The organism is Streptomyces barkulensis (genome assembly GCF_002843305.1).
GTDB lineage: Bacteria > Actinomycetota > Actinomycetes > Streptomycetales > Streptomycetaceae > Streptomyces > Streptomyces barkulensis.
The window spans coordinates 115,344-170,917 of the sequence record NZ_PGSG01000025.1; the positions used below are offsets into that span (position 1 = coordinate 115,344).

Annotated in this window: 51 protein-coding genes, 4 tRNA genes and 1 pseudogene (2 of these 56 cut by a window edge); 26 read left to right on the forward strand and 30 right to left on the reverse strand. The window is 73.2% G+C overall.

Translation table 11 applies throughout. The features are described 5' to 3' along the window. Positions 1-167 carry the 5' portion of a PTS transporter subunit EIIC gene (locus tag CUT83_RS05060; protein ID WP_101254648.1) on the reverse strand. Its footprint begins 1,036 nt before the window's first position, so the window shows 167 of its 1,203 coding nt (coding positions 1-167); its start codon is at positions 165-167; the stop codon falls past the left edge of the window. A 436-nt stretch (positions 168-603) separates the two neighbouring features. Here CUT83_RS05060 and CUT83_RS05065 point away from each other — a divergent pair. From CUT83_RS05065 to rdgB, 4 genes and pseudogenes are all read left to right on the forward strand, one after another. Beyond that, positions 604-840 (forward strand): annotated as a pseudogene (locus tag CUT83_RS05065) (PTS sugar transporter subunit IIB); the annotation flags it as partial. 96 nt (positions 841-936) lie between these two features. Beyond that, positions 937-1,680, forward strand: a complete 744-nt coding sequence (rph, locus tag CUT83_RS05070; protein ID WP_101254650.1) for a ribonuclease PH — start codon at positions 937-939, stop codon at positions 1,678-1,680. A 185-nt stretch (positions 1,681-1,865) separates the two neighbouring features. Further along, positions 1,866-2,243, forward strand: a complete 378-nt coding sequence (locus CUT83_RS05075) for a hypothetical protein (protein WP_101254651.1) — start codon at positions 1,866-1,868, stop codon at positions 2,241-2,243. Between the two features lie 163 nt (positions 2,244-2,406). Continuing rightward, positions 2,407-3,012: an RdgB/HAM1 family non-canonical purine NTP pyrophosphatase gene (gene rdgB / locus CUT83_RS05080; protein ID WP_101254652.1), complete on the forward strand. Its 606-nt coding sequence runs from the start codon at positions 2,407-2,409 to the stop codon at positions 3,010-3,012. Between the two features lie 80 nt (positions 3,013-3,092). On the opposite strand, the gene CUT83_RS05085 is transcribed toward rdgB, so the two are convergent. The 3 genes from CUT83_RS05085 to bcp form a co-directional block, all read right to left on the reverse strand. Beyond that, positions 3,093-3,174 (reverse strand) — tRNA-Leu (locus CUT83_RS05085). Positions 3,175-3,226: 52 nt separating this feature from the next. Next, positions 3,227-4,228, reverse strand: coding sequence for an HNH endonuclease signature motif containing protein (locus tag CUT83_RS05090; protein ID WP_101254653.1), 1,002 nt, complete (start codon positions 4,226-4,228; stop codon positions 3,227-3,229). A gap of 133 nt (positions 4,229-4,361) precedes the next feature. Further along, entirely contained in the window at positions 4,362-4,829 is a 468-nt protein-coding gene (bcp, locus tag CUT83_RS05095) for a thioredoxin-dependent thiol peroxidase (protein WP_101254654.1), read from the reverse strand. Positions 4,830-5,037: 208 nt separating this feature from the next. Between bcp and CUT83_RS05100 the strand changes: the two genes are divergently transcribed. Both CUT83_RS05100 and CUT83_RS05105 read left to right on the forward strand, forming a co-directional pair. After that, positions 5,038-5,361 (forward strand): DUF3618 domain-containing protein, encoded by a 324-nt coding sequence (locus CUT83_RS05100; RefSeq protein ID WP_101254655.1) that lies wholly within the window; start codon positions 5,038-5,040, stop codon positions 5,359-5,361. A gap of 76 nt (positions 5,362-5,437) precedes the next feature. Then, complete coding sequence (locus CUT83_RS05105; RefSeq protein WP_093850016.1) at positions 5,438-5,740, forward strand: GroES family chaperonin; 303 nt, start codon at positions 5,438-5,440, stop codon at positions 5,738-5,740. Between the two features lie 125 nt (positions 5,741-5,865). Here the strand turns inward: CUT83_RS05105 and CUT83_RS05110 are convergent, their stop codons facing one another. After that, positions 5,866-8,292, reverse strand: coding sequence for a transglycosylase domain-containing protein (locus CUT83_RS05110; RefSeq protein ID WP_101254656.1), 2,427 nt, complete (start codon positions 8,290-8,292; stop codon positions 5,866-5,868). A gap of 341 nt (positions 8,293-8,633) precedes the next feature. Further along, positions 8,634-9,944: an SGNH/GDSL hydrolase family protein gene (locus tag CUT83_RS05120; protein ID WP_420882393.1), complete on the reverse strand. Its 1,311-nt coding sequence runs from the start codon at positions 9,942-9,944 to the stop codon at positions 8,634-8,636. A gap of 294 nt (positions 9,945-10,238) precedes the next feature. Between CUT83_RS05120 and CUT83_RS05125 the strand changes: the two genes are divergently transcribed. After that, on the forward strand, positions 10,239-11,594 hold the full coding sequence (locus CUT83_RS05125; protein ID WP_101254746.1) for a DUF445 domain-containing protein: 1,356 nt from the start codon (positions 10,239-10,241) through the stop codon (positions 11,592-11,594). Between the two features lie 44 nt (positions 11,595-11,638). Here the strand turns inward: CUT83_RS05125 and CUT83_RS05130 are convergent, their stop codons facing one another. Then, on the reverse strand, positions 11,639-12,727 hold the full coding sequence (locus CUT83_RS05130; RefSeq protein ID WP_101254659.1) for a Gfo/Idh/MocA family oxidoreductase: 1,089 nt from the start codon (positions 12,725-12,727) through the stop codon (positions 11,639-11,641). Between the two features lie 128 nt (positions 12,728-12,855). Between CUT83_RS05130 and CUT83_RS05135 the strand changes: the two genes are divergently transcribed. The 5 genes from CUT83_RS05135 to CUT83_RS30015 all read left to right on the forward strand — a co-directional run bounded on the left by CUT83_RS05135 (position 12,856) and on the right by CUT83_RS30015 (position 16,897). Beyond that, a complete protein-coding gene (locus tag CUT83_RS05135) occupies positions 12,856-14,058 on the forward strand; it encodes an ROK family transcriptional regulator (RefSeq protein ID WP_240957701.1) in 1,203 nt (400 codons plus the stop codon). Positions 14,059-14,134: 76 nt separating this feature from the next. Continuing rightward, complete coding sequence (locus CUT83_RS05140) at positions 14,135-14,914, forward strand: HAD-IIA family hydrolase (protein ID WP_101254661.1); 780 nt, start codon at positions 14,135-14,137, stop codon at positions 14,912-14,914. 159 nt (positions 14,915-15,073) lie between these two features. Next, on the forward strand, positions 15,074-15,823 hold the full coding sequence (locus tag CUT83_RS05145; protein ID WP_101254662.1) for a hypothetical protein: 750 nt from the start codon (positions 15,074-15,076) through the stop codon (positions 15,821-15,823). A gap of 20 nt (positions 15,824-15,843) precedes the next feature. Beyond that, complete coding sequence (locus CUT83_RS05150; protein ID WP_101254663.1) at positions 15,844-16,566, forward strand: class F sortase; 723 nt, start codon at positions 15,844-15,846, stop codon at positions 16,564-16,566. Between the two features lie 178 nt (positions 16,567-16,744). Then, positions 16,745-16,897: a hypothetical protein gene (locus CUT83_RS30015; protein ID WP_158238967.1), complete on the forward strand. Its 153-nt coding sequence runs from the start codon at positions 16,745-16,747 to the stop codon at positions 16,895-16,897. Positions 16,898-16,974: 77 nt separating this feature from the next. Here CUT83_RS30015 and CUT83_RS05155 read toward each other — a convergent pair. Continuing rightward, a tRNA-Lys gene (locus CUT83_RS05155) sits at positions 16,975-17,048 on the reverse strand. Between the two features lie 113 nt (positions 17,049-17,161). On the opposite strand from CUT83_RS05155, the gene CUT83_RS05160 reads away from it, so the two are divergent. After that, entirely contained in the window at positions 17,162-17,809 is a 648-nt protein-coding gene (locus CUT83_RS05160) for a nucleoside/nucleotide kinase family protein (RefSeq protein ID WP_240957685.1), read from the forward strand. A 67-nt stretch (positions 17,810-17,876) separates the two neighbouring features. On the opposite strand, the gene CUT83_RS05165 is transcribed toward CUT83_RS05160, so the two are convergent. The 5 genes from CUT83_RS05165 to ehuB all read right to left on the reverse strand — a co-directional run bounded on the left by CUT83_RS05165 (position 17,877) and on the right by ehuB (position 21,331). Then, positions 17,877-17,950 (reverse strand) — tRNA-Lys (locus CUT83_RS05165). A 220-nt stretch (positions 17,951-18,170) separates the two neighbouring features. Further along, the gene (gene ehuA, locus CUT83_RS05170) at positions 18,171-18,986 is read right to left on the reverse strand and encodes an ectoine/hydroxyectoine ABC transporter ATP-binding protein EhuA (protein WP_101254664.1); all 816 of its coding nucleotides are present in this window, start codon (positions 18,984-18,986) and stop codon (positions 18,171-18,173) included. After that, positions 18,976-19,626 (reverse strand): ectoine/hydroxyectoine ABC transporter permease subunit EhuD, encoded by a 651-nt coding sequence (gene ehuD / locus CUT83_RS05175; RefSeq protein ID WP_101254665.1) that lies wholly within the window; start codon positions 19,624-19,626, stop codon positions 18,976-18,978. Before ehuD ends, ehuA begins: the two co-directional genes overlap by 11 nt. After that, complete coding sequence (gene ehuC / locus CUT83_RS05180; protein ID WP_165869382.1) at positions 19,623-20,378, reverse strand: ectoine/hydroxyectoine ABC transporter permease subunit EhuC; 756 nt, start codon at positions 20,376-20,378, stop codon at positions 19,623-19,625. Before ehuC ends, ehuD begins: the two co-directional genes overlap by 4 nt. Then, positions 20,375-21,331, reverse strand: a complete 957-nt coding sequence (gene ehuB, locus CUT83_RS05185) for an ectoine/hydroxyectoine ABC transporter substrate-binding protein EhuB (RefSeq protein ID WP_101254666.1) — start codon at positions 21,329-21,331, stop codon at positions 20,375-20,377. The genes ehuC and ehuB overlap by 4 nt, the downstream gene beginning before the upstream one ends. 133 nt (positions 21,332-21,464) lie before the next feature. Here ehuB and CUT83_RS05190 point away from each other — a divergent pair, with 133 nt between their 5' ends. Further along, the gene (locus CUT83_RS05190; RefSeq protein WP_101254667.1) at positions 21,465-21,965 is read left to right on the forward strand and encodes a DUF3830 family protein; all 501 of its coding nucleotides are present in this window, start codon (positions 21,465-21,467) and stop codon (positions 21,963-21,965) included. On the opposite strand, the gene CUT83_RS05195 is transcribed toward CUT83_RS05190, so the two are convergent. After that, complete coding sequence (locus CUT83_RS05195) at positions 21,946-23,505, reverse strand: amidase (protein ID WP_101254668.1); 1,560 nt, start codon at positions 23,503-23,505, stop codon at positions 21,946-21,948. The genes CUT83_RS05190 and CUT83_RS05195 overlap by 20 nt on opposite strands. Beyond that, positions 23,502-24,506, reverse strand: a complete 1,005-nt coding sequence (locus CUT83_RS05200; protein ID WP_101254669.1) for a D-2-hydroxyacid dehydrogenase — start codon at positions 24,504-24,506, stop codon at positions 23,502-23,504. The genes CUT83_RS05195 and CUT83_RS05200 overlap by 4 nt, the downstream gene beginning before the upstream one ends. Positions 24,507-24,741: 235 nt before the next feature. Between CUT83_RS05200 and CUT83_RS05205 the strand changes: the two genes are divergently transcribed. The 3 genes from CUT83_RS05205 (at position 24,742) to CUT83_RS05215 (ending at position 27,842) form a co-directional block, all read left to right on the forward strand. Continuing rightward, complete coding sequence (locus CUT83_RS05205) at positions 24,742-25,686, forward strand: maleate cis-trans isomerase family protein (RefSeq protein ID WP_101254670.1); 945 nt, start codon at positions 24,742-24,744, stop codon at positions 25,684-25,686. 121 nt (positions 25,687-25,807) lie between these two features. Next, entirely contained in the window at positions 25,808-26,611 is an 804-nt protein-coding gene (locus CUT83_RS05210; RefSeq protein WP_101254749.1) for a maleate cis-trans isomerase family protein, read from the forward strand. A gap of 76 nt (positions 26,612-26,687) precedes the next feature. After that, complete coding sequence (locus CUT83_RS05215; RefSeq protein ID WP_101254671.1) at positions 26,688-27,842, forward strand: LLM class flavin-dependent oxidoreductase; 1,155 nt, start codon at positions 26,688-26,690, stop codon at positions 27,840-27,842. Here the strand turns inward: CUT83_RS05215 and CUT83_RS05220 are convergent. Continuing rightward, positions 27,812-29,665, reverse strand: a complete 1,854-nt coding sequence (locus CUT83_RS05220) for a putative bifunctional diguanylate cyclase/phosphodiesterase (protein WP_240957682.1) — start codon at positions 29,663-29,665, stop codon at positions 27,812-27,814. The two genes, CUT83_RS05215 and CUT83_RS05220, sit on opposite strands and share 31 nt — an antisense overlap. A gap of 418 nt (positions 29,666-30,083) precedes the next feature. Here CUT83_RS05220 and CUT83_RS05225 point away from each other — a divergent pair, with 418 nt between their 5' ends. After that, positions 30,084-31,358, forward strand: coding sequence for a M6 family metalloprotease domain-containing protein (locus tag CUT83_RS05225; protein ID WP_173915027.1), 1,275 nt, complete (start codon positions 30,084-30,086; stop codon positions 31,356-31,358). Between the two features lie 133 nt (positions 31,359-31,491). Here CUT83_RS05225 and CUT83_RS05230 read toward each other — a convergent pair. The 7 genes from CUT83_RS05230 to CUT83_RS05255 all read right to left on the reverse strand — a co-directional run bounded on the left by CUT83_RS05230 (position 31,492) and on the right by CUT83_RS05255 (position 37,740). Further along, positions 31,492-31,565: transfer RNA gene (locus CUT83_RS05230), tRNA-Lys, on the reverse strand. After that, positions 31,556-32,185, reverse strand: coding sequence for a hypothetical protein (locus tag CUT83_RS05235; protein ID WP_101254674.1), 630 nt, complete (start codon positions 32,183-32,185; stop codon positions 31,556-31,558). The genes CUT83_RS05230 and CUT83_RS05235 overlap by 10 nt, the downstream gene beginning before the upstream one ends. A gap of 136 nt (positions 32,186-32,321) precedes the next feature. Further along, positions 32,322-32,684 carry a DUF8844 domain-containing protein gene (locus tag CUT83_RS05240; protein ID WP_101254675.1) on the reverse strand — a complete coding sequence of 121 codons (363 nt, stop codon included), beginning with the start codon at positions 32,682-32,684 and terminating at the stop codon, positions 32,322-32,324. A gap of 116 nt (positions 32,685-32,800) precedes the next feature. Then, a complete protein-coding gene (locus CUT83_RS05245) occupies positions 32,801-34,162 on the reverse strand; it encodes an AAA domain-containing protein (RefSeq protein WP_101254676.1) in 1,362 nt (453 codons plus the stop codon). Continuing rightward, positions 34,159-35,694 (reverse strand): hypothetical protein, encoded by a 1,536-nt coding sequence (locus CUT83_RS05250; RefSeq protein ID WP_101254677.1) that lies wholly within the window; start codon positions 35,692-35,694, stop codon positions 34,159-34,161. Before CUT83_RS05250 ends, CUT83_RS05245 begins: the two co-directional genes overlap by 4 nt. Next, on the reverse strand, positions 35,694-36,785 hold the full coding sequence (locus CUT83_RS30020; protein WP_158238968.1) for a hypothetical protein: 1,092 nt from the start codon (positions 36,783-36,785) through the stop codon (positions 35,694-35,696). The genes CUT83_RS05250 and CUT83_RS30020 overlap by 1 nt, the downstream gene beginning before the upstream one ends. Continuing rightward, entirely contained in the window at positions 36,688-37,740 is a 1,053-nt protein-coding gene (locus tag CUT83_RS05255) for a phosphatase PAP2 family protein (protein ID WP_240957680.1), read from the reverse strand. Before CUT83_RS05255 ends, CUT83_RS30020 begins: the two co-directional genes overlap by 98 nt. 164 nt (positions 37,741-37,904) lie before the next feature. On the opposite strand from CUT83_RS05255, the gene CUT83_RS05260 reads away from it, so the two are divergent. Beyond that, positions 37,905-38,513, forward strand: coding sequence for a histidine phosphatase family protein (locus CUT83_RS05260; protein WP_101254678.1), 609 nt, complete (start codon positions 37,905-37,907; stop codon positions 38,511-38,513). 18 nt (positions 38,514-38,531) lie between these two features. Here CUT83_RS05260 and CUT83_RS05265 read toward each other — a convergent pair whose 3' ends face one another. Further along, positions 38,532-40,013: an NsdA family TPR-like regulatory protein gene (locus CUT83_RS05265; RefSeq protein WP_101254751.1), complete on the reverse strand. Its 1,482-nt coding sequence runs from the start codon at positions 40,011-40,013 to the stop codon at positions 38,532-38,534. Positions 40,014-40,198: 185 nt separating this feature from the next. Here CUT83_RS05265 and CUT83_RS05270 point away from each other — a divergent pair, with 185 nt between their 5' ends. Both CUT83_RS05270 and CUT83_RS05275 read left to right on the forward strand, forming a co-directional pair. After that, positions 40,199-40,594 (forward strand): hypothetical protein, encoded by a 396-nt coding sequence (locus CUT83_RS05270; protein ID WP_420882392.1) that lies wholly within the window; start codon positions 40,199-40,201, stop codon positions 40,592-40,594. A gap of 74 nt (positions 40,595-40,668) precedes the next feature. Next, entirely contained in the window at positions 40,669-41,547 is an 879-nt protein-coding gene (locus CUT83_RS05275; RefSeq protein WP_101254753.1) for a spermidine synthase, read from the forward strand. 37 nt (positions 41,548-41,584) lie between these two features. On the opposite strand, the gene CUT83_RS30025 is transcribed toward CUT83_RS05275, so the two are convergent. Continuing rightward, positions 41,585-42,133, reverse strand: a complete 549-nt coding sequence (locus CUT83_RS30025; RefSeq protein WP_101254679.1) for a hypothetical protein — start codon at positions 42,131-42,133, stop codon at positions 41,585-41,587. A 110-nt stretch (positions 42,134-42,243) separates the two neighbouring features. On the opposite strand from CUT83_RS30025, the gene CUT83_RS05285 reads away from it, so the two are divergent. The 3 genes from CUT83_RS05285 (at position 42,244) to CUT83_RS05295 (ending at position 44,813) form a co-directional block, all read left to right on the forward strand. Further along, positions 42,244-43,011: a response regulator transcription factor gene (locus CUT83_RS05285; protein WP_165869381.1), complete on the forward strand. Its 768-nt coding sequence runs from the start codon at positions 42,244-42,246 to the stop codon at positions 43,009-43,011. Between the two features lie 63 nt (positions 43,012-43,074). Then, on the forward strand, positions 43,075-44,463 hold the full coding sequence (locus CUT83_RS05290; protein ID WP_101254681.1) for a HAMP domain-containing sensor histidine kinase: 1,389 nt from the start codon (positions 43,075-43,077) through the stop codon (positions 44,461-44,463). A 137-nt stretch (positions 44,464-44,600) separates the two neighbouring features. Further along, the gene (locus CUT83_RS05295; protein WP_101254682.1) at positions 44,601-44,813 is read left to right on the forward strand and encodes a hypothetical protein; all 213 of its coding nucleotides are present in this window, start codon (positions 44,601-44,603) and stop codon (positions 44,811-44,813) included. A gap of 192 nt (positions 44,814-45,005) precedes the next feature. Here the strand turns inward: CUT83_RS05295 and CUT83_RS05300 are convergent, their stop codons facing one another. The 4 genes from CUT83_RS05300 to CUT83_RS05315 form a co-directional block, all read right to left on the reverse strand. Beyond that, positions 45,006-46,445: a GH1 family beta-glucosidase gene (locus CUT83_RS05300; RefSeq protein ID WP_101254683.1), complete on the reverse strand. Its 1,440-nt coding sequence runs from the start codon at positions 46,443-46,445 to the stop codon at positions 45,006-45,008. A gap of 72 nt (positions 46,446-46,517) precedes the next feature. Next, positions 46,518-47,450, reverse strand: a complete 933-nt coding sequence (locus CUT83_RS05305; protein ID WP_420882391.1) for a carbohydrate ABC transporter permease — start codon at positions 47,448-47,450, stop codon at positions 46,518-46,520. Beyond that, positions 47,447-48,463 carry a carbohydrate ABC transporter permease gene (locus CUT83_RS05310; protein ID WP_240957678.1) on the reverse strand — a complete coding sequence of 339 codons (1,017 nt, stop codon included), beginning with the start codon at positions 48,461-48,463 and terminating at the stop codon, positions 47,447-47,449. The genes CUT83_RS05305 and CUT83_RS05310 overlap by 4 nt, the downstream gene beginning before the upstream one ends. Positions 48,464-48,491: 28 nt before the next feature. Beyond that, positions 48,492-49,775: an ABC transporter substrate-binding protein gene (locus CUT83_RS05315; protein WP_101254755.1), complete on the reverse strand. Its 1,284-nt coding sequence runs from the start codon at positions 49,773-49,775 to the stop codon at positions 48,492-48,494. Between the two features lie 339 nt (positions 49,776-50,114). On the opposite strand from CUT83_RS05315, the gene CUT83_RS05320 reads away from it, so the two are divergent. Continuing rightward, positions 50,115-51,152, forward strand: coding sequence for a LacI family DNA-binding transcriptional regulator (locus tag CUT83_RS05320; protein ID WP_101254685.1), 1,038 nt, complete (start codon positions 50,115-50,117; stop codon positions 51,150-51,152). Positions 51,153-51,305: 153 nt separating this feature from the next. Here the strand turns inward: CUT83_RS05320 and CUT83_RS05325 are convergent, their stop codons facing one another. Next, on the reverse strand, positions 51,306-53,105 hold the full coding sequence (locus CUT83_RS05325) for a glycoside hydrolase family 6 protein (protein WP_101254686.1): 1,800 nt from the start codon (positions 53,103-53,105) through the stop codon (positions 51,306-51,308). 614 nt (positions 53,106-53,719) lie between these two features. On the opposite strand from CUT83_RS05325, the gene CUT83_RS05330 reads away from it, so the two are divergent. Further along, positions 53,720-55,574: the 5' portion of a glycoside hydrolase family 48 protein gene (locus CUT83_RS05330; RefSeq protein WP_101254687.1), read on the forward strand. It continues 1,106 nt past the right edge of the window; the window shows 1,855 of its 2,961 coding nt (coding positions 1-1,855); it begins with the start codon at positions 53,720-53,722; its stop codon lies beyond the right edge, outside the window.

Here is a 55,574-nt window from a genome sequence, read left to right on the forward strand (position 1 = left end):
AGCGCCCCGCCGCCAGCCGCCAGGAACTCGGCGATCCGGTTGACGAAGTCCGGGAAACCCTCCCGGCCCAGCATGTCCTCGTAACCCAGCCGGACCATCAGAGCCGCCGCGGGCAGCACGGCGATCGGCAGCATCAGACTGCGGCCGATGCGCTGGGCCACCGCCATCGCACCCGCGCCGCGCCTCCTCCCGCCCCCGCCGCCCCCCTCGCCGCCCCCTTCGCCCCCGTCGTCGGACGTCCTGGCAGTGGCCGTGGTCATCGGCTTCCTCCCGTGGGGCAGTGCGGTCCGCGCCGCACATCCGCATCGCAGGCATCACATGGGTAACAGAGCGCTTAAGTCACCTTGTAACACGAACAAAGGCTCCGAAAGCACCCAGGCGGACAAGACGGCCGACGGAACCGGGGACAGTGCCGCAATGCAGTACCCGGAACGCCCGCGGGCCCGCGCCCCCTTCCACACGGGACCGGAAAGCGGTAAGGAGCCGACGAGGCACCCTCGCACAGGTGCGCATAACGTGGGTTAATGTGCCAATCCGGTCCACAGGGGGCACCGGACACAGGACGGGCCCAGACGGCCGGCGGCAGCCGGCGGGAAGGCGGAGAACATGCCCGGCAAAGCGGAGAACATCGTCGCCGGACTCGGCGGCATCGACAACATCGTCGAGATCGAGGGCTGCATCACCCGCCTGCGCACCGAGGTCGAGAACCCCGGCCTCATCGACGAGGCCGCCCTCAAGGCCGCCGGCGCACACGGAGTCGTGAGGATGGGCTCCGCCATCCAGGTCGTCATCGGCACCGACGCCGACCCCATCGCCGCCGAAATCGAGGACATGATGTGACCACCCCGCCCCCGCGGCCCCCGCGCCCCCCGCACAGCCGGTCACCAGGCCCTTCACCCGAACGGCCGCCCCACCCGGGGCACTAGGCTCACACCCATGTCACGCATCGACGGCCGCACAGCCGAACAACTCCGACCCGTCACCATCGAACGCGGCTGGAGCAAACACGCCGAAGGATCCGTCCTCATTTCCTTCGGCGACACCCGCGTCCTCTGCACCGCCAGCATCACCGAAGGCGTGCCCCGCTGGCGCAAGGGCAGCGGCGAAGGCTGGATCACCGCCGAATACGCCATGCTCCCCCGCTCCACCAACACCCGCGGCGACCGCGAATCCGTCCGCGGCAGGATCGGCGGACGCACCCACGAGATCTCCCGCCTCATCGGCCGCTCACTGCGCGCCGTCGTCGACCTCAAGGCCCTCGGCGAGAACACCGTCGTCCTCGACTGCGACGTCCTCCAGGCCGACGGCGGCACCCGCACCGCCGCCATCACCGGCGCCTACGTCGCCCTCGCCGACGCCCTCACCTGGGCCCGCGACAACAAACTCGTCCGCGCCAAGGCCCAGCCGCTGACCGGCACCGTCTCCGCCGTCAGCGTCGGCATCGTCGACGGCGCCCCCCTGCTCGACCTCTGCTACGAGGAGGACGTCCGCGCCGAGACCGACATGAACGTCGTCTGCACCGGCGACGGCCGCTTCGTCGAAGTCCAGGGCACCGCCGAGGGAACCCCCTTCGCCCGCACCGAACTCGACGCCCTCCTCGACCTCGCCGTCGCCGGCTGCGCCCAACTCGACGGCGCCCAGCGGCACGCACTGGACACCGGAGCGCTGCCCCCCGCCTGACCCCCGGCCCCGCCGCAGCCACCCCGGGCCGTCCGGACCGTCCGGGCCGCCCGGACAATCCCGGCGACCCCTCATGAGAACGGCGGACGGGACGCGGAACTTTGCGAGCGCTTTGCGCGTCCTACAGGGCACGGGCCGTACGGGTCGAGCCGTACGGCCCGTCCAGACACAGGAGACCACGCCAGATGCGCAGACGGACCACCCTCGCCGCCCTCGCCCCCGTCGTCCTCGCCCTCCCCCTGATGGGCTGCGGCGCCGTCCAGAACGCACTGGACTGCGCCAACACCGCCGTCGTCGTCGTGGACAGCGCCAACGCCCTCCAGCAGGCCGTCGCCGACGGCGTCGAGAACCCGGCCGAGGTGGACCAGTCCCTGAACCGCATCAACGAGAACCTCGACAAGATCATCGAGAACACGGACAACGCCGACATCACCCGGGTCGCCGAGGACATGCAGAAGGCCGCCGACAACGTCCGCGAGTCCGTCGAGCAGGGCAAGACCCCCGATGTCAGCCCCGTCGTCGACGCCGCCGACGAACTGACCCAGGTCTGCGCCCCCGGCTGACGGACCCCGGCTGACGAACCCCGGCTGACGGACCCCGGCTGACGGACCCCGGCTGACGGACCCCGGCTGACGAACCCGGGCCCCGGCACCGGTGTCCGGCCCCGGGCACCGGCGTCCGGTCCGCCGGGGGGTTCCGGCCGCCGCGACGGGATAATCGGTCCCCATGAGCCAGCGCCTGATCCTCGCAACCCGCAACGCCCACAAGGTCCGAGAGCTGGAGGCCATCCTCTCCGCCGCCGGACTGGACCTCACCCTGGTCGGCGCCGACGCCTACCCCGAGGTCCCGGACGTCAGGGAGACCGGCCTCACCTTCGCCGAGAACGCACTCCTCAAGGCCCGCACCCTGGCCAGGGCCACCGCGGTGCCCGCCGTCGCCGACGACTCCGGCCTGTGCGTCGACGTCCTCGGCGGAGCCCCCGGCATCTTCTCCGCCCGCTGGGCCGGACGCCACGGCGACGACCGGGCCAACCTCGACCTGCTCCTCGCCCAGCTCTCCGACATCGACGACCCCCACCGCACCGCGCACTTCGCCTGCGCGGCCGCCCTGGCCCTGCCCGACGGCACCGAGCGCGTCGTCGAGGGCCGCCTGGCCGGCACCCTCCGCCGCGAGCCCGCCGGCACCGGCGGCTTCGGCTACGACCCGATCCTCCAGCCCGAGGGCGAGACCCGCACCTGCGCGGAGCTGAGCCCGGACGAGAAGAACGCCATCAGCCACCGCGGCCAGGCCTTCCGCGCCCTCGCCCCGGTCGTCCGCGAACTCCTGGGCTGACGGCCCGTCCCGCGGGGCGGGTTCCGCCGACAACGCCGAAGGCCCGGCTCAGCGAGCCGGGCCTTCGAATGAAAGGTCTGTGCGGCGGAAGGGATTCGAACCCTCAAGCCCGTTAGGGCCACAGAATCTAAATCTGCTGCGTCACCACTGCGCCACCGCCGCTGGACGCCAACCATGGTAGCGGGCGGACGCGCTGAGCGGCCCACCGGGAAGGTCATCCGCGCCTGTTCGCGGAACGTTTGTTACGGCCGCACCACGTCTCTGTGATCGCGTGACAGTTTGGGCACAGGTAGCGAAGATTCTCCCGACGGTTGTCGTGCCAGTCGCCGTTGATGTGGTCGATCTGGAGAGTCATTGCTGTTCCGAGCCACTCTCCCGAGTTACCGCATCCTGTGCACCGGTAGGGCATGCCGATCTCCTCCAAGGCCCGTTGCAACCGGGCACGGTTTACCCGAGGAGCGTCTGCGGGGTGCACCCGCAGTACCTCCCCGGCGATCCGTTTCGGTGTCTTCGGTCGGACCTCACGTCGTGTACGTCGCTTGAAGTGGGAGGTCTCCAGCCCGAGGCGCACCACATGCCGATGTACTCGTCGGTGGTTCGCGTCGTTGACCGGTAGGTTCAGTGAGCGCATGACTTCGGCGTAGCTTGTGCTGCTCGAAACGGCAGCGCGGAGTGGTGCTTCGGCGATGAGAACCTGCGCGTGGGAGAAGTGCGAGACGTCGACGTCCAGTTCGGTGAGCATCCGGCGCAGTGCGGCACGCGACGCGCTGTCGTCGCCGAGACCCAGGGAACGCGCCAGGGCACGGATGCTGGTGGCGGTGGCCGCCGCCTGCCTCACCTCCTCGGGCGCGAACGGAAGGTCGATCCGGGGGCGGTTCAGCGCGGGGAGGTGGCTGGTGTCGATTCCGGCGGCTGCGATACGGCGCCGGATGTGGGAGAGCGTCCCCGTCGCGGGTGTCGCACCGAGCTTGGTGACGACCTCGCGCAGCGTGCTCGAACCGGCGACAGCCTCGGCGATCGCCGTGTCGGTGTACTTCCGCCACGGGCTCTGCTGCCTGAAGTGACCTGTGTCGATGCCGTACTCGGCCACCAGCCTCTGGAGCGTGCGGCGTCTGCCTCCACTGACCTCCATCCCCAGTTCGCGCATGAGCTGCGCCCATGTCGAGGAGCGGGCGACAGCGTCGGCGAGTGATTCGCGGGTGTACGGGCTGGTCATGGTTCCTCCCCCTGCGGACCGTCCGCGCCGTGGTCGTTCGGTCTTCTGTCGCGGACTCGCACTGGTCAACGAACGGCGTGCCGGGAGGTCACGCAGGGGGGAGGGGCCGGGCGGTGACGGGGGTCCGGTGGCCTCAGAGGGAGAGGTCCCGGATGAGCTTGGCGACGTGGCCGGTGGCCCTGACGTTGTACAGCGCCCGCTCGACCTTCCCCTCCTCGTCGACGACCACCGTGGAGCGGATGACGCCGGTGACGGTCCTGCCGTACATCTTCTTCTCGCCGAAGGCGCCGTAGGCCTCCAGTACCTTCTTCTCCGGGTCGCCGACGAGGGTGACCTTGAGGTTCTCCTTCTCGCGGAACTTCGCGAGCTTCTCCGGCTTGTCGGGGGAGACGCCGATCACGTCGTAGCCCGCGCCGGCGAGGAGGTCGAGGTTGTCGGTGAAGTCGCAGGCCTGCTTGGTGCAGCCGGGGGTGAGGGCGGCGGGGTAGAAGTAGACGATCACCTTGCGTCCGGCGCGGTCGGAGAGCGAGACGGGGTTGCCGTCGGCGTCGGGCAGGGTGAAGGCCGGGGCGGTGTCGCCGGGTTGCAGTCGCTCGCTCATCGGTACTCCTCGGGCGGGGCTCGCGGTCCCGTGGTCGGGGCCGTCGTCGGGGGCCGTTATCGGTTCGAAAGCCTAGCCACGGGGTGTGACGGGGGTGGCGCGGGGCATCGGAGGTGAGGGAACTGCCAGACTGTCCGGTGGCCGGGTTCCCGGTGCACGGCGGCCCGGGTGGGGCGGATGAGACGGATGAGACGACGGAGGCAGTGCGGTGTCGGAAGCCAGGACCCCAGCGGAGATCGAGGCGGAGATCGTCCGCAGGCGGCGGGAGCTCGCCGAGACGCTGGACGAGCTGGCGGTGCGGGTGCACCCGAGGACGATCGCCGACGGTGTGAAGGCGCGGGCGGCGTCGGCCGTGGACCGCACCGCGGGCCGGGCGTATGTCGCGGTGAACCACGCGCTGTCGGATGTGCGGGACCGGTTCACGGACGAGGAGGGCCGCCCCCGGGCGGCGCGGGTCGTGCCGGTGGCGCTGGTGGTGGCGGGGGTGGCCGGGCTGCTGGTGGTGTCGTCCCGGCGTCGTCGCCGTCGCTGAGCGGGGCGGAGGCGGGCTGGGATACGGTTCTGCCGTGAGTTCCAAGACGTCCCACCACGACAAGCTGCCCATCCGGATGCTGCACGACCGGGTGCTGGTGCGTACCGACATTCCCGAGGGCGAGCGCCGGTCCTCCGGTGGCATCGTCATTCCCGCGACGGCGGCGGTCGGCCGCAGGCTGAACTGGGCCGAGGTGGTCGCCGTCGGGCAGAACGTGCGCACGGTGGAGCCCGGTGACCGCGTGCTGTTCGACCCGGCCGACCGGGCCGAGGTGGAGGTGCGCGGGGTCGCGTACGTGCTGATGCGCGAGCGTGATCTGCATGCGGTGGCGGCCGAGCGGTTGCAGGGGGCGGAGGACTCCACCGGGCTGTATCTGTAGCGTCGGGGCTGTATCTGTAGCGCCGGGGCCGTGGGGTCGCGCCCGGGGAGGGGCGGCGGCCGTACGGGCGGGCCCCGCGGATGTGCCGCGGGGCCCTTCGTGCTGTCGGCTCCGGCCGTTCGGTCTCAGGGCCGGGGTGCGGCGGAGGTTTCGGGGGAGCCCTCGGGGGAGGCCTTGGCCTCGGGGGCGGGGGAGGGGGCCTCGCCGGGGTTCTTGCCGTCCGCCGTCCCGCCGGAGGGTTTGGCGGGTTTCCCCTGCTGCTTCTCGTCGTCCCCGGCCTTCTTCCCGCGGTTCTTCTCGCGGTCCTTCTCGCGGTCCTTCTCGGTCTTTCCGGTCTTTCCGGTCTTCTCCGGGGCGCGTTCGCCGTTGGCGCCGTCGTCCCCGTAGTCCCCGCCGTCCCTGTCGTCCCTGTCGTCCCCGCCGCCTCCGGTGTTCTCGGCGTCCTCCCGGCCGGGGCCGGTGGCGGAGGTGTCCGGGGCCTCCTCGGAGCCGTCGACCGGGGTGGGCTCCTCCCCGGGGGCGTCGGGGTCGCCGGACGGGTCGGTGCTGCCGGAGGGGCTGGGTGACGCCTTGGGGAGGCGGTTCTTGCCGGGCTTGAGTTCGAAGTTCTTGACGGGGGTGCCGCGCAGTGCCTCGGTGGTGTAGGCGGTCCAGATGAGGGTGGGGAAGTCGGAGCCGTTGAGGCGGGGCATTCCGGCGGCGCCGTACAGCGACTTGTGGCCGCCGGTTTCGGGGTCCTGGCCCATGACGGCGACGACGGTGGCCAGGTCGGGGGTGTAGCCGGCGAACCAGGCGGCCTCGTTCTCCTCCGCCGTGCCGGTCTTGCCGGCGGCGGGGCGGCCCAGGGCCTTGGCACGGCTGCCCGTGCCGGTCTTGACGACCTCGCGCAGTACCGCGGTGGTGGAGTCGGCGGCCTGGCGGGAGACGGCCTGTCCGGTTTCCGGCTCGGGGACGGGGATGCTCTCGCCGTTGCGGGTGATCTTCTTGACGAGGGTGTGGTCGACGCGCTCGCCGTGGTTGGCGAGGGTCGCGTAGGCCTGGGCCATGTCGAGGGTGCTGGGGGTGGCGGTGCCCAGGGAGATGGAGGCGTTGGACTCGGCCATGTTGGGGGTGTCGGGGGAGAGGCCGAGGGCGACGGCGGTCTTCTTGATCCTCTCGGGGCCGACGTCGGCACCCATCTGGGCGAAGACGGCGTTGACCGACTTGTTCATGGCGGTGGTGACGGGGATCGAGCCGTAGCTGACGTTGTCCTGGTTGTGCGGGGCCCACTTGGTGGGGCCGCCGGCGCCGATGACCGTGCGTCCGCTGGCGCCGTCGTAGGTGGTGTTGGGGCCGATGAGTTCTCCGCCGCGGGTCTTGGCGCGGTGGTGGACGGCGGAGGCGTAGACGATGGGCTTGAAGGTGGAGCCGGCCTGGTAGTCGCGGCGGGTGGCGTTGTTGACGTACTGCTGGATGTAGTCGATGCCGCCGTACATCGCGAGGACCTCGCCGGTGCGGGGTTCGATGGAGGAGGCGCCCGCGCGGACGTAGGAGTCCTCTTCGCGTTCGTCGCCGAGTTTGGACAGGAGTTCCTTCTCGACGGCCTTGACCAGGGCGTCCTGTTTGGCGCGGTCGATGGTGGTGGTGATCCGCAGGCCGCCCCTGGCCAGTTCCTGTTCGTCGAGGATGCCCCTCTCGGTGAGGTGGGTGTTGACGGCTTCGACGAGGTAGCCGCGCTGGCCGGCCAGGGCCGAGGGGCGCTGGGGGTCGCGGGGCTCGGGGAAGGCCATGGCGTCGCGTTCGCGGGGTTTGAGCCAGCCTTCCTTGACCATGCCGTTGAGGACGTACTTCCAGCGGGCGACGGCGCGTTTCCTGTTCTCGGGGTGGGCGGCGACGTCGTAGAGGTTGGGGGAGTTGAGGAGGGCCGCGAGGTAGGCGCCTTCGGCGGTGGTGAGGTCGGAGGCGTGCTTGTCGTAGTAGGCCTGGGCGGCGGCCTGGATGCCGTAGGAGTTGCGGCCGAAGTAGCTGGTGTTGAGGTAGCCGGTCAGGATCTCGTCCTTGCTCACCCGGTTGTCGAGTTTGAGGGCGATGAAGAGTTCCTTGGCCTTGCGGGTGAGGGTCTGCTCCTGGTCGAGGTAGTAGTTCTTGACGTACTGCTGGGTGATGGTGGAGCCGGACTGCTTGCCCTCGCCCTGGAGCATGTTCCAGCCCGCGCGGATCATGGCGGTGACGTCGATGGCCGGCTGGTGGTAGAAGTCCCGGTCCTCGGCGGCGAGTACGGCGTGCCGGGTGGGTTCGGGGATGTCGTCGAGCCGGACGTTCTGGCGGTTGACGTCGCCGTCGCGGGCGAACTGGGTGCCGTCGGAGTAGAGGTAGACGTTGTTCTGGGCGGTCGCCGCGGAGTTGGGGTCGGGGATGTCCACGAGCAGGTAGCCGGTGATCAGCCCGCCTGTCGCCACCAGGGTGACCAGGATGCCGGCGGCCAGGATCCTCCGCTTGACGGGTGACCGGCGCGGTCCGGCGGCCGGCTGCTGCTCCCCGCTGTTGTTCGGCTCCTCGGGTTCCTCGCTCATGACCGCGGTCTCCTTGTCGGTATGGCTTGCCCATTCCGTTTTATGGCGGAATGACCCGTAGGACACTCTGGCACCGTCCACTCCGGTGAGCGAGGGCAGGTGACTCCCGCGGTGGGGTGCGCGGTACCGGTGGAGGTGTACGCGTGTGCCCGGCGGGGCCGGGCCGCCGGGCTTCGGGGGTGTGCGGTGGCGGGGCCGTCACGCTCCGCCATCACCCGTGAGGGTGCCGGGCGACCGCCGGGTGGATGCCGTGGGCCGGGCGGGCCCGGCTCGTGTCGGTCAGGGCCGGGGAGCCGGGTTCCGGGGCCGGGTTCGGGAGCCGGGGCAGGGTTCGGGGCCGGTCAGAGCCTGGCCGGTGAGGCGCCCTTGAGGAGGTCCAGGTCCAGGGCTCCGGCCATCGCGCGGAAGCCGCTGTCGCTGGGGTGGAGATGGTCGCCCGAGTCGTAGACGGGGAGGAGCCGCTGCGGGGCGGCCGGGTCGCGCAGGGCCGCGTCGAAGTCGACGACCGCGTCGAAGACGCCGCCGCGGCGGATCTGTTCGTTGACCTGCTGCCGTACGGCCTCCAGGCGCGCGTTGTGCTTGCGGTGCCCGCCGAACGGCATCAGGGTCGCCCCGATCACCCGCAGTCCGCGCCGGTGGGCGTGCTGGGTGATCCGTTCCAGGCCGTCCACGATCCTGCGGGGGTCGGTCTGCTGGGGCGTCTTGAGGATGTCGTTGATGCCGAGCTGGACGACCAGGACCTCGGCGCCGGTGCGGGAGAGCACGTCCCGCTCCAGCCGGTTCAGGGCGCTGGGCCCGTTCTTGAGGTCGGTCGGGGAGGCGTCGAGGAGGACCCGGTTTCCGCTGATGCCCTGGTTGAGGACGCTGTAGCGGGGGGCGCCGCGCTCGGTGCGCAGCCGGTCGGCGAGGAAGTCGGTCCAGCGGCGGTTGGCGCCGGGGCTGGAGGTGACGCCGTCGGTGATGGAGTCGCCGAGGGCCACGACGGCGGCCTCGGTCTCGTTCGTCCACACGTCCACGGCGGTCACATGCCGCCAGTAGGCGGTCTGCTCGGTGTAGGGGGTGCCGGTGGTGTCGTCGGCCCGGTCGCCGCGGGCCAGATAGCTGGTCTGGCGTGCGTGGGGGTGGTGGGTGACGGTGCCGGAGCCGGTGGGCGAGTAGAGGGTGACGAGCAGGTCGGCGGCGGCGGGCACGTTCAGCCGTACCGCGTCGCTGGTGACGGCGGAGCCGACCGGGACGGTCACCTCGCTTCGGTCGCCGAAGGTCAGCCTGCGCATGCTGCCGGGCGCGGCGGCGGGGCTGCTGGGCTCGGCGGCCAGGGCGAGGGTGGCGTGGGTGATGGTCAGCGGGCGGGTGCCGAAGAGGTTGGAGAAGCGGACACGGGCGGCGCTGCCGCCGACGGAGGTGTGCACCACGTTCCGCAGGGAGGCGTCCGGGTAGCCGTTCGGGGCGTTCGGCTCGGCGGAGGCGGGTGAGGCGGACCAGGTGCCCACCCAGGCTCCGGAGGAGGCCGGAGCGGCGTTCTCCCCGCCTCGTGGGGCGGCGGTGTCCGGGGCCGCGCCTCTGACGCCGGCGCCGACGAACACGGCTCCGGAGATCAGGACCACGACGGCCGCGAGCCCTGCCAGCAGGGCGTATCCCATGTTCTTGCTCACGGGCGGCAGCCTCGCTCGTACACGGAAAGAGTCCCCCCTCGGGCGGTGCGGGCCCAGGTGTGCGAAGTGATCGGCGGTTTTCCCATGATCCCATGGCGGCAGGCGTGTTCCCGCCGGGTGGCCCCGCCTGTTACGCGATCGATGAAAGGACGTGAGGCGGCCGGGCCCCCGGGGGGGAGGGGGCGGCCGCGTTCGCGGTGCGGGACGCGGGCGGCGCGTTCGGTGTTCGGTCCCGTCGGGACGGAGGCCGCTTGCGACAATTGCGGCCGGGGACGGCGCGGACGGGTGGAGACGATGGAGCGTACGACGACGGACGGGAAGAACGCCCAGGGTTCCGGAAGCGGGCGGCCGGCGGGCCCCCGGGCACCGGCCGGGGCGGCGTTCGATCCGGTGGCCTTCACGGCGGCCGACGAGGAGAAGCGCCGCGGGGTGCGCCGGATGAAGGCCATCGCGACCGGTGCGCTGCTGCTGGCGGCGCTGGTGTTCGCGCTGGCCACCTGGGCGCAGCGGGCGGGGGCGGGTGCCTGGGCCGGCTATGTGGCGGCCGCCGCCGAGGCGGGCATGGTGGGCGCGCTGGCCGACTGGTTCGCGGTGACCGCGCTGTTCAAGCGGCCGATGGGGCTGCCGATCCCGCACACCGCGATCATCCCGAACAAGAAGGACCAACTGGGGCGCAGTCTGGGCGACTTCGTCGGCGAGAACTTCCTGTCCGAGGAGGTGGTGCGGCGGAAGCTGCGCTCGGTGGACATCGGCGGCCGGCTGGGCGTCTGGCTGGCCAGGCCGGCCAACGCCGACCGGGTGACGGCCGAGCTGTCCACCGCGCTGCGCGGGGCGCTGGCCGTGCTGCGGGACAACGATGTGCAGGCGGTGGTGGGCGAGGCGATCACCCGGCGCGCCCATGCGCAGGAGATCGCGCCGGGGCTGGGCCGGATGCTGTCGCGGATCGTCGCCGACGGCGGCCATGCCCGGGTCGTGGATCTGGTGGTCTCACGGGCCCACGACTGGCTGGTGTGGCACAGCGACTCGGTGATGGACGCGGTGGCGGGCGGGGCGCCGGGGTGGACGCCGCGTTTCGTGGACCGCAAGGTCGGCGAGCGCGTCTACCGGGAGTTGCTGCGCTTCGTCTCGGAGATGCGGGACATGCCCGACCACCCGGCGCGCGAGGCGCTGGACCGTTTCCTGCGGGACTTCGCCGCCGACCTGCAGTCCGACGACGAGACCCGGGCGCGGGTGGAGCGGCTGAAGTCGGAGATCCTGGACCGCGACGAGGTGCAGGAGCTGATCTCCTCGGCCTGGTCGGCGGTGCGGGCCATGGTGGTGGCGGCGGCCGGGGACGAGCGCAGCCAGCTGAGGCTGCGGGCCCGTGCCTCGCTGCTGTCGCTGGGCGCGAAGCTGTCGGGGGACGGCGGGCTGCGGGGCAAGGTCGACGGCTGGATCGAGGGGGCGGCGGCGCATGTCGTCACCACCTACCGGAGCGAGATCACCTCTCTGATCACCGAGACGGTCGAGGGCTGGGACGCCGAGCACACCTCCCGCAAGATCGAGGCGCACATCGGCCGCGACCTGCAGTTCATCCGGATCAACGGCACGGTGGTGGGTGCGCTGGCGGGTCTGGCGATCCACACCGTCGCCCACGCGCTGGGCGGCTGAGGCCCGCCCGCCGGCCGAGCCGTCCCGCCGGCCGAGCCGTCCTGTCAGCCGAGCCGCACGGTGCGGCCCTCGGCCGCGGAGGTGCGGGCCGCCTCCAGTACCCGCAGCGTCTCGGCCGCCTCCCGTGCGGTGACCGGGGGCTCGCCCCCCTCGCGCAGGGCGGCGGCGACGGCGGCGTAGTAGGCGGGGTAGTCGCCGGAGCGGGACGGCACGGGCCGTACGTCGTCCGCCGCGCCCAGGGTGCCCCAGGCGGACTCCGCCTCCGCGCCCCAGGGTTCGCCGGGGGTGGGGCGGGCGCCGGCGCGCAGGGCGTCCTCCTGGGGGTCGAGGCCGTACTTGACGTAGGCGGCCCGGCTGCCCAGCACCCGGAAGCGGGGGCCGAGGGCGGCGGCGGTGGAGCTGACCCACAGGTGGGAGCGGGTGCCCGAGGCGTGGTGGAGGGCGATGAAGGTGTCGTCGTCGGCCTCGGCGCCGGGGCGGCGCGCGTCGGACTCGGCGTGGACGGAGACCGCCGGGCCGAAGAGGGTGAGCGCCTGGTCCACCACATGGCTGCCCAGGTCGTACAGCAGTCCGCCGAGTTCGGTGGGGTCGCCGGACTCGCGCCAGCCGCCCTTGAGGTTCGGGCGCCACCGCTCGAAGCGGGACTCGAAGCGCCACACCTCGCCCAGCGCGCCCTCGGCCAGCAGGTCGCGCAGGGTGAGGAAGTCGCTGTCCCAGCGGCGGTTGTTGAACACCGACAGCAGCAGTCCTCGGCGCTCGGCGAGGCCGGCCAGTTCCTCGGCCTCGGCGGCGCCGGCCGCCAGCGGTTTGTCGACGACGACGGCCAGTCCGGCCTCCAGGGCCCGGGTGGCCAGTTCGACGTGGGTGCGGTTGGGGGAGGCGACGACGACGAGGTCGAGTTCACCGGCGCGCGCGAACAGCTCGCCGGCACTGGCGGGGGTGCGCAGCCCCTCGCCGTGCTCGGCACGGGCCTGCCGCCGCCGCTCGGGGGAGGAGGTGACGACGGTGTCCAGTACGAGGCCGTCGGTGGCGGCGATCAGCGGTGCGTGGAAGACGGAGCCGGCCAGGCCGTAACCGATCAGTCCGACGCGCAGGGGGTTGGGGACCGGGGCGGCGGGGGAGGCGGCGTTCATGGCGCCCACTTTGGCAACAGCGTTTCCGAAGTGCAAGCGGGCGCGAGAATGGATCCGTGACCCCTGCCTCCCCCGGTTCCGTCCCCGCCGTTTCCCCCGGCCTCGCCGCCTCCCCGGCGGCCGCGGACCTGCCGGCCCTGCGCGGCCACAACGCCGCACTCGTTCTGGATCTGCTGCGCGCGGCGGGCGAGGCGGGCGCGAGCAGGCCCGAACTGGCCGAGGCCGCGGGGCTGACCCCGCAGGCCGTCAGCAAGATCACCGCCCGGCTGCGGGAGGCGGGACTGGTGGCGCGGGCGGGGCGCCGTCCCTCCACCGGAGGCAAGCCGCGCACCCTGTGGCGCCTGGTGCGCGACGCGCGCCACGCGGTGGGTCTGCACCTGGACCGTGATGAGGTCACCGCCGTCCTGGTGGATCTGCAGGGCGGCGTGGTCGCGGCGCACCGGGCCTCCTTCGACCTGGGCGCGCCCCGCGAGGCGGTGCTGGACGCGGCGGCCGGCGCGGTGCGCGCCCTGCCGGACGGTCCCGGACTGCCGGACGGTCCCGGACTGCCGGACGGTCCCGGACGCGGCGGCCGTCCGCTGGGCGTCGGGGTGGCGTGTCCGGGACCGCTGGACCACCGCACGGGAGTGCTGCGGCGGGTGACCGGCTTCCCCCACTGGGACGGCCACCCGCTGCGGGAGGCGCTGTCCCGGCGGCTGGGGCTGCCCGTCGCGCTGGACAAGGACACCAACGCGGCGGCCCTCGGGCTCGCCCTGTGCGGCGGGCAGGGGGCCAAGGGCGCCTCGTTCGCGTATCTGCACCTGGGCACCGGGCTGGGCGCCGGGCTCGTGCTGGGCGGGGCGCTGTACCGGGGCACGCGCACCGGGGCCGGTGAGTTCGGCCACCAGGTGGTGCTGCTCGACGGCCCGGAGTGCGGGTGCGGCGACCGCGGCTGCCTGGAGGCGCTGTGCCTGGCGGCCGTCGCCCGGGGCGACACCGCGGAGGCCGCCCGCGTACTGGGCACCGGGGCGGCGGGGCTGGCCGGGCTGCTGGACGTCGACCGCGTGGTGCTCGGCGGCCGGACCGTGCTGGCCGACCCGGAGCCGTACCGCGCGGGTGTGGAGCGGGTACTGGCGGCCCGGGCCGCGCGCACCGACGGCCGGGCCGTACCGGTGTCCGTCGCCCCCGGCGGCGCGCGGCTGGTAGCCCGCGGCGCGGCGCATCTGGTCCTCGCGCCGCTCTTCGGCCGGCTCGAACCGGGAACGAGACCGCAAGGCCCCGGCCGGGACCGGTCGGGCGGTCCCGGACCCGGCCCCGGAAAGACGGGGTCGGGTCCGGCGGACAGTGGCTAGTCTGAGGGCGTCGGCGCAGCACAGCGTGGTGCCGCCGCCACGCCCCGATGTGCGTTGTGACAGGCAGGAGTGACCAATGGCGGAGCGCAAGCCGATCGAGTCATGGCTGACCGACATGGACGGCGTCCTCGTCCACGAGGGAGTGCCGATCCCGGGGGCCGACGCCTTCCTCAAGCGGCTGAGGGAGTCGGGCAAGCCGTTCCTGGTGCTGACCAACAACTCGATATACACGCCCCGCGACCTGCACGCCCGGCTGAAGCGGATGGGCCTGGACGTCCCGGTGGAGAACATCTGGACCTCCGCCCTGGCCACCGCCAAGTTCCTGGAGGAACAGCGCCCGGAGGGCACCGCGTACGTCATCGGCGAGGCCGGGCTGACCACCGCGCTGCACGACATCGGCTACATCCTCACCGACACCGACCCCGACTACGTGGTGCTCGGCGAGACGCGCACCTACAGCTTCGAGGCGCTCACCAAGGCGATCCGGCTGATCAACGACGGTGCGCGGTTCATCGCCACCAATCCCGACGAGACCGGCCCGTCCGCCGAGGGCGCGCTGCCGGCCACCGGGTCGGTCGCGGCGCTGATCACCAAGGCGACCGGGCGCGAGCCCTACTTCGTCGGCAAGCCCAACCCGCTGATGATGCGGGCCGGGCTCAACGTCATCGGAGCCCACTCCGAGTCCAGCGCGATGATCGGCGACCGGATGGACACCGATGTGCTGGCCGGGCTGGAGGCCGGGATGGAGACCTTCCTCGTCCTCACCGGGCTGACGCGGCCGGCCGAAGTGGACCGCTTCCCCTTCCGGCCCTCGACGGTCGCCGACTCGATCGCGGACCTCGTCGAACGGATCTGATCAGCCCCGGCGCCGCCCCGCGCCGAGCCGCCCCGCGCCGCGTCCGTCCCCGCCCCGTCCGCCCCCGGGCGCGCTCGAACGGAGCAGCGCGGGGCGGCGCCGGGATGCGGCGCGGCGCGGCGCGGCGGATCTTCGGGAGTACCGACCCGGAGGTTCGACATGGGCATCTTCCGCACCGTACGACCCGCTCCGAGCGTCCTCGCCGCGGCGCTCGCCGTCTGCGCCGCGGCGGCCCCTCCCGCCGGACTCGCCGCCCTCACGGCCCTCGCCGCCCCCGCGGCGGCCGCCGAGAGCCCCGGCTCCGGTGTCTCCCGCCCACCCAGCTCCGGTGTCTCCCGCCCACCCAGCTCCGGTGTCTCCCGCCCACCCAGCCCTGAGACCTCCGGTACGGGGCGGTCCGGCTCGCCGGAGGTGACGGTACGGGTGACCCCCGCCAAGGTCCGCCCCGGCACCGAGATCGAACTGTGGGCCGTGTCCTGCGAGGGCACCGTCGCCACCGCCCGCTCCGAGGCGTTCGTCGCCGACGCGCTGCTGTCCCCCGGCGCCGACCGCGGCGGGCTGCGCGGCGAGGCGGTCATCCGCTCGGACGCCGAGCCCAGGGAGTACCGGATCACGGTGGAGTGCATGGGCGTGAAGATCGCCGGCCGGGTGACCGTGCACCACTTCGGGTCCGGCCCGGCCTCCGGAAGCCCCTCGCACCGCGCCACCGACCCGGCCGTGAGCCCGGTCGCCCCCGTGCCGGCCGGCGGCGGCGGCACCGCGAAGGCGGCCGGCGACGAGGGCGGGGAAGCCGGACCGAGCGCCCTCCACACCGCCCTGGGCGCCGGGCTGGCGGGCACCGCCACCCTGGCCGTCCTCTGGCGGGCCGCGGCGCTGCGCCGCCGGTCCCGCTCCGAATCCGACCGCTGAGCCGGCCGGCGGCGACGGCCGTGTACGACGACGTCCCGGGCGGTGAGCCGCGCACGGGCTGCGCCTCCCGGCTGGCGGTGGTAGCGGTGTGGGCGGTGCTGCTGCTCGGGCTGTGGCTGTGGGCGAGGGAGCTGACCGACCCCGCCGTCCGGCCGCCGGAGCAGGCGCGGGCGGGGGCCCCGGCGTCCGACCGGGCGCCGGGCGGCGAGTTCGGCCACGCGCCGCTGCCCGGTGCCCAGCCCCGGCGCATCGACATCGACACCATCGGCGTCCACGCGCGGATCATCGAGCGGGGGCTCGACCGCGAGGGCGCCGTGGAGCCCCCGCCGATGGACTCCGCCGACGCCGTCGGCTGGTTCGCCGACGGTCCGACGCCCGGAGCGGAGGGAGTGGCGCTGCTGGTGGGCCATCTGGACACCGACACCGGCGGGGCGGTCTTCCAGCGCCTGCCCTCGGTGCGCCCCGGGGACCGGATACGCGTCGCACGCGACGACGGCAGGACCGCGGAGTTCACCGTCGAGGACGTGGCGATCGCCGAGCGGGCCGACTTCGACCCGCACGAGGTCTACGGCGCCCGCCGCCCCGGACGTGCCGAGCTCCGCCTGATCACCTGCACCGGCGCCTTCGACCGGGCCAGCGGCTCCTACACGGCCAATCTGGTGGTCTCGGCGTATCTGACCGGTGTCCGCTCCGGGACCGGGGCGGACACCGGCCGGGCCGGCGGCGCGGGCCGGGCGCGGTGAGCGGCCCCGCGCGGATTGAGCCGTGTGCGCAACCGCCGCCCGGCCCGGTCGTTGTGGTCACCGGGGTGAACCTCCGGCCGGAACCGGTTGCGTTCCCCGCCCGCCCGGGATTGAAGAGAGGGGAGACGCGGTACTCGGACGCCGAGATCCCCAGGACACGGAAGGCTGTCGCTGCGCCATGTATGACACAGCTGAACCGGAAGCCGACGCCCCGCCCGCCGTGCCGCGGGCCCTCGACGAGCTGCCGGTCTCACCGCCCCCGCTGCTGCGTCTCGCCGGGGACGGCGACGACGACGAGTGCGAGCCGCACATCTGCCGGGGCATCGACTGAGGAGCGACCGCGCGAGGGCGCGCCGTGAGACACGTCCGGGCCCCACCGCGGAGGCGGTGGGGCCCGGATCGAAGAGGTACGCCGCCAGGGACTCGAACCCCGGACCCGCTGATTAAGAGTCAGCTGCTCTAACCAACTGAGCTAGCGGCGCCCGCAGGGGCGGTGATCCGCACGGTGTGTGCCGATCGGTGCCGAACTGCGGGAACCAGCATACCCGACACCGCGCGGTGCTCCGTCCGGGCCGAGGGGGATAGGTTTCCGGTCATGCGAACCGGTGAGCTGATGGACCGGGCCCGGCGGCTGACGGCCCGCGCGCGGGGCGGGCGGGCCGTGCTCGGCCTGGCGGGGCCGCCCGGCGCGGGCAAGTCCACCCTGGCCGAGGCCCTGGTGGCGGGGCTGTGCGGGCGGTACGGGGCGGACGCGGCGGCGTACGTCCCGCTGGACGGCTTCCACCTGTCCAACGCCCAGCTCGACCGGCTGGGCCTGGCCGCCCGCAAGGGCTCGCCCCCCACCTTCGACGTCCACGGGTACGCCGCCCTGCTGCGGCGCCTGGTCCTGGAGCCGGACCACGACGTCTACGTGCCCGACTTCGACCGGACGCTGGACGAGCCGGTGGCGGCCCGCCATGTGGTGCGCCCCGGGGTCCGGCTGGTGGTGACGGAGGGGAACTACCTGGCCTGTGACCTGCCCGGCTGGCCGGACGCGCGCGGGTCGATCGACGAGCTGTGGTACGTGGAGGCGTCCGCGGAGGAGCGCCGCCGCAGGCTGGTGGAGCGGCAGACGGCCGGGGGCCGCACCGCGGGGGAGGCCCGGGAGTGGGTCCGGTCCAACGACATGCCCAACGCGGAGATCGTGGAGGCGTCGAGGACGTCGGCGTGTGTGAAGCTGTCGTTCCACTGGTCGGGACAGTGACGGGACGCCGATGAGGAGAGAGAGGAGAAGGGCCCCTCGCGTGGTGCGAGGGGCCCTTCTCCTGCTGTACGCCGCCAGGGACTCGAACCCCGGACCCGCTGATTAAGAGTCAGCTGCTCTAACCAACTGAGCTAGCGGCGCCTGCGGGCAGCGACTCCGGTGATCTCGTGGCGACCTGGCGGAGCGCGCTGTCGGCAACCATACTACCCGCTCCCCGCGGTGCTCCCGACCACGCGCCCGGCGCGGTCGGCGGCCGTACGCCGTCCCCGCACGGAACACCGGCCCCCGCCCGCTCTCCGGAACATGTCCGAGGGCGGACGGGAGGGCCGGGCGCGGCGGCGCGCCCCCGGAAGGGTCCTCCTCAGAGGATCGCGCCCAGGAACTCCCTGGTGCGCTCGTGGTCGGGGTCGTTGAAGATCTTCTCCGGCGGGCCGGACTCGATCACCTTGCCCTCGTTGAACATCAGCACGTCGTCGGAGATGTCGCGGGCGAAGTTCATCTCGTGGGTGACCACCAGCATGGTGATGTCGGTGGTGTGCGCGATGTCGCGCAGGACGTCCAGCACCCCGGCGACCAGCTCCGGGTCGAGCGCGGAGGTGACCTCGTCCAGCAGCAGCACCTTCGGGCTCATGGCCAGCGCGCGGGCGATGGCCACGCGCTGCTGCTGGCCGCCGGAGAGCTGGGAGGGGTACTTGTCGATGTGCTCGGTCAGCCCCACCTTCTCCAGCAGCTCGCGCGCCTTGTGCTCGGCCTCGTCCTTGCCCATGCCCAGCACGTGGACGGGTGCCTCGGTGATGTTGCGCAGCACCTTCATGTTGGGGAAGAGGTTGAACTGCTGGAAGACCATGCCGATCTTCTTGCGCACCTCGCGGGTGTGCTTCTCGCCCGCGGGGACGAGCCTGCCGCCCTTCTCCTCGTGGGTGAGGTGGTCGCCGTCGACCGTGATGACGCCCTCGTCGGGCCTGAGCAGGGTCATCAGCAGCCGCAGGATCGTGGTCTTGCCCGATCCGGAGGGGCCGATGAGGGTGACGTGCTTTCCGGCGGAGACGCTGAACTCCAGCTGGTCCAGGACGACGTGGTCGCCGAAGCGCTTGGTCACCTTGTCGAAGCGGATCAGTTCGCGGCCGTCCGCGGCGGTACTCGTGGTGGCGTTCTCACGCGGGGTGTCAGCGGACAAGACGACGCTCCAGGGCTCGGATGAGGAGGGAAGCCGGGTAGGCGATGAGGATGAAGGCGATACCGACGACGGTGATCGGCTCCAGGAACCGGAAGGTCTCGGAGCCGTAGGCGCGTGCCTCGCCGAGCATCTCGAAGGCGCCGATGATCGCGATCAGCGGCGAGTCCTTCAGCATGGCGATGACGTAGTTGCCCAGCGCGGGAACCACGCGGCGGATGGCCTGCGGCAGGATCACGGCCGTCCAGGTGCGCACCGGCGGCAGGCTGAGCGCGGTGGCCGCCTCCCACTGCCCCTTGGGCACACCGTCGATGCCGGCCCGGTAGACCTCGGCGGTGTAGGTCGAGTAGTGCAGGCCGAGGCCGATCACACCCGTCATCAGCGGGGACATGGCCGGCCCCCACTCGGGCACCACGTAGAAGAGGAAGAACAGCTGCACCAGCAGCGGGGTGTTGCGGATGAACTCGGTGACCGCGGTCACCGGCATGCGGACCCACGCCTTGGAGGAGCGCTGCGCGATGGCCCACACCAGACCGAGGGTGAAGGCCAGCAGGGACCCCAGCACCAGCGCCTGGAGGGTGACGAGCACCCCGTCCCAGAAGCGCGGCATGAAGTCGTCGACGACGTCCCAGTTCCAGTTCACTGATTACCCCCCGGGGTGCCCGCTCCGGCCGTCCCGGTGACGGGGTCGGCCGCCTTCGTCCGGCGGCGCAGACCGCCCAGCAGTCCGCCGCCCGGCGGCGGCGCCTGCCCGATCCCGGCCTTGGCCTTCCGCTCCACCAGCCGCATGCCGCGGGTGATGAGGAAGGCGAGGACGAAGTACATCACCAGCAGGAGCGTGTAGATCGGCGCGCTCTCGTTGGTGGTGAAGCGGATCAGGTTCGCCGCGAAGGTCATGTCGGCCACGCTGATGACCGAGACCAGCGCGGTGCCCTTCAGCAGCTCGATGGCGAGGTTGTTGAAGGGCGGGACCATCTCCGGCCACGCCTGGGGCAGCTCGATGCGCCGCAGCCGCTGCATACGGGTGAAGCTCAGCGCGATCCCCGCCTCGCGCTGGGCGGGGGAGACCGCGGCCAGCGCGCCGCGTACGACCTCCGAACCGTACGCGCCGTAGGTCAGGCCCAGCGCCAGAACACCCGCCCACATCGGGACGAGCTGCCAGCCGAAGGCGATCGGCAGCGCGAAGAACAGCCAGAACATGAACACCAGCGCCGAGGCTCCGCGGAAGATCTCGAAGTAGGCGCCGGACAGGAACCGGACGATCCACAGCGGGGAGGACCGCAGGATTCCGACGACGAAGGAGACGGCCGCGGCCAGCGCGGCGCTGTACACCGTCACCTGGATGGTGATCCAGATGCCGGGCAGCATGTAGGACTCCCACAGGCCCCAGGTCATGATGCGCACAGCTCCTTCGCGGTCAGGTCGGTCATCTCGTCCTCGGAGAAACCGAAGGGCCGCATGATCTCCAGCAGCTCACCGCTCTCCTTGAGCTTGCGCAGCTCCCGGTTGAACGCGTCGCGCAGCACGGTGGCGCTGGGCCGGAAGGCGAAGCCGCCCGCGCCGATCGCCGGCTCGCCGTCCACCATGGGCTGGAAGGCCTCCGTGGCCTCGGCCCGGTTGCTGCCCTCCGTCACCTGGCGGACGGTCAGCGAGGTGCCGGCGAAGACGTCGGCCCGGCCCTGCTCGACGGCCGCCAGCCCGGCGACCTGGTCGGGCAGGATCAGCATCTCGCCGCGGGGGACGCCGGCCGCGACCGCGTAGTCGATCTCGGCGTACGCGGTGCCGGTGGCCATCCTGGCGCCGGTGCGGACGATGTCCTCGTAATTGTTCAGCCCTTTCGGGTTGCCCTTGGGGACGATGAACGCGTCGAGCATCACGTACTCGGGGTCGGCGAAGATCACCTGTTCGCAGCGCTGGGGGTTGATGTACATGCCCGCGGAGACCACATCGAACTGCTGCGAGCGGAGTCCCGGAATCAGCGAACCGAACTCGGTCGGAACGGGGACGACGTTCTCCACACCCAGCCGATTGAAGATGACCTTCGCGATCTCCGGCGCCTCACCGGTCAACTCGCCCTGGTCGTTGATGTATCCGTAGGGGACCTCGCCGGCGATGCCCACCCGCACGGTGTTCTGCGCCCTGATGCGCTCCAGCAGGTTGCCCTCGCCGGCCTCCCCGGCGTCGGGCACCCGGCTGCATCCGGCCACTCCGATCGTGCCCGCCGCGCCCAGCGCGCCCAGGCCCGCCAGCATCGCGCGGCGGCTTATCCCCCGGACGGGTCTCGTCCGGTTATCGAGGCCGTCGCCTGTACCTGATTTTCCTGTCTCGTTCCCTTGTGGTGGAGCCATGGGCGCGCCACTACCCCGATCAACGAAAAATATGCCCGCCGTTTCCAGCCCTTGATGCGGCCGTTGCGGTGTTGACGGCCGGGCCCGGTCGCTGCGTCAGTATTGGGAGGGAAATCGACGGACAGGAGCCGAAATGGCAGACCGTTTCATCGAAGTATCACTCGACAAGCGGGGGGTGAGCTGCACGGCGAGACTGCTCGACGACCGCGCGCCCATCACCTGCGAGGCGGTGTGGAACGCCCTTCCACTGGGCGGCGACGTCTACCACGCCAAGTACGCGCGCAACGAGATCTACACACTCCTGCCCACGTTCGCCCCGGCCGAGCCGCCGCTGGAGAACCCCACCATCACGCCCATCCCCGGCGACCTGTGCTACTTCACCTTCACCGACGTCCAGCTCGGCACCTCCTCCTACGGGTACGAGGCGGAGGCGGGGCACCGGGGCCGGCCGACCGTGGTGGACCTGGCCCTGTTCTACGAGCGCAACAACCTGCTGATCAACGGCGACGCCGGCTGGGTCCCCGGAATCGTGTGGGGGGCGGTGGTGGACGGGCTGGACCGGATGGCCGACGCCTGCCAGGACCTGTGGCGGGCCGGGGCCCTGGGCGAGAGCCTCAGCTTCCGGCGGGCCTAGGGACCGGGCCGGGCACGGCACCGGACGCGGAGCCGGAAGCAGAGCCGGGCGCGGCACCGGACGCGGAGCCGGACGCGAGCGCCGGGGGCGGCGGAACATCGGCGGCCCCCGCCTCGTACAGCGCGTGCGCGGCGCGCAGCACCAGCGCGTCCGCGTGCCGCGCGCCCACCAGTTGCACCCCGATCGGCAGCCCGCCGCCGTCCACCCCGCAGGGCAGGGACGCCGCGGGCTGCTGGGTCATGTTGAACGGGTAGGTGAACGGCGTCCATCCCGTCCAGCGGGTGTACGGCGAGCCCGGCGGCACCTCGCCGCCCAGTTCGAAGGCGGTGACCGGCAGCGTCGGGGTGACCAGCAGGTCGTACTCCGTGTGGAAGGCGCCCATCAGCCGGCCCATCGACATCCGCACGTCCACCGACGCCAGGTAGTCCAGCGCGCTGCGGGCCGCGCCCTGCTCGCACACCTCCCGCAGGTCCGGGTCCAGCAGCGCGCGCCGCTCGGGGTCCAGGTGCTGGGTCACCCGGGCGGCGCCGCTGAACCACAGGGTGTGGAAGGCCTCCAGGCAGTCGGGCAGACCCGGGTCGCGCTCCTCCACCCGTGCGCCCAGCCCCTCCAGCGCCTCCACGGCCCGCCGCACCGCGGCGGCGACCTCCCGGTCCACCTCCACCCGGCCGCCGAGGTCGGGGGAGTAGGCCACCCGCAGGCCGGCGACCCCGCCGTCCAGGCCGTCGCGGAAGCTGCCCGGCACCGGCCCGAGCTGAGACCAGTCGCGGGCGTCCGGGCCGGTGATCACGTCCATCAGCAGCGCCGCGTCCCGCGCGTCGCGGGTCATCGGGCCGACGTGCGCGAGCGTCCCGTAGGCGCTGGCCGGGTACAGCGGCACCCGCCCGTACGTCGGCTTCAGCGCGAAGATCCCGCAGAAGGACGCCGGGATGCGCACCGAGCCGCCGCCGTCGGTGCCAAGGCTCAGCGGCCCGGCCCCCAGTGCCACCGCGGCCGCGCTGCCACCGCTGGAACCGCCCGCGGTGCGCCCCGGGGCGTACGGGTTCCCCGTCGCGCCGTGCCGCGGGCTGTCGGTGACGCCCTTCCAGCCGAACTCCGGTGTCGTCGTCTTCCCCGTGAACACCGCCCCGTGCTCGCGCAGCCGCGCCACCGAGGGTGCGTCCTCGTCCCAGGGGCCGTCCGCGGAGACGGTCCACGAGCCGCGCAGCGTCGGTCCGCCGCGCAGCAGCAGGATGTCCTTCACCGACACCGGCACCCCGTCCAGCAGGCCGGCCGGCTCACCGCGCCGCCACCGGCCGGCGGACTGCCGCGCCTGCTCCATCGCCGCCTCGGCGTCGAGCCGGACGAACGCGTTCACCACCGGCTGGATGTGCTCGGACCTCTCCAGCACGGCGCGGGCCACCTCCACGGGAGTGAACTCCCCGCGGGCGTAGCCCTTCACGAGCCGGGCGGCGGTCAGGCCCGTGAGGCCGCTCGGGTCCGCGGGTCCGTTCGGGTGGGTCAGGCCGGTGGGGCCGGCCGGTTCGGTGGTGCCGGTCATGGCGTGCTCCTGTCCGGGACGTAGCCGAGCTGTTTGTCCACGACGTTGAACAGGGGCTCGCCCGCCGTCCAACGGTCGAAGTTGTCGCAGAACTGCCGGGCGAGGTCGTCGCGCCAGCCGACGGTGTCGCCGCTCATGTGCGGCGACACCAGCAGGCCGGGGACGTCCCACAGCGGGCTGTCGGAGGGCAGCGGCTCGTCGGCGAAGACGTCCAGCGCCGCCGCCGCGATCCGGTGCGAGAGCAGTGCCTCGACCAGGTCCTCCTGCACCACGTGGGCGCCGCGCCCGACGTTGACGAAACGGGCCGTCGGCTTCATCCGGGCGAAGGCGGCGGCGTCGAACATCCCGGTGGTCGACTCGGTCAGGGGCGCCGCGCACACGACCCAGTCGGCGGAGGGGAGGAGGGCGCCGAGCGCTCCGCCGGCGTGAATTCGGCCGAATTCCGGGTCCGCGGGCCGCTCCCTGCGCCCCACGAGTTCCACTTCGACACCCAGTGCCATAAGTGTTCGACCGATTGCCCGGCCGATGGGTCCCGAACCTACGACAATCGCGTGAGTTCCGGCCAGCCGCATTGTCTCCCGGTGCCGCCAGCGCCGCTGCCGCTGCAATTCCCAACTGCCGTGGAAATCCTTGGCCAAAGCCAGGACGAGACCTGCCACGTATTCGGCGATGGGCCGGTCGAAGACCCCCCGCGCATTGGTGATCACCGTTTCCGAGGCGACCAGTTCCGGACAGCCCAGCAGCCGGTCGACCCCGGCGCTCGCGGTGTGCACCCAGCCCGGCCGCGGGCCCGGACCGGGCCAGGCGCGGCGTACGGCGTCGGAGGTGAAGTCCCAGACCAGCAGCGCGTCCACGGCCGGCAGCAGGGCGGCCAGCGAACCCTCGTCGGCGTACTCCACCCGGGCGCGCCCCGAGATGCGCTCCAGGTCCGGCGGATCGACGCCGGGAACGCCGAGGACACCGAGAGTGGGGACGCCGGCCGGAACAGTGGTTTCTGACATGGGCGGAAAACCGTTTCGCAACGAGGGGGCAACGAGGAAGGAGAAGTATTGGGTCCGGCCCGAAGAGATCCGGAGCACCGTACGGACGCACGGATGGACGGAAGGATTGACCACGGTAGGGACCTGTAACTACCTTCGTCAACGAAGGCATCTGTCCCGGCGTCCCGGCTCTCTCGCGCCGGCTTTTCTCCCGTCAACGGCCCTTGGCCGCCCCTACCCTCTTCAAGGGGTGCTCATGGATGTCTCGTTCCTCGGCGGTCCGCATCCGCAGCGCGGAGTCGGTGTCGTCGCCCCCTTCGACTTCGCACTCGACCGCGAACTGTGGCGGTGGATCCCCGACGACGTCTCCCTCCATCTGACCCGCACTCCGTTCGTCCCCGTCGAGGTGAGCCTGGACCTGGCCCGGCTCGTCAGCGAGCACGAGACGCTGCGGGAGGCCGTCCAGGCGCTGTGCGCGGTGGCGCCGGAAGTGGTGGCGTACGCCTGCACCTCCGGCTCCTTCGTGGGCGGCGCGGTCGGGGAGCGGGCCATGTGCGCGGCCATGGAGCTCTCCGGAGAGGTCCCCTCCCTCACCACCTCGGGCGCACTGCTGGAGGCGCTGGAGGAACTCGGCGCACGGCGGGTCGCCGTCGTCACCCCGTACACCAGGTCGGTGACCGACTCCCTGGAGGCCTTTCTGGGCGAGGCCGGGATCGAGGTCACCGGCCGCAGCTACCTGGGGCTGACGCGGGAGATCTGGCGGGTGCCGTACCGGGACGTGGTGGACATGGCCCGCGAGGCCGTGGTGGACGCGCCCGACGCGCTGTTCATCAGCTGCACCAACCTGCCGACCTACGACGTGATTCCGCAGCTGGAGGCGGAGCTGCGGATGCCGGTGCTCTCCGCCAACCAGGTCACCGTCTGGTCGGCGCTGCGCCGCATCGGCAAGGAAGCGGTCGGCCCCTACCAGGCGCTGCTCGACCCCGTGGCCCGGCGCGGCCCGGCCTCCATGTCGTCCCTGCCGCCGGGGCCGCCCGTAACCCCGGACGGCGCGACGGAGTCGGGGAACCTCGCGGGACTGCCCGGGCCGTCGGCCGAGCGCGAGCCGGAGCCCGCGGTGGCCGGGGCCGAACCGGAGGCGGCCGAGGGCGTGGAGCCGCCGCCCTTTCCGGACGACCTGGGCGGACTGCCGCCCCTGTGACCCCGCGCCGCGGCGCCGCCGCCGCGGGAACGGCATCACCACCGAGGAAGAGACCGAGCAGGAGACCGAGGAAGAGGAGGACCGGATGGACCGGACGGACGGGACGGACGGGACGGCCCGGATGGAGGACGCGGACCCGGCGGCAGACGCGGAACGGGCGGTCCGGACGGCGGACGTCGTCGGCTTCCTCTACCCCGGCCACTCCGCCGAGGACGAGTACCCCCGGCTGGAGGCGATCCTCGGCGGGGCCGCGGGCTCCGTCCGGCTGCCGCTGGTCCACACCGACATCGGCGAGGACGCGCACCGTGTGGACGCGCTGCTGGAGATGGGCTCCACCGCCCGCCTGTCGGCCGAGGTCGGCCGGCTGTGCGAGCACGGCGCGCAGGCGGTGGTGTGGGCCTGCACCAGCGCCAGCTTCGTCTTCGGCTGGGACGGGGCGCACGAGCAGGTGCGCGAGCTGTCCTCGGCCGCGGCGCTGCCCGCCTCCAGCACCTCCTTCGCCTTCGCCCACGCCGTACGGGCGCTGGGGGCCGAGCGGGTCGCCGTCGCCGCCACCTATCCCGATGACGTGGCCGAGCACTTCAGGGCCTTCCTCAAGGCGGCGGGCGCCGAGGTGGTGTCGGTGTGCGGCGCCGGGATCGTCACCGCCGCGGAGGTCGGCACCTGGGGCCGCGAGGAGGTGCTCGCGCTGGCCCGTGCGGGCGACCACCCGGACGCCCAGGCCGTACTGCTGCCCGACACCGCCCTGCACACCGCCGCCTGGCTCCCAGAGCTGGAGGCGGCGCTGGGCAAGCCGGTGCTCACCGCCAACCAGGTCACCGTCTGGGAGGGGCTGCGCCTGCTGGACCGCACGGTCTCCTGCCCGGCGCTGGGGGCGCTGTTCGACGGCCGGGCGCTCGCGGAGCCGCTGCTGTCGCGGGAATAAACGGGCGGTCCGTACGGGCTGTGCTCCTGCGGCGCGGACGTTCCGCGCCGCACGCACCACGAGGAGGCAGCCCGCGATGGACCCGGTCAAGGACGCGGAGGCGAGGAACGGCGGACAGCCGGGCGGGCAGGGCGGCCACCCGGTCAGGAGCACGGCGCAGGGCACCGCCCCCGTCCCGCTGTCCGTTCTCGACCTGGCCACCGTCGGCGCCGGCCGCACCGCCACCGACGCCCTGCGCACCTCCGTGGAGATCGCCAGGCTCGCCGAGAGCCGGGGCTACCACCGGCTGTGGGTCGCCGAGCACCACTCCATGCCCGGGGTGGCCAGCTCCTCGCCCGCCGTCATCCTGGCCCACCTGGCGGCCCACACCGCCTCCATACGCCTGGGCTCGGGCGGCGTGATGCTGCCCAACCACGCGCCTTTGGTGATCGCCGAGCAGTTCGGCACCCTGGAGGCGCTCGCCCCCGGCCGTGTCGATCTGGGCCTGGGCCGCGCCCCCGGCACCGACGGGGCGACGGCCGCCGCACTGCGCCGCACCGACCGGCCGCACGAGGCGGCCGACGACTTCCCGCGGCAGCTCGCCGAGCTGATCCGCTTCCTCGACGACGACTTCCCCGACGGCCACCCCTACGCCCGTATCCACGCCGTCCCCGGCCCCGTCCAGGGCAGCGTGCCCGGCGGGGTGCAGGCGGCGAACCGGCCGCCGGTGTGGCTGCTGGGCTCCTCCGGCTTCAGCGCGCAGCTCGCCGGGAGCCTGGGCCTGCCCTTCGCCTTCGCCCACCACTTCTCGGCGGCCAACACCCTTCCCGCCCTGGAGCTGTACCGCTCCTCCTTCCGTCCCTCGGACGTGCTGGACGAGCCGTACGCCCTGATCGGCGTCTCGGCCCTGGCCGCGGACGAGGAGGGGGAGGCGCACCGCCAGGTGATGACCGGCGCGCTGTCGATGCTGCGGCTGCGCACCGGGCGCCCCGGCCTGGTGCCCACGCCCGAGGAGGCCGAGGAGTACGAGCGGGGCATGGGCGAGCTGGAGCGCGACTTCGTACGCGGCTGGCTGGCCAACGTGGTGTACGGCACGCCGGGGCAGGTGCGCGACGGCCTCGACGCGCTGGCCGGGCGCACCGGAGCCGACGAGCTGATGATCACCTCGCAGTCGCACGGGGCGCGGGCCCGGCTGCGCAGCTACGGGCTGATCGCCGACGCCTACGGGCTGCCGTCCGCCACCAGCAACTGACTGATGCGGTCGGCCGGCACCGGCTTGGAGTAGTGCCAGCCCTGGCCGGTGTCGCAGCCGATCCGCCGCAGCCGGTCGGCCTGGGCCGGGCCCTCGACGCACTCGGCGGTGACCGTCAGCCCGAGGTTGTGGGCGAGCTGCACCAGCGAGGTGACGATCGTCTCGTCGGCCGGGTTGAGGGAGCGGGCGGTGCGGAAGCCGCGGACGAACGTTCCGTCCAGCTTCAGCCCGCGCACCGGGAGCCTGCTGAGGTAGGCGAGGTTGGAGTAGCCGGTGCCGAAGTCGTCGATCGCGATGCGCACATCCATGTCGGACAGCGCCTGGAGCGCCTTGATCGGCCGTCCCGCCGAGCCCATCACCGCCGACTCGGTCAGCTCCAGCTGGAGCAGCCCCGGCGGCAGCCCCGTCTCCTCCAGGATCGCCGCGACGTCGGCCACCAGATCCGAGTCCCACACCTGCCGCACGGCCACGTTGACACTGACGTACAGCGGCCGGCCGGGCTGCTCCAGCTGCCAGCGGCGGGCCTGGCGGCACGACTCGGCCAGGATCCAGCGGCCCAGCGGCACGATGGCGCCGTTCTCCTCGGCCAGTCCGATGAACCGGTTGGGGGCGAGCGTGCCGAGCCGCGGATGACGCCAGCGCACCAGGGCCTCCACCCCGGTGATCGTCTCGTCGTGCAGGGAGACGATCGGCTGGTACTCCAGCGCGAACTCGCCGCGCTCCAGCGCCGGACGCAGCGTGCTGGACAGCGCCTGGCGGGTCATGCGGTTGGCGTTGCGCTCGGGGTCGAAGAGCGTCCAGCGGGCCTTCCCGTCGGCCTTCGCCCAGTAGAGCGTGGTGTCCGCGGCCTGCATCAGCTCCGTGGCGGTGGTCCCGGCGGCGGGCCGCTCCACCACTCCGATGCTGGCGGAGACCGCCAGCCGCTGACCGGACAGGTCGAACGGCTGCTGGAGGGCGGCGAGCACCTGCTCGGCCAGCTCGGTCAGCGGCTGGGTGCCGGTGGAGGCCTCGGCGAGCAGGGCGAACTCGTCGCCGCCCAGCCGCGCCACCAGATGCCCGCCCGGCTCGGCGCACCGGCGCAGCCGGTCGGCGACCGCGTCCAGCAGCCGGTCGCCCACCCGGTGGCCGAGGGTGTCGTTGACGGCCTTGAAGCCGTCCAGGTCCAGGTAGCACAGCCCGACCCGGCCGGTGGTGGACTCGGTGAGCACGGTGGACAGCCGCTCGAAGAACAGGGACCGGTTGGGCAGTCCGGTGACCGGGTCGTGCATCTGCAGATGGCGCAGCCGCTCCTGGAGGTCGCACCGCTCGCTGATGTCGGCGACGGACAGCAGGGCGGCGCCGCGGCACCGCCCGGACCGCGCGGCCGGTCCGCCGGTGGGGACCACGGTGACCCTGGCCCACACCGAGCGGCCGTCCCCGTGCTTGAGGCGGCGGGTGCAGCTCATGAAGTCGCTGCGCCCCTCCAGCACTGCCTGGCACTCGTCGCGGGTCCGGTCGTCGATGCCGAGCCCGGTCAGGGCGGCGACGGGGGTGCCGGCGAGTTCGGCGGCGGGGGAGCCCAGCAGTTGCCCGAGCGCGTGGTTGGCGGCCAGGACGCGCCCCTCGCCGTCGATCACCGCCATCGCGAGACCGGCGGCCTCGAAGGCGGTGCGGTAGTCCGCCGGGTCGAGGGGAGGGCCGCCGAGGGGAGGGCCGCCTGGGGGAGGGCCGGGAGGCGCGGGCGCCCGGAGGTCCGCGGGACCGTCACTCTCGGTCACGGCGGGCGTCGTCGTGCCCGGACTGTCACCCGGTTTCCTGCCCGGTCCGTCGAGTGGTCCATTCACCGATCGCTCCCGCGGGGGACTCGTCTCGTGTAGGTGGCCCGGGCGGCGGGCCGGTGGTCTTCGTGGGGGTTTCCGCCCTGGAAATGTGCCGATCATAGAGGCTTATCGGGCGGCCGAGCCAGTGTCGCGCGGAGTGTTCCGGATCCGTGCGGCGGACCCCTGGGACGCATTTTCGAGCGGCTGATCGTTCCTGCGCGGCAACTTCCCGCGGGCGACCGATGATGACCGATTGTTACGCACTGTGATCCTGTGGGGTCTCACTCGTACGGCGTAGCGGAACGGGGCACGCGGGCACAGGAAGGCACACAGTGGGTGCCGTGCCCCCTCCCCGGGGCGCCGTGCCCCGACACCACCGCGGGAGGACGATGTGCGGTTTACGCGCAGGGCCGAGTGGACCGGAGGGGGACGGAGCGAGCCCGTGTCCCGGCCGGGCGGCTCCTGGCCGGGCCCCCGCTCCCGCAGGACCGGGGCGGTGCTCACGGCGTTCTCCGCGCTGGTCGGCACGAGCCTGGTCACCGGGCCGGTCGCCGTGGCGGCCGGAGCCGGCTCCTGCGCCCTGGAACGCACCGCACTCCACCACTCCGAGGGGCTGGACACCTGGCACCCGGCCTACCCCCGGCCCCTGGGAGAGCTCGACGCGCTGATGGTCTTCCTGTCCTTCCCCGAGAACCGGCCCGCCGCCTCCCCCCGCGGGATCGCCGCCGACTACTTCCCGGAGACCTCGGACTTCTTCGAGCGGGCCTCCTACGGGAAGTTCACACTGCGCCCGCACGTGACGCCCCGCTGGCTGGAGATGGCGGCCGACTCGCGGGCGTACGGGATACAGCGCGACTGGGAGCCGGACCTGCGCGGCGCCTACCTGCACGACGCGGTCGCCGCGGCCGACCCGCACGTGGACTTCGGCGACTACGACATCGTCTACCTCGTCGCCGACCCCGACGCGCCGGGCGTGAACTCCGACGCCACCAAGGTCGTCAACCTCGACGAGCCGATCACCGTGGACGGCACCGAGCTGCACCGGGTCGTGACGGTCTTCGAGAAGCGGCCGCCGGACCGCAACGTCCTCGCCCACGAGACCCTGCACATCTTCGACCTGCCCGACCTCTACCACCAGCCCGAGGGCGGCGACGGCGACTGGGACACCCACGTCGGCGACTGGGACATCATGGGCAGCCAGTTCGGACTCTCCCCGGAGCCCTTCGGCTGGCACAAGTGGAAGCTGGGCTGGCTGGACGGCGGCCGGATCGACTGCCGGGCCGAGACGGGCGTCAGCCGGCACACCCTGCGCGCGGTCGGCGCACCCGACGGCGACGGGCCGGCCGGCGGGTCCGACACCCGGCTGGTCGCGGTCCGCACGGGGCGCGGCGAGGCGCTGGCGATCGAGGCGAGGGAGCCCAGCGGCAACGACGTCACCTCCTGCACCAGCGGCGTGCTGGTCTACCGGGTGCGCAACGACGTCCCCTCGGCGCACGGCCCCGTCAAGGTGGTCGACGGCCACCCCGGCACCGGGGCGTGCGACCGCGTCTCGGTGTACCCGCCGCTGGCCGACGCGCCGCTGGGCCCGGGGGAGACCGTGGAGGTGGAGGCGGACACGGGCACCGTGCGCGTGGAGGTCGTGGACCGCACCGAGGAGGGCTGGCGGGTGGAGGTCACCGTGCGCGGAGTGCCGGGCCCCGGCCCCGGGGCGGTGTGAGCGCGGCGGCCCCGCCTCCGGCCGACCCGTGCAGGGCCCCCGTGCAGGGCCCCCGTGCAGGGCCCCCGTGCAGGGCCCGTGTACGGGGAAAGCCGGAAGGCCTCCGCTTCCACGGAGGCCTTCCGGCTGTCTGTACGCCGCCAGGGACTCGAACCCCGGACCCGCTGATTAAGAGTCAGCTGCTCTAACCAACTGAGCTAGCGGCGCCTGTTGACGTGGTAAACCTTAGCACCCTGATCCGAGGGAGCGGAAATCGGTTGATCACGGCCGCCGGCGGGCCCCCGGCCGCCCTCGCGAACGGCCCGCACACAGGCCCACAGCAGCGCCTCGGTGCCCGGCAGCCAGGGCTTTCGGACATCCGGGGCGACCAGCCAGCGGGTGGTGGGCGGACAGCCCTCGCCGGGCACCGGCGGAGGGATGGTCACGGCGTCGCCGAGGCCGTAGCACAGAAGCGGAGGGATCGTTTCCGCAGCGCCGCCCGCGGTGCCGTCCGCGGTGCCGTCCGCCGGGGCGGGCGAGCCCCGCCACTCCCGCCAGCGCAGCAGGGCCGGCAGCCGCTGGGCGGTGCCGGGCTCGGCGAACAGCAGCATCCGTCCCGCGTGGAGCGCCACCGGGCCGGTGCCCGGCCCCGCGGTCCACAGCCGGTCCAGCATCCGGCGGCCGAACAGCGTGCCGACGCTGACCACGTCGAAGGCGGTGCCGCAGGGCAGGGTGCTCGGTGCGCCGGGGCGCACCGCCCACAGGGCGTGGACGCTGCGCGGGAAGGCACTGGAGGAGGCGAGCCACTCGGCTCCGGCGGGGGTCACATAGGCGGCGGGATCGCTCATGCCCACAACATCTACCGGCAACCTGTGTACCGTCCCTGGAAATCCGTGAAAACGGGACACGGCGCGGCGGCGTCCGGTATCTTCCGCGCCCGCATATGCCGCGGGCGTAGCCGTGGCCGCCGTCACCTCCGCGCCGTCACTCCGGGGTGCGGTCCCTCATCAGCTCGCGGCCGAACTCGATCATCTTGCGGGCGTAGTCGGCCGTCCACTCGGCCCGCTCCGCGATCGCCTCGTCCGGCAGCCGGTCGAAGCGCCCGGGGTCGGCGAGCTGCGCCGCCGCCATGGCCTGGAACTCCATGGCCCGGTCCGCCGCCGCGCGGAAGGCCAGGGCCAGCTCGGTGGCGCGGCCCAGCAGCTCGCGCGGATCCTCGATGGACTCCAGGTCGAAGAAGTGCTCGGGGTCCGAGGTGGCGTCCGGCGGTTCGAAGAGCAGCGGCGCGGGGCGCCGATGGCGCGGCTCACCGCCGCGCCGTTCCGGAGCCGGGTTCGGCTCGGACATGGAGATACCTCCGTCGGTCGTGGGCAGCGTTCCATTGTCCACCCTCCCGGCCGCCCGGCGCGGGTCCGGGCGGGGCGGCCACCCGGCACCCCGTCCGGCCGCCCCGCCGGGAGCGCTCACCAGGCCACGGTGTGCTCCGCCAGATGGGCCAGGACCGCGTGGTTGGCCTCCCAGCCGTCCGGGAACTTGACCGTGACGCCGAGCTGGACCGGCTCGGCCGAGGGGTACTCGTCCAGCAGTTCGGGGACGCCCGCCCGGCACACCACCACACAGGCCTGCCGGTGGCGCGAGGCCAGCACGCACAGCCGTCCCGTCTCCAGGTGGAAGGCCGTGGCGTCCGGGCGGCCCGACAGCGGGTGGAGCACCACCGTCACATCGAACTCGCGTCCCTGGAGCCGGTTGGCGGTGTCCACCGCGACGTCCGTCACACCCAGGCGGGCCAGCGCCGCGCGGACGGCCGCCGCCTGGTCGCGGTGGGCGGTGCCCACCGCGACCCGCTCCGCCGTCACCGGGTCCGGCTCCCCGGAACGCTCGCCGAACGCCGCGCCGCCGCGGTCCAGCAGCCGCCGCACCACCGCCGCGACGGCCGCGACCGCCTCCGGGTCGGTACGCGGGGTGTGGCGGGCGGGCAGTTCCAGCAGCCCCCATCCGGAGCCGGCCGCCTCGTCCAGCACCCGGTCCACACAGGAACCGTCGGAGGGCTGTGCGAACTCCAGCCGCCGCTCGCCCGGTCCGGTGCCGCTGCGGAACGGGGTGTAGGGGTAGAACGCCCTCGACACCAGCGGCGCGGCCGAGGCGGGCAGCCGCCAGGAGACCGGCAGCCGGTGCACGGGCAGGTCCGGGTTGTGCGCCAGCAGTGTGGTCACGGCGCTGGCCGACGGGTCGTACGACAGTCCCGCCCACTGCTCGGAGCCGACCTGGCTGAAGGGGTCGAGCTGCCCGGGATCGCCGACGAACAGCGCCCGCTCGAACAGCCCGGCCACCGACAGCAGCGCGTCGGAGCGCATCTGGTACGCCTCGTCCACGATGGCCTGCTCCCACGGCCCGGCCCCCCGGACGTGGGCCCACTTGGCCGCCGTGGAGACCACCACGTCCAGCCCGGCCAGATCCGCGGCCTTCGAGGACTTCACCACCGACGGGTGGCGGTCCAGCACCGGGGAGTAGGGCTGCGCCTCGCTGCTGTGCAGCCGGCCCACCGGCAGCTCCGGCTCGGCGGTCGCCAGCCGGTCCACCAGATCGTCCACCTGGGCGTTGGTCTGGGCGACGATCATCAGCGGGCGGCCCGCGGCGGCCAGCTCCCGGGCGGCGCGCACCACCAGCGTGGTCTTGCCGGCGCCGGGCGGCGAGTCCACGACCACACCGCGGTGGGCGCCGGAGAGGACGTCGCGCAGGATCGCGCCGGTCGCCTCGGCGGCGGCCGAGCCCGGGTCGGGCGTGGTACCGGTGCCGGCGGGGGTGCCGGCGGGGGTGCCGCTCACAGCAGGTCCTCCGGTGTCACGGGGTCGGGCGCGTCCAGGGCGTCGGGGTCGGGCGGGCCGCCGTGCGTCCACGGCGTCTCCTCCGGGTCCGGCAGATCCGGTCCGCCGCGCGGAGCGTGCTCGAACAGCGTCCAGCACACCGTCTCGCCCACCTCCGGCACCGAACCCGCCTCCGGCTCCCTGCCGCGGCCCATGCCGCCGGTCAGCCGTACCGTCACCAGCCCCGGCGCAGGGGACTCCGTGAACACCCCCGGCTGCGACTTCCCGCCCTCCAGGGCCCGGTACAGCCGCTCGCCGCCCTCCAGGTGCGGCCGGTCACCGGTGCGGACGGTGACCAGCGGGCGCGGCATCGGGCGCTTCCCCGACGAGTACGCCATCTCCACCTCGACGACCTCGCCCTCGAACGCCTCCCCGGCCATCCGCCGCTGAGCCATCACCAGCGGGTCGTCCAGCGCCTCCTGGGCGGCCAGTTCCGCCTGGGCCGTCTCCCGGGCGGCGAGCTTGCGGGCCGCCGTCACCGCGTCGTCGCGCCTGGGCTGCGGCGGCTCGCCGCCGCGCACCCGGTCGCGGTGGGCGGTGTAGGACCAGCGGTCCCGCTTCCAGCGGTCGGCGACGTGCGCGCCCGGCGGCAGCGCGCGCAGCAGGTCCAGGCCCTGCCACACCGCGTCCCAGGTGGGCCGCAGCTGGGAGGCGACCAGTTCGCGGATCTCCGCCTCGGCGCCGGGCAGCCCCGCGTCGTACCGCGCGACGGCCGGGGCCAGGCGGCGGTTGTCGAAGGCCGGGTCGGTGGCCGGTCCCGCGGGCGGGATGAGCAGCAGCCCGTCGCGGTCGCGGGCCAGCTCGGCGCGGAGGGCCGCCTCCGCGCCCGACTCGCCCTCCCCGGCGGTGATCCAGGCCAGCAGGGCACCGAGGTGCTGGTCCTCCAGACGGCTCTGGCCCGTGGCCCAGTGGCGGCCCAGCACCTCGGTGACGGCCAGCAGCAGCGAGGAGCCGGGCACCCGGGCCCGCTCCCCGTAGTGCGTCAGCCACCTTCCCAGCAGCGGCAGCCGGGGCGGGGCGGGGTGGGCGGCCCGCGGATCCTCCTCGGCGGTGCGGCGGAAGCGCATGGACCGGCCCAGCAGCCGTACGTAGGCGACGCCCGCGGAGCTGGGCACGACCAACTGCGGCGCGTCCGCGCACAGTTCGACCTCGACCTTCGCCTTCCTCCCCGTCTCCGGGTCGGTCTCGGAGCGCTCGACGAGCTCCACCTCGTCCTGCGCGGCCTCCAGATGGGGCAGTACGGCGTCGGCCAGCTCGGCGAGGAAGGCGAAGCGCAGCGTACGGTCGCGCGGTTGGGGGACGACCAGCAGGCGGGGCGCGTCCCGGTCCGTCCCCACCATCGCGCCCAGCGGGGCGCCGACCTCGCCGGCGGTGGTCAGCGGTACCAGGACCAGGGGCCGCTCGGCCAGGTGCCGGTGGCGCACCGTCGCCACGGGCCGCGCCCGGCCCGTGGCCGCGGCCTCGATCCGGGCCAGGGTGGTCACCAGCGACATCAGGGCCTCCTCGCGGCCGCGAGGGCCTCGGCCCGCAGCCGGGCCGCGCGGCGCAGCGCGGCGGCGGCCGGGTCCCCGGCGGGTCCCTCCGGCGAGCGGTCCGACGAGGGGTCCGGCGAGCGGTCCGCGGTGCCGCGCGTCTCGTCACGGGCGGCCGCCAGGACCGCTTCGACCGTGGTCAGCCCGCCCAGCTCCCCGCGGACCTCGCGGCCCAGCACCTCCACCGCGCCCTCGGACCGGGCGCGGTCGCGGCAGTGGAAGGCCAGTTCGCAGGTGGACAGGCACTGCGGCGCGTAGGCGGCCGGCACCGACTCGACGGAACCGGCCAGTTCGGCGGGCGGGCGGGCCGGGTCGAAGCCGGCGCCCTCGGGGAGTGCCGCGGCGATCTCCTCCAGCCGCGTCAGCCGGGCCAGCTGCCGCCGGGTGGTGGCGATCTGCCTGCGCAGGTCGAGCGCCTCGGCGGTGGGCAGGTTGGAGAAGTCCTTCGGGCAGACCAGCAGCGCCCGGTCGTCCACCCGGCCGCCGGGCACCTCGAGCGCCTTCAGCGCCAGGGCGTAGACGGCCGCCTGCCGGGCCGCGGCGCCGACCTTGGCCGGATCGGCCGAACCGTCCAGGATCGGGAAGGACTTGATCTCCACCACCGTCCAGCGCCCGTCCGGGTGGACCGCCACCGCGTCGGGTTCCAGGTGGACGGGGGAGCCGGCCACGTCCAGCCGCACCATCGGGTGGTCCAGCAGCGTCCAGCCGCCGTCGGCCGTCGCCCGCTCCAGCGCCTGCCGGGTGCGCTCCGCGCGCCCGGCGGGGCCGGGCGCCGACAGGTCGGGCACGGACACCCCGCCGGGCTCGGGGGCCGGGGTGTCGGCCGCGGCGGTGCGCGAGTGGACCAGGCGCATCAGCTCGGCGCCGCCGTCCCCCTTCACCCGCGCCTCGAAGGCGTGGCCGCGGACGAACGCGAACTGCGACTGTCCGAAGGGCGCGGGGGAGCCCAGCGCCTCAGCCAGCGCGCCCTTGTCCACCCCGGCGCCGTCCAGCAGCGCCCGGCGGCGGCAGCCCGGGTTGGCGGCCAGCGCGGCGAGCGCCCGCGCGTCCATCGGCCGGGGCGCGACGTCGGCGCCGCGCAGCTCGGCGAGCCGTCGGCGCAGGGCTGTCGTCGGTTGGCTGTCGGGGTTGTAGCTCACCCGCGGAAGTGTGACATCCGCCTGTGACACCGATGGAGTTGAGGTCGCCCGGAGCCGCCGGTGCGGACCGCTGCCCCGAGGCCGCGGCGCCCGCCGGTCCGTTCGCGGTCCCGTCCGCCGTGGAAGGCCGCAACCATGCCGCCGCCCGGTCCGCGCCGCGCATCGCCGGGCCGGTCAGCAGCAGGCCGGCGCCCATCACCGCGGCGCCCGCCACCGCGTCCAGCAGATAGTGGTTGGCGGTGCCCATCACCACCACCGTCGTCAGCAGCGGATGGCCGACGGCCGCCGCCCGCGTCCACGGTCCCCGTCCGCCCAGCCGCCACAGCACCGCGCCGCACCACAGCGCCCAGCCGACGTGCAGGCTCGGCATGGCGGCGTACTGGTTGGTCAGCCCGCCCAGGCCCCGCGGGGCGCTGGCCTCGCCGCCCCACCAGCCGTACTCGCCGTACTGCGCCATGGTGTCGGTGAAGCCGTGCGCTGCGGCGAGCAGGCGCGGCGGGCAGGTCGGGGCCAGGGTGAAGCCGACCAGGCCGATGAGGGTGGAGACCATCAGCCAGGTGCGCAGCCTGCGGTAGTGGGCCGGCCGGCGGCGGAAGACCCAGACGAGTACGGCCGGGGTCACCAGGTAGTGCAGTGTGGCGTAGAGGAAGTCGGCCGGGACGCCGAGCCACGCGTGGCCGGTGAACAGCCGGTTGAGGAACCGCTCGGGGTCCAGGTTCAGCCGCTCCTCGAAGCGCAGGATCGCCAGCCCGTGGCCGACGGCCGTGGAGACGTCGCCGCGTGCGAGCAGCCGCCCGGCGGAGTAGGCGCCGTAGACCACGGCGATCAGCGGCAGTTCGGTCCACCACCGAAGCCGTGCCCGGACCATCGTGAACGCTCCCCCAACTCCCGTGGTCGGCCGTACGGCGGCCGGACGGCCGTTTGCGGCACGGATACGGGGAGGAGGACGCGGGGGGAGCGCCGGGGGGTTGAGCGCGGCGCCCGCGCCCGGCGCGCGATGATGGCCGTGAGCCCCCTTTCGAAAGGCATGGAATGGCAGCGCGCATCCTGGCGGTCCGGCACGGCCAGACCGCATGGTCCCGGTCCGGACGGCACACCGGCCGCACAGACGTCCCCCTGCTGGATGAGGGGCGAGGCATGGCTCGCGCCCTGGGGGAGCGGCTGCGCGGCGCGCCCTGGGGCGGGCTCCCGGACGCCGAGGTCCGCACCAGCCCGCTGTCGAGGGCGAGGGAGACCTGCGACCTGGCGGGTTTCGGGGAGCGGGCCACCGACTGGGACGCGCTGCTGGAGTGGGACTACGGCGCGTACGAGGGGCTGACCCCGGACGGCATCAGGGAGCGGGCGGGGCGGGACTGGCTCATCTGGCGCGACGGTGTGGCCGGCGGCGAGCGCCTGGCGCAGGTGGCCGCCCGCGCCGACGAGGTGGTCGCCTGGGCGCGGTCGGCGGAGCGCGACGTGCTCGTCTTCGCGCACGGCCATCTGCTCCGGGTGCTGGGTGCGCGCTGGCTGGGTCTGGACCCGTCCTTCGCCGCACGGCTGCGCCTGGACGCGGGAGCGCTGTCGGTGCTGGGCTGGGCCTACGGGGAGCCGGCCGTCGAGAGCTGGAACGACCGGGGCCACCTGGACCGGCCGGGGCGGTGACGGGCGGCGGGCCGGCCGTCAGGCCGGCCGTGCCCCCTCGGCCAGGCGGTCCAGGAAGTCCGCGACGGCCGGGACGCCCCGGTGGTGCCGCAGCCGCCGGGCGGTGCCGTCGAGCATTCCGCCGACGCGGGAGGAGCGCACCTGGCCGAGCAGGTCCAGCACCCGGCCGGCGGAACCGGCGGCCTCCTCCACCTCGCCCCCGCCGGCGAGGTCGTCCGCCAGCTCGGCGGTGAACAGGGCGGTGTTGCGTGTGAAGTGCGGATCCTGGAGGGCCACCGCGCGGCGCGCGCGGCGTGCAGCGCGCCCCCAGTCGCCCAGCGCCGCCCAGCACTGCGCCTCCAGACCGTTCAGTTCGGCCTCGCCGTAGAAGGTCATCCACTCCGGGTCGGCGTCGCGGGGGCCGCGTTCGAACAGCGTCCGCGCCCGGCTCAGCGACTCCTCGCAGGCCGTGCGGTCGGCGAGGAGGGCCCAGCCGCCCGCCTCGCGCGCCGCCAGCAGCGACAGCAGCCGCGCCGAGCCCAGGTGGCGGGCGATGTGCTGCCCGGCCTGCGCGGCCCGTACCGCCTCCCGGGGGCGCCCGGCGTCGCGGGCGAGGAAGGAGGTGTTGCAGAAAGCGTGCGCCTCCAGGGCCGCGTCCCCGGCCACCCGGGCGATGGCCAGGGCCTCGGCGTAGTGCGGACGGGCCTCGGCCAGGCGGCCCGAGTCGTGGGCCAGCCAGCCCACGGAGAGGGCCAGCTCACCGGTCCAGGCGTGCAGCCGGTCGGCGGTCGGCTGCCGCCGGGCGCCCGTGTCCAGCAGGTCGTACGCGGCCCGCAGCGCGCCGTCGGCCCGGTGGTAGAGACCGTCGGCGCCGTACCGGTCGTCCAGCAGCCGGATGTCGCGCACCGTCTCCTCGACGGCCGCGGCCTCGGACGTGCCGGGCCGGCCGCTCCGGGCGGCGGCGTGGGCCGCGCCGGCGGCCGGGCGCGCCAGGAGGGGGTCCAGGGACACCGCCGCCACTGCGGCCGGGCCGCCGGTCATGAACGCGCGACGCAGCACGTCGTTCTCCTCGTCGGTCGGGCGATCGCCGGGGCCGTGGCTCGGGCCGTGGCTCGGGCCGTGGTTCGGATCGCGGGTCGGGCGGAGCGGCTCCGGGAGGGCGGAGCCGGGGCGGGTGCGGGCGTCTTCGGGCGTGCCCGCGGCGTCGTACGCCCCCCGTCCGCGCGCGGTGCGCCCGCGAACCGCCTGACGGGGCTCGAAGCCCAGATCGGTGAGCGAGCACCCCGGGTACATGTGCAGGAACACGCGCTCGTAGGCGTAGTTGGGGCAGCGGATCTCCCCCGCCTCCACCCGCCCGACGTACCGGGCGTCGCAGGAGACGTTCTCGCCTATCTCCCGGGCCGCCCTGCGGACGACCGCCGCGAACTCCCCGGGCGAGAGCCGCCCGCGCAACCGCCGGAAGGCCAGATTGGGCTGACGGCCCGGACCCGCCGGCGCTGAGGGTGACGGTGACGACGCCATGGCCGGGACCGTACCGGCTGCCTCGTGGAGCATACGAGATGTTTTGCCGACAAACGGGATATCCAACACCTGATTTGCCATCAACTGCCATCCTTTGCGGCGGCATTGCGCCGTAGCGGTTGACAGACCGGTTCGTTGAGCCTCGTGTAGCGAACGTGGAGGACGACCCAGGAGGAGGTTCCCCCGTGCTGGACACCGGCCGCGAGACCGGCGGCGGCCCGCCGCCCGCCGGAGTGCCGGACGCGCCCTGCGAACTGGTGACCGTGCCCGCGCGGCACGGCCTGGAGGCCGTCGACATCCTGCGCCTGCGCGAGTGTGTGGGCCCGGTGCTGCACGACGGGGCGGGCGGCACCCTCGGTTTCCTGGTCCCGCCCGGCACCGCGGACGGCTGGGACCTGCCGGGCAGCGTCTGCGTCCCGGTCCACCGCCGCTTCGGCCGGCCCGCCGACCCGCCGGTGGCGGGCACCGGATGGCTGGTGCCCCCGGAGAGCGCGCACACGGGCACCACCGAGCCGGCGCGGCTGCGCGCCGCGCTGAGCGAGGCGGCCCGCACGATCGCCGCCGCCGAGGGCGGTTCCTGAGAACGGCCGGGGAGCGGCCGCGCCCCGCGGTCCCCGCGGGGCGCGGATGGGCCGTACGGGTGATACTGGACCGTGTGGCGAGGAACGGACGGCGACGCGAGGGCGGCAGGCGGGCCAGGGAGCCGGTGAGCGAGCCGGTCGACGGCGGACTGGCCCAGCTCCTGCCGGACCCGGACCGGCCGCGCGCCTGGACACTGCTGCTCGACGGTGCACCGCAGTCCCATGTGGACCTCGACGACCCGACGCACCTGGACTTCGAGTACCAGCGCAGGATCGGCCATCTGATCGACCTGGCCGCACCGCCCGGGCGGCCGCTGCGGGCGGTGCACCTCGGCGGCGGCGGGCTCACCCTCGCCCGCTACACCGCCGCCACCCGGCCGCGCTCCACCCAGCAGGTCTTCGAGGCGGACGCCGCGCTGACCGCCCTGGTCCGCCGCGAGCTGCCGCTGGAGGGCTCCTGGCGGATACGGGTGCGCGGCGGCGACGCCCGCGCCGGGCTCGCCAGGCTCCCCGAGGACGGGGCCGATCTGGTCGTCGCGGACGTCTTCGGCGGCGCCCGCACCCCCGCCCACCTGACCAGCGCGGAGTTCCTCGCCGAGGTCCGGCGGGTGCTGTGTCCCGGCGGGCTCTACGTCGCGAACCTCGCCGACGGGCCGCCGCTGGCCCATCTGCGCGCGCAGGTCGCCACCGCCGCCGCCGTCTTCCCCGAACTGTGCCTGATCGCCGACCCCGCCGTGCTGCGCGGGCGGCGCTTCGGCAACGCCGTCCTGGCCGCCTGCGACCGGGCGCTGCCCGTCGCCGAGATCACCCGGCGCGCGGCGGGCGACCCGCACCCCGGCCGGGTCGAACACGGTCGCGCGCTGGCCGGCTTCACCGGGGGCGCGGCCCCCGTCACGGACGCCACCGCCACCCCCTCGCCGCAGCCGCCCGCGCGGGTCTTCCAGCGGCGCTGAACCGGCCGCCGTACCCCGCCGCCGCCCCGGCCGACCGTCAGCCCCCGTGCTCGTCGACCGTCACCCGCGGCGGGGTGCCGTCCCAGACGCAGAAGACCGACGACGCCTCCTGGCCCCGGGTGAAGGTGACCCGTATCCACTCGCTCCCCCGCCAGACCCGCATCTCCCAGCCGGGACCGGGAGACGCCGAGACGAGGGCGGCCGAATCCCGGCCCAGGTCGAAGGCGACCCGGCCGCCGCGCACCTCGCGGCTCTCCACGTTCCCGGACGTCCTGCCCGCGCGCGCAGTGCCCTCGCCAGGCCCGGCGTCCCGGCGGGTCCCGGCGGAGCCGCGCGAGACGGAGGGCCCGGACGCCACGGGGGAGCGGGCGGTCGAGGACGGCCTGGGCCGCCGGGTGGAGGCGGTCTCCGGCTCGGGACTGTGGCGCGAGGCGGACGGCGCCGGGATGTCCGAGGTGATCGGCGGCATCCGCGGCAGGTCGTACGCGGCCTGTGACACCACGGTGCGCACACCGAACCAGGACAGGGCCACCGCCGACCCGGTGGCCAGCATCCACGCGCCCGCGTGAACCAGTCCTCGTCGCATCCCGCGCACCCTAGCGCCGCGCCGGCCGAAGTTCACCCCGCGCGCCCGCGGCCGCGCGGCTTCGTCCGGCCCCTCCTTGAGGCGCCCGCGCATGACGTACCGTGCCGCCCATGGCACGTGTACTCGTCGTCGAGGACGACCAGTTCGTACGCTCCGCCCTGATCAGGCATCTGACGGAGGCCTCCCACACCGTACGCAGCGTCGGGACGGCCCTGGAGGCGCTGCGGGAGGTCGCGCACCTCGGATTCGACGTGGTGATCCTCGACCTCGGACTGCCCGACCTCGACGGGGCCGAGGCGCTGAAGATGCTGCGCGGGATCACACAGGTGCCCGTGATCATCGCCACCGCGCGGGACGACGAGGCGGAGATCGTCCGGCTGCTCAACGACGGTGCCGACGACTATCTGGTCAAGCCGTTCTCCGTGGAGCATCTGTCGGCCCGGATGGCCGCCGTGCTGCGCCGCGCCGGAACGGGCACGGGCACGGGCACGGGCGCCGGGACGGGCGCGGGGGCGGGGGCGGACCGGGCGATACGGGCCGGCGGGCTGGTCGTCGATCCGCTGCGGCGGCAGGCCGAACTCGACGGACGCGCCCTTGACCTGACCCGCCGGGAGTTCGACCTGCTGGCCTTCCTCGCGCAGCGCCCCGGGGTCGTCGTGCCGCGCAGGGAACTGCTGGCGGAGGTCTGGCAGCAGAGCTACGGCGACGACCAGACCATCGACGTCCATCTCTCCTGGCTCCGCAGGAAGCTGGGCGAGACCGCGGCCAACCCCCGCTATCTGCACACACTGCGCGGTGTGGGCGTCAAACTGGAGCCCCCGCGGGATTCCCCGCGGGATTCCCCGCGGGATTCCCCGCGGGGGTCCTCGCGGGAGTGAACCCGGCCGGGAGCGCCGGGGCCGGGACGGGACGGCGGGGGAGAGGGGGAGGGGGAGGAGTCCATGAGACGGGCGCTGGTCAAGGTGTGCATCGCCGTGACCGCGATGGTCGTGGTGGCCTTCGCCGTACCCCTGGCGCTGGTGGTCAAGGAGATGGCCCGCGACCGGGCCTTCACGGGCGCGGAGCGGCTGGCCGCCTCCGTCACCCATCTGCTCGCCGCCACCGGCGGCGACCGGGGCCCGCTCCAGCGCGGGCTGGCCAGCATGCCGGCGCAGGCCGCCGGGCGGATCGCCGTCTACGCGCCCCCGGGCCGGGAGGACGGGAGTGCCGAGATCGGCGAACGCCGCCTGGACGAGGGGAGGCTGAAGGCCACGGCCCCACTGGAGGGGGCCGCCGTCGTACCCGTCGAGGGCGGCTTCGTGCTGCTCCAGCCGGTCACCACCGAGCGGTCCGCCGTCGTCGAGGTGTTCGTGCCCGAGGAGGAGGTCACGGGCGGTGTCACCACCGCCTGGCTCGTCCTGGCCGGTACCGGCCTCGCGCTCGTCGTGGCGTCCGTCGTCATCGCCGACCGGCTCGGCACCCGTATGGTGGGCGCCGCCGAGCGGCTGGCCGGGGCCGCGAGGGAACTGGGTACGGGACGGCTGGCGGTGCGGGTTCCGGTGGAGGGGCCCGCCGAACTGCGCCTGGCCGCCGCGGCGTTCAACTCCATGGCCGATCAGGTCGCCCAGCTGCTCGCCAACGAGAGGGAGTTGGCCGCCGATCTCTCCCACCGGCTGCGCACCCCCCTGACCGTGCTCCGCCTCAACACCGCCTCGCTCGGCGCCGGTGACGCCGCCGAGCAGACGCGCGCGGCCGTCGCCCAGCTGGAGCGGGAGGTGGACCACATCATCCGCACCGCGCGCGAGCAGCGGACCCAGCCGCCGGACGCGCCGGGCGGCGGCGCCTTCTGCGACGCCTGTGAGGTGATCCGGGAGCGGATGGACTTCTGGTCCGCGCTCGCCGAGGACGAGGGCCGCGACGCGGAGCTGGCCGGGGTCGGGGAGCCGGTACGCGTCCCCGTGGCCCGCGCCGACCTCGCCGCCGCCCTCGACGCGCTGCTCGGCAACGTCTTCCGTCACACTCCGGAGGGCACCGCCTTCGCCGTGGACGTCCACCGCTCGGCCGCCGGCGACTCGGTGATCGTGCTGGTCTCCGACGCGGGCCCCGGCATCGACGATCCCGACGCGGCGCTGTGCCGCGGCCACGGCGACGGCGGGCCCGGTTCCACGGGCCTGGGCCTGGACATCGTGCGGCGGGTGGCGGAGTCCACCGGCGGCGACGTGCGGATCGGGCGCTCGGTGCTCGGCGGGACGGAGGTACGGCTCCTGCTGTCCTCGGACGGAGGGCCCGCCGGTGGAGCGAGCCGCCGGCGCGGACACAGAACGCGACGGGGCGTGCGCCGAAAGTGGTGATTCCTCAGCCGTTCCGTAGACCGGCCTTAAGGGAGCCATAAGTTCCCGGGCGTCTGCCCGGAACGGGCGTTTCGCCGGAATCGGCCTCGCTAGCGTGCTCCCTGTCCACGTTCCCCCTGGATCGAGGCAGGAGTGCGATGAGGAGCATCGCCGCACAGTGGCGCCGCCCGGGCGGGCGGCGGCAGCCGATCGCCGACGCGGCCGTGGCGGCGATCGTGGCGGCCGGCGGGCTGGTCCTGGCCGGTACGGCCACGGCGGAGCCGGGCCCCGCGCCGTCCGCCGCGGCCACCGCGGAATCGTCCGCCGCGGCCGACGGAGCGCGGGAGAGCGCCGAGCCGCCTTCCCGCTGAGTCCTCCCGCCCCGGCCCCGCCGGTCCCCCGGCCGGTGGGGAGCCGGCCCCCGTGAACCAGCCACCCCCCACGGCAGGCGGGGCGCAGCGGTCTCCACCCCCCACGCCCGCTGCGCCCCGCCCGGTCCGGCCGGTGCGTTCCGGTCTGCCCCGGTCAGGCCCTCCGGTCAGACCGCCCGGCCGCCGGGTGCCTCAGTCGGCCACCGGGTCTCCCACCGTGTCCAGCGCCCCGGGCGCGGGCAGTTCACCGGTCCGGGCGACCTCGGCGTACCAGCGGGCGCTGGACTTGGGGACGCGCTCCAGGGACTCGAAGTCCACGTACACCGTGCCGAAGCGCTTGCTGTAGCCGTACGCCCACTCGAAGTTGTCCAGCAGGGACCACAGGAAGTAGCCGCGCACGTCGGCGCCGTCGGCGATCGCCCGCCGGACGGTGTCCAGGTGGCTGCGGAGGTAGGCGATGCGGTCGGGGTCGTGGACGGTGCCGTCGGGGGACGGCTTGTCGTCGCAGGCCATGCCGTTCTCGGTGATGTAGAGCGGGATGCCGCCGGTCTCGCGGTGGTAGCGCATGAGCAGGTCGTGCAGACCGGTGGGGTCGATCGTCCAGCCCATGTCGGTGGTCTCGCCCGGGGTCTGGTGGAAGGCGATGTCCTCCGCCGCCGGCCAGGGGGACTGCTCGCCGCCGCCGTGCCCGTCCCGGCGCGGCAGCTTCCGGTCGGCGGAGGCCGAGACCAGGGTGGGGGTGTAGTAGTTGATGCCCAGTGCGTCCAGCGGCTGGTGGATGTCCGCCAGGTCGCCGTCCTTGACGAAGCTCCAGTCCGTCAGGCGCGAGGTGTCCTGGATCAGGTCCTCGTCGTACACCCCGCGCAGCATCGGGCCGTCGAAGATCCGGTTGGCCAGGGCGTCGATGCGCCGCCTGGCGTCCAGGTCGTCGGGGTCGTCGGTGAGGGCCCGGACGGCGGCCGGGTTGATGCTGACGCCGATCTGCGCGCGGCCGGGGAGGGCGGCGCGCAGGGCCTGGGTGCCCAGTCCGTGGGCGAGGTTGAGGTGGTGGGCGGCGCGCAGTACGTCGGCGTGGTCGGTGCGGCCGGGGGCGTGGACGCCCGAGCCGTAGCCGAGGTAGGCCGAGCACCAGGGCTCGTTGAGGGTGGTCCAGTGCTCCACGCGGTCGCCGAGCGCGCCGGCGACCAGGGAGGCGTACTCGGCGAACCGCTCGGCGGTGGCGCGCTCCGGCCAGCCGCCGGCGTCCTCCAGTTCCTGGGGCAGGTCCCAGTGGTACAGCGTGATCCAGGGGGTGATGCCCTTGGCCAGCAGCTCGTCGACCAGCGAGCGGTAGAAGTCCAGGCCGCGCTGGACGGCGGGGCCGCGGCCGGTGGGCTGGACGCGGGACCAGGAGATGGAGAAGCGGTAGGCGTTGAGGTTGAGGTCCGCCATGAGCCGCACGTCGTCGCGCCAGCGGTGGTAGTGGTCCACGGCGACGTCGCCGGTGTCGCCTCCGAGCACCTTGCCGGGGGTGCGGCAGAAGGTGTCCCAGATGGACGGTGTGCGGCCGTCCTCGGCGGCGGCGCCCTCGACCTGGTAGGCGGAGGTGGCCGAGCCGAACAGGAAGTTGGCGGGGAAGGAGGATTGGCTCATATGGGAGCGCTCCCATCAAAGGTTGTACGGAAGGGGATGGCGTGGGGGGCTGAGAGGCGGGAGGGCTGCCGGTCAGCCCTTGACCGCCCCCTGCATGATGCCGCCGACGATCTGCTTGCCGAAGACGGTCAGGATCAGCAGCAGCGGCAGGGTGCCCAGCAGCGCGCCGGCCATGATCACCGACTGGTCGGGTATGTAACCCCGGCCCAGACCGGTCAGGGCGACCTGGACGGTCGGGTTCTGCTGGGTCAGCGCGATGATCGGCCAGAAGAAGTCGTTCCAGGCCATCACGAAGGTCAGCATGCCGAGCACGGCCATCGCGGGCCGGGCGGCGGGGAAGACCACGTGCCACACGATGCGCACACTGCTCGCGCCGTCCACCCGCGCCGCCTCGATCAGCTCGGTCGGCAGCGCCTCCAGCAGGTACTGCCGCATGAAGAACACGCCGAATGCGCTGACGAAGGTCGGCAGGATGACGGCCTGGAGCTGGTTGGTCCACTCCAGCTCCGCGATCGCCATGAACAGCGGCACCACACTGAGCTGCGGCGGCACCATCATGGTGCCGATCGTCAGCATCAGCAGCAGGTTCCGGAAGCGGAACCGCAGCTTGGCGAACGCGAACCCGGCGATCGTGCCGAACAGCACGGTGCCGGCCGCGATGGACCCCGCGACGATGGTGGTGTTGAGCAGCGCCAGGCCCATGTTGGCGTCGGTCCAGGCGATCTGCAGGTTCTTGAAGAGGTTGCCGCCGAACCAGAAGGGCGGCGGCATCTCCGCGAGCCGGGTGTTGTTCCGGGACGCGGCCACGGCCGTCCAGAACAGCGGGAAGAGGGCGATCGCGGTGACGAGGAACAGCACCGCGTACGTCAGCTTGCCGCCGTGCAGCGTGCCGCCGGCGCCGCCGGCCCGCCCCCGCATGCGGCCGCGGCCGGTGCGGGGGTCCGCCCCGCCGGGCTCGGGCGCCGTCCGGGGGGACGTCGCGCGGTCGGAGTCCAGCACGCTCATGAGCGCCTCCTCGCGGTCTTGCGGCCCAGCTCCCGCTTCTGCATGCCGCGCGAGATCAGCCAGTTGACCAGCGCGATCAGCACCAGGATCAGGAACATCATCCAGGCGATGGCCGATGCCCGGCCCAGGTGCAGGTTGACCCAGCCCTGCTCGTACAGGTACAGGCCCAGGGTCTGGTACTGGTGGGCCGGACCGCCGTTCGCGCCGCCTCCGGGGTTGAACAGCAGGGGCTCGCCGAACAGCTGTGTCGCGCCGATCGTCGAGACGACGACCGTGAACAGGATCGTCGGCCGCAGCGCGGGGATGGTGACGTGGACGAACTGCTGCCAGCGCGAGGCGCCGTCCAGCGCCGCCGACTCGTACAGGTCCTTGGGCACCGCCTGCATGGCGGCGAGGTAGATGAGGGTGTTGTAGCCGGTCCAGCGCCAGATCACGATCGCGGAGATCGCGAAGTGGGAGGTCATGCCCTCGTGCCAGTTGACGGGGTCGAACCCGACGAAGCCCAGGAACCAGTTGATCATGCCGTAGTCACGGCCGAAGAGCACGACGAAGACGAGGGTCGCCGCGGCCACCGAGGTGGCGTAGGGGGCCAGCATGGCCACGCGGTAGAACGTGGCGCCGCGCAGCTTGTAGTTCAGCAGGTGGGCCAGCCCGAGCGCGATCAGCAGCTGGGGCACGGTGGAGATGATCCCGATGCTGAAGGTGTTGCGCAGGGCGTTCCAGAAGAAGTCGTCCTCGAACAGCCGGGTGAAGTTGTGCAGCCCGGCCCACTCCATGTCGGTGGGGGCCGTCAGCGACACCTTGTGCAGGGAGGCCCAGCCCGTGTAGAGCAGCGGGAAGAGGCTGAAGGCCCCGAAGAAGAGGAAGAACGGGGCGACGAAGCCGTAGGGGCTCCACCTCACGTCCCGCTGGTACCAGCGGCTGCGGCGTGCCCGCCGCCGGTCCTCGCGGGAGGAGGGGACATGTTTGTGGCGCGGGGCCGCGCCCCCCTGCTTGACGGGGGGCGCGGACACCGGCGAACCGGTAGTGGTCACTTGTCGATCACTCGTCCAGGGCGTTGTCGACTGCCTTGGTGGCCTCTTCCCAGGCCTTGTCGGAGGACAGACCGCTGCGCTCCATCTGCAGAAGGCCGCTGCGGGTGATGTTCTCCTGGATGACCTGGTCCTTCGGGCCGATCACCTGGGTCGGGATGCCCTCGGCCGCCTTGGAGAAGATCTCACCGATGGGGGCGTCCGAGAAGTACTCGTGCGTGGCCTCGGCGACCTCGGGGGTCTCGTACGACTTCGGGGCGCTGGGGAAGCTGCCGCGCTCGGCGAAGAGCTTGGCCTGCTGGGTGGGGGCGGTCAGCCAGGCGGCGAGCTTGATCGCCTCCTCCTTGTTCTTGCTGCTCTCGGGCACCCCGAGGAAGGAACCGCCCCAGTTGCCGGCCTTGGGCGCGGGAGCGACGTCCCACTTGCCCTCGGCCTTGTCGCCGCCCTTGTCCTGGATGTAGCCGAGCATCCAGGCGGGGCAGGAGAGCGTGGCGAAGGTGCCGTTGTTCATGGCCTTGTTCCACGAGTCCGTGAACAGCTCGTGCTTGTCGGTCATGTCCTCGGAGGCGGCCTCCGCGGCGACGTCCCAGGCCTCCTTGACGTCGGGGTTGGTCTTGTAGACGACCTCGCCCTGCTCGTCGTAGTAGCGGGTGGCGCTGGAGGAGATGGCCGCGTTGTACAGGCCGCTGGCGGAGTCGACCCACTTGACGCCCTTGGGGGCGCTGTCCATGAACTTCTTGCCGGTGTCGAGGTACTTCTGCCAGTCGCCCTCCCACAGCTTCCCGACCTCGTCGCGGTCGGTGGGCAGGCCGGCGGCCTTGAAGTGGTCCTTGCGGTAGCAGATGGCCATCGGGCCGATGTCGGTGCCCAGGCCGATGGTCTTGCCGTCGGCGGTGGTGGCCTGGTTCCACTTCCAGTCGAAGTAGTCGTCCTTGGAGACTCCGCCGGCCTTGGAAAGGTCGGCGAACTTGTCCGCCTGGGTCTGGACGACCTCGGCGATGTTCGCCACCTCGATGCCCTGGATGTCGGCGAGGCCGCTGTTGCTGGCGAGGCGGGTGAGCAGCTGCGGGTAGTAGTTCTCGTTCCGCTCGACGACGCTCTGCTCGATCTTGACCTTCGGGTTGAGCTTCTCGTACTCCTCGTAGAGCCCGGCCTCCTGGAAGCCGAAGGTACCGAAGAGGCCGACGGTGATGACGGTCTTGCCCTTGCTGTCGGTTCCCCCGGCCTTGTCGCCCGAGTCGTCGTCGCTCGCGCATCCGGCGAGCAGGCTCGTGCCGATCGCCGCGGCGGCCATGAGGGCCACGGCTCGGCGGGTGGTGCGGGTCTTGCGCACTGCGTCCTCCTAGCGCCCTGACGTTTCACTCCCGGCCGTGGAAGGGTGTGGGGGACCGCGGTGACGGATGGTGCTGCGGCTCGGGCGGGAACGTGCGGGTTCTGTATGGGTCAAGTCCTTTGGGAGCGCTCCCAGACGTGATGGGTTGAAGAGTCGCGGTTCCCTGGCGCGGGTGTCAAGGGAATGGACACACTGACCCGGCGCAGTTATCCGGCTGTTAGCTTCGGTGGCTGATCGATACTGGTGCAGGGGACCGACCGGTCCTGTGCAGGTGAGCCCGTACACCTTGGGGAGGCGGTCATGACAGTGAGCGGAAGGCGGGGCCAGCGGCCCACTCTGGAGCAGGTCGCCGCCTACGCGGGGGTGGGCCGCGGTACCGTCTCCCGGGTGATCAACGGCGCCGCCAACGTCAGCGACCAGACGCGCACCGCCGTCCAGCAGGCGATCGCCGAACTGGGCTACGTGCCCAACCGGGCCGCCCGTGCGCTGGCCGCGGGCAGCACCGACGCGATCGCGCTGGTCATTCCCGAGGCCGAGACCAGACTGTTCGCCGAGCCCTACTTCTCCGGCATCATCCGCGGCGTCAGCACCGAGCTCGCCGACACCGACATGCAGCTGCTGCTGACCCTGATCCGCAACCCCAAGGAACGCGACCGCTTCGCCCAGTACGTCGCCGCCCACCGGGTGGACGGCGTTCTGCTGGTGTCCGTGCACGCCGACGACCCCCTGCCCGACCTGCTGGAAAGCATCGAGATGCCCGCCGTCCTCAGCGGCCGCCGCAGCGGCGACGAGCCGGTGCCGTACGTGGACTGCGACAACACCGGCGGCGCCCAGACCGCCGTGGAGCATCTGATCGGCCGCGGCCGGCGCGCGGTGGCCACCATCACCGGGCCGCTGGACATGTACGTCGCCCAGTGCCGCCTCGAGGGGTACCGCGACGCGCTGCGCACCGCGGGCCTGGAGGAGGACGAGCGGCTGGTGGCCGTCGGCGACTTCACCGAGGAGGGCGGCCGCCGCGCCGTGCGGGAACTGCTGTCGCGGCGGCCCGACCTGGACGCCGTCTTCTGCGCCTCCGACGTGATGGCCGCGGGCGCCCGCGCCGTGCTGCGCGAGTCCGGCCGCCGGGTGCCCGAGGACGTGGCCCTGGTCGGCTTCGACGACTCGGCCGTCGCCCGCCACATGGACCCGCCGCTGACCAGCGTGCGGCAGCCGCTGGAGCAGATGGGCCGGTCGATGGCCCGGGTGCTGCTGGAGCAGATCGAGGGCCGCAAGGCGGGCCGGGACGACCGCTCCAGCCGGGTGCTGCCGACCGAGCTGATCCGCCGCGCGTCCTCCTAGCCCCCGACGGTCCCCGGCCGGTCACGCGGACCCGGCGCCCACGCGGACGCGGTGGTCACGCGGACACGGCGAAGGGGCCGGCCGGCGTACCGACCGGCCCCCTTTCGAGCCGTCCTACCGCTGTACGGTGATCAACCGGTGATCAACCGGTGATCAGTCGATCGGCGGGTAGGCGTTGCGCAGCAGCTCCTCGAACTGGGCCTGGAACCAGTGGCCGGAGACCGGCGCGTCGGGCAGGGCACCGGAGGGGCTGTTGCCGTTGCGGACGTTGCCCCCGTAGTTGGGGTCGCACATCTCGTCGGCCTTCTTGCCCTCGTCGTTCTGGATGTCCTCGCTGGCGCCGTCCGACTCACCCGGGGGCTTGATCCACGCGTAGGCGTCGATACCGGAGGCAGGCGAGGCCTGCGGCCGCTCACCGAGGCCGGCGCCGGCCTGGTTGCACCAGTTGCCGGTGTGGACCCGGCCGTCGATGCGGCTGCCCTCGACGTAGGAGTTGACATCGGTCTTGGCCGCGGGACCGCTGGGACGGTCCGGACCGCCCCAGCCGTTGCGGGAGGTGTCGATGATCACGCCGACGTCGGAGTTGAAGCCGACCCGGACGGCCTCGTCACGGAAGGCCTGGGCGTAGGACTGCTCGTCCACGTAGCGGTTCCAGTCGACCCAGTCGGACTGGCGGACCGAGGTGCCGTTCACCGAGTCGTCGATGTTGAAGTACGGCTCGACGAGCGCACCGTAGTTGGCGACGTTGGCGGCGAAGCCGGCGACGTCGTTGACCGTGGCGCCCGCGGTGTTGGCGGCCTCGTAGAGCAGTTCGGCGGTGGGGGTGAAGTTGTTGTCCCAGCCGAGCCAGCCGTGGTGGCCGATGTCGATGTAGTTGTAGACGTTGTCGAACTGGCCGAGCGTGGCCAGGGCGTAGCCGACGCCCTCGACGTAGTTGCCGTTGGCCAGCATCTCGTCGCAGTTCGCGGTGGCCGTCTCACGGCTGCCCACGTTGGTGATCAGGTTCGGCAGCGAGTCGATCTCGACGATGTTGATGATCCGCAGGTCGGCGTACTTCGGGTCGCCGACGATCTCCGCGATCGGGTCGATGAACTCGTTCTTGTACCGGTCGATCTCGTCCGGACCGAGCTCACCCTGGGAGGCGAGTGCGGAGCAGTCGCGGCCGGGCAGGTTGTAGGTGACCATCTGGAGCGCGTCGGCGCCCTGCTCCAGGGCGGTGTCGAGGTGGTCGCGCAGACCCATGGTGTTCTCGCCGGCGGAGCCCGACTCGATGGCGGAGATGCGGTCCAGCCACACGGCGGTCGGCTCGTCGGCGATCGCCTCGCCGCCGCTCTCGGCGGCCTGCTCGGACCAGTCCGGGTTCACGTAGAGCTGGGCGCCCTCGTACGGGTTGTCGACGCGGTCGCCCGGGTCACCGGGGTCGCCCGGGTCACCGGGGTCGCCCGGGTCACCGGGGTCATCCGGGTTGTCCGGGTCGTCCGGGTCATCGGGGTCGTCGGGGTCGCCCGGGTCGCCGCCGTCCACGTTGCAGGTGGTGCCGTTCAGCGTGAACGTGTCGGGTGCCGGGTTCGAACCGGAGTAGGTCCCGTTGAAACCGAAGTTCGCGGAACCGCCCGAGGACAGGGTGGAGCTCCACGTGGGAGCGGTGGCGGTCACGTGCGCACCGCTCTGGGACAGGGTGGCGTTCCAGCCGGATCCGGCCTGCTGGCTGCCCGCGTAGTCCCACTCCACCTTCCAGTTGTCCACGGCGGAGGCGGCGTTGTTGGTCACGGTGACCGAGGCGGTGAAACCGTTGCCCCAGTCGTTGGTGACCTCGTAGTCCACGGTGCAGACGGGTGCCGCCACGGCGGTCCCCTGCATCATGCCGCCCGCGCCGAGCGCGCCGGTTATCAGCGCGCCGGCGGCGAGCAGCGCCGTCCGGCGCCCGCGCGCCGGTTTTCTGGTGCCTGTCATGCGATCTCTTCCTCTTCCTTCCGGTGTTCTCCGGATGACGACGGAGCCCAGCTCCGCATCGGGGGTGCGGTCGTGTCACGGGTGCGAGTCCCGGACGGAGGGGTCTTCCGCCGCGGTGGGGAACGACCGCCGTTGCGGCACGGAGCGAGGTCCCGCTCCGCTCCCGCCTCCGGGCACGGCCTCCCGGAGCGTGCTCCGGTATCGGTGCCGGGGGAGGACGGGGGGCGTCGTGAAGGGGCGAGCCGGCCGGTGTGGCCGTGAAGGCGCGCCGCGGCGGGCGCCGCGGTGCCGGATAACGCCCGAGGGCGTGGTGGGGGGTACATGAAGCGGCTCCTGGTCGGTCGAACGCGCCGTCCCTGGCGCACGACTGTGGAAGCGCTCCCACTGGTTGAAGGAGAACGTAGCGCCAACTTCCGGTTGTGGCCAGAGTGCGTTCAGTAATTGGCGAATCGAATTCCTTCGACAGGGTCTTCTTGTTCGGAGTCTTGACAGGTGTCATGTCCGCATTGACGCTTGGGAGCGCTCCCACTGGTTTCAGTTCCTCCACACGTCCCCGTCAGGCACGGTCCAGGCACAGTTCTTCCCCACCCGAGCTGCGAGGAGAGAACCCCCGCATGAGCGCGTTACCAGTCACGGGCGTACCGCCCAGGCCTCCCAGAGGCAGAACCAGGAAGCTGCTGGTGGCAGCAGCCGTCGCGATCTCCCTCCCGCTGGGGCTGACCTCGGCCCTGAGCGGGACGGCCCAGGCAGCCGCCCTCCAGTGCAGCGTGGACTACACGAAGAACGACTGGGGCTCCGGCTTCACCGCGAACGTCACCATCACCAACCGGGGCTCCGAGGCCATCGAGGGCTGGACCCTGACATACGACTACAGCGGCAACCAGCAGCTCCAGCAGGGCTGGAACGGCCGGTGGTCGCAGTCCGGCAGGACCGTCACGGTCCAGAACCCGACCTACGGCACGAGCATCGGCGCCGGCGCGGCCGTCACCGCCGGCGCCAACTTCAGCTACAGCGGCACCAACACCGACCCGACCTCGTTCTCGGTCAACGGCACCCGCTGCGGCGGCAACCTCTCCGCCCCCACCGCCACGCTGACCAGCCCCGGAGCGGGCGCGGTCTTCTCCGCGGGCGCCACCATCCCGCTGACGGCCACCGCGAGTGCCACGGAGTCCGGGGCCACCATCGAGAAGGTCGAGTTCTACAGCGACACCGAGCTGCTGGGCACCGACACCACGGCGCCCTACTCCTTCGACTGGGAGGACGTCCCGGCCGGCGACTACTCGCTCTACGCCGTCGCCCACGACTCCAACGGGATGTCGAGCGAGTCCACCCCCGTCGGCGTCGAGGTGACCGACGGCCCCGCCGTGGTCGTCACCCCGGCCCAGCTCGGCGTGCGCCAGGGGGAGACCGCCCGGTTCGCCGTCAAGCTCTCCGAGCAGCCGTCCTCGAACGTGACCGCGACGGTGGAGCGCACCGGCGGGAACACCGGCCTGTCCGTGGCCGACGGCGCCTCGCTCACCTTCACCACGTCGAACTGGGACACCCCCCAGGAAGTGACCGTCGCCGCCGACGAGACCGGCACCGGAGCGGCGACCTTCACCATCAGCGCCCCCGGCCACGACGCGGCCGAGGTGACGGTCACCCAGCTGTCCGGCTCCGGCGACGGGGGCGAGTACGAGGACCGCTTCCTGGAGCTCTACAACAAGATCTTCGACCCGGCCAACGGGTACTTCTCGCCGGAGGGCATCCCCTACCACTCCGTCGAGACGCTGATGGTCGAGGCCCCCGACCACGGTCACGAGACGACCTCCGAGGCGTACAGCTACCTCATCTGGCTGCAGGCCATGTACGGCAAGGTCACCGAGGACTGGGACCCGTTCAACGAGTCGTGGCAGATCATGGAGGACTACATGATCCCCACGGCCGACGACCAGCCGACCAACAGCTTCTACGACCCCTCCAGCCCGGCCACCTACGCGGCCGAGCACCCGACCCCCGAGGACTACCCGTCGGCGATCGACGGCAACGTCCCGGTCGGCGTGGACCCGATCGCGGGCGAGCTGCGCAGCGCCTACGGCACCGAAGAGATCTACGGCATGCACTGGCTGCAGGACGTGGACAACGTCTACGGCTACGGCAACGAGCCCGGCAGCGTCTGCCAGGGCGGGCCGGAGTCGGACGCGCCGTCGTACATCAACACCTTCCAGCGCGGCTCGCAGGAGTCGGTGTGGGAGACCGTCCCGCAGCCCACCTGCGACGACTTCACCTTCGGCGGTGAGAACGGGTACCTCGACCTGTTCATGGACGACGACGGCTACGCCGAGCAGTGGAAGTTCACCAACGCCCCCGACGCCGACGCCCGAGCCATCCAGGCCGCCTACTGGGCCGAGATGTGGGCCGAGGAGCAGGGGAAGAAGTCCGAGATCTCCGCGACCCTGTCCAAGGCCGCGAAGATGGGCGACTACCTGC

Coding starts and splice junctions, on each gene's coding strand:
- CUT83_RS05285 (WP_165869381.1), top strand. CDS start 42,244: ATGGCACGTGTACTCGTCGTCGAGGACGACCAGTTCGTACGCTCCGCC.
- CUT83_RS05200 (WP_101254669.1), bottom strand. CDS start 24,506: ATGTCAGAAACCACTGTTCCGGCCGGCGTCCCCACTCTCGGTGTCCTC.
- CUT83_RS05250 (WP_101254677.1), bottom strand. CDS start 35,694: ATGTCGCTGGTGACCACCCTGGCCCGGATCGAGGCCGCGGCCACGGGC.
- CUT83_RS05130 (WP_101254659.1), bottom strand. CDS start 12,727: ATGAACGCCGCCTCCCCCGCCGCCCCGGTCCCCAACCCCCTGCGCGTC.
- CUT83_RS05110 (WP_101254656.1), bottom strand. CDS start 8,292: ATGAGCGAGGAACCCGAGGAGCCGAACAACAGCGGGGAGCAGCAGCCG.
- CUT83_RS05295 (WP_101254682.1), top strand. CDS start 44,601: ATGAGGAGCATCGCCGCACAGTGGCGCCGCCCGGGCGGGCGGCGGCAG.
- CUT83_RS05240 (WP_101254675.1), bottom strand. CDS start 32,684: ATGTCCGAGCCGAACCCGGCTCCGGAACGGCGCGGCGGTGAGCCGCGC.
- CUT83_RS30015 (WP_158238967.1), top strand. CDS start 16,745: ATGTATGACACAGCTGAACCGGAAGCCGACGCCCCGCCCGCCGTGCCG.
- CUT83_RS05320 (WP_101254685.1), top strand. CDS start 50,115: ATGACAGTGAGCGGAAGGCGGGGCCAGCGGCCCACTCTGGAGCAGGTC.
- CUT83_RS05125 (WP_101254746.1), top strand. CDS start 10,239: ATGGAGCGTACGACGACGGACGGGAAGAACGCCCAGGGTTCCGGAAGC.
- CUT83_RS05205 (WP_101254670.1), top strand. CDS start 24,742: ATGGATGTCTCGTTCCTCGGCGGTCCGCATCCGCAGCGCGGAGTCGGT.
- CUT83_RS30020 (WP_158238968.1), bottom strand. CDS start 36,785: ATGGACGCGCGGGCGCTCGCCGCGCTGGCCGCCAACCCGGGCTGCCGC.
- rph (WP_101254650.1), top strand. CDS start 937: ATGTCACGCATCGACGGCCGCACAGCCGAACAACTCCGACCCGTCACC.
- CUT83_RS05300 (WP_101254683.1), bottom strand. CDS start 46,445: ATGAGCCAATCCTCCTTCCCCGCCAACTTCCTGTTCGGCTCGGCCACC.
- CUT83_RS05090 (WP_101254653.1), bottom strand. CDS start 4,228: ATGACCAGCCCGTACACCCGCGAATCACTCGCCGACGCTGTCGCCCGC.
- ehuC (WP_165869382.1), bottom strand. CDS start 20,378: ATGACCTGGGGCCTGTGGGAGTCCTACATGCTGCCCGGCATCTGGATC.
- CUT83_RS05260 (WP_101254678.1), top strand. CDS start 37,905: ATGGCAGCGCGCATCCTGGCGGTCCGGCACGGCCAGACCGCATGGTCC.
- rdgB (WP_101254652.1), top strand. CDS start 2,407: ATGAGCCAGCGCCTGATCCTCGCAACCCGCAACGCCCACAAGGTCCGA.
- CUT83_RS05290 (WP_101254681.1), top strand. CDS start 43,075: ATGAGACGGGCGCTGGTCAAGGTGTGCATCGCCGTGACCGCGATGGTC.
- CUT83_RS05140 (WP_101254661.1), top strand. CDS start 14,135: ATGGCGGAGCGCAAGCCGATCGAGTCATGGCTGACCGACATGGACGGC.
- CUT83_RS05255 (WP_240957680.1), bottom strand. CDS start 37,740: ATGGTCCGGGCACGGCTTCGGTGGTGGACCGAACTGCCGCTGATCGCC.
- CUT83_RS05235 (WP_101254674.1), bottom strand. CDS start 32,185: ATGAGCGATCCCGCCGCCTATGTGACCCCCGCCGGAGCCGAGTGGCTC.
- CUT83_RS05325 (WP_101254686.1), bottom strand. CDS start 53,105: ATGACAGGCACCAGAAAACCGGCGCGCGGGCGCCGGACGGCGCTGCTC.
- CUT83_RS05195 (WP_101254668.1), bottom strand. CDS start 23,505: ATGACCGGCACCACCGAACCGGCCGGCCCCACCGGCCTGACCCACCCG.
- bcp (WP_101254654.1), bottom strand. CDS start 4,829: ATGAGCGAGCGACTGCAACCCGGCGACACCGCCCCGGCCTTCACCCTG.
- ehuB (WP_101254666.1), bottom strand. CDS start 21,331: ATGGCTCCACCACAAGGGAACGAGACAGGAAAATCAGGTACAGGCGAC.
- CUT83_RS05215 (WP_101254671.1), top strand. CDS start 26,688: ATGGACCCGGTCAAGGACGCGGAGGCGAGGAACGGCGGACAGCCGGGC.
- CUT83_RS05210 (WP_101254749.1), top strand. CDS start 25,808: ATGGAGGACGCGGACCCGGCGGCAGACGCGGAACGGGCGGTCCGGACG.
- CUT83_RS05160 (WP_240957685.1), top strand. CDS start 17,162: ATGCGAACCGGTGAGCTGATGGACCGGGCCCGGCGGCTGACGGCCCGC.
- CUT83_RS30025 (WP_101254679.1), bottom strand. CDS start 42,133: ATGCGACGAGGACTGGTTCACGCGGGCGCGTGGATGCTGGCCACCGGG.
- CUT83_RS05190 (WP_101254667.1), top strand. CDS start 21,465: ATGGCAGACCGTTTCATCGAAGTATCACTCGACAAGCGGGGGGTGAGC.
- CUT83_RS05305 (WP_420882391.1), bottom strand. CDS start 47,450: ATGAGCGTGCTGGACTCCGACCGCGCGACGTCCCCCCGGACGGCGCCC.
- CUT83_RS05075 (WP_101254651.1), top strand. CDS start 1,866: ATGCGCAGACGGACCACCCTCGCCGCCCTCGCCCCCGTCGTCCTCGCC.
- CUT83_RS05105 (WP_093850016.1), top strand. CDS start 5,438: ATGCTGCACGACCGGGTGCTGGTGCGTACCGACATTCCCGAGGGCGAG.
- CUT83_RS05265 (WP_101254751.1), bottom strand. CDS start 40,013: ATGGCGTCGTCACCGTCACCCTCAGCGCCGGCGGGTCCGGGCCGTCAG.
- CUT83_RS05145 (WP_101254662.1), top strand. CDS start 15,074: ATGGGCATCTTCCGCACCGTACGACCCGCTCCGAGCGTCCTCGCCGCG.
- CUT83_RS05315 (WP_101254755.1), bottom strand. CDS start 49,775: ATGGCCGCCGCGGCGATCGGCACGAGCCTGCTCGCCGGATGCGCGAGC.